The following is a 54,511-nucleotide window of genomic DNA, read 5'->3' as shown; positions in this document are numbered from 1 at the left end:
CGTGATCAGCACGTTGCCGTACAGGTCGATGAGGTAGTCGCTGTACGGGAGGAAGAACGGCTCCTTCTTCGTCACCGCGGCGATGGTCGGCCGGCCCACCACGAACTGGCCGATGCCGTCGACGTTCTTGTTGTTGAGCTGGCCGATCAGCGTGGCGGGCTCACCGTTGTTCCAGGTGACCTTGTTGTAGTCGATCTTCGCCAGCTGGGCGTACACCGGGAAGAGGTTGCGCACGACGGACCCCGGCGCGTCGACGAGGGTCTTGCCCTCCAGGTCCTTCGGCGTCTTGATGCCCTTGTCGGTCGTGGTCGCGATGGCCGCCATGGTGCGCTGCTGGATCGCCGCGACGGCGGTGAAGCCCTTCGTGCCTTTACCGAAGTTGAGCAGGCCGCCGGTCAGGTCGATCGGCGTGTAGTCGGCGGCGCCGGCGACGATCTTCTGGATGTTGCCGCCGGTGCCCTCGCCCTTCTGGATCTCGACGTCAAATCCGGCTTCTCGGAAAAATCCTTTTTCGAGCGCGACCCACCCGTACGCGTCACGCCCGAAGTTGCCGAAGGACGTGAGGTACCTCACCTTCACCAGCTCACCACCGGTGCCGGCGTTGTTTGTCGCTTCCGGTTCGTCGTCGGAGCTGCAACCGGCCACGACGGCCAGAGCCGTGGCCAGAGCGGCTACCGCGAAAGAACGGGTAACCCTTCTCATGAACAGATTCCTTCCAACTGGAGGGGGCGTTGGAGCGACGGCGCCGAGACCGAGGGGAGGCCGCGAGGCCGTTCATGAATGTCGCGCCACAGCGTAGGCGAAAGGCTGGTTTGCGACGCAAGGCGTATCGGGTTACGAACCGATCCCGGCCGGGGTATCGCGCCGTAACGGGATGCCGATAGCCTGACCGCGACCAATCACCCGGATCCGATCGACTCAGGCGGTTACCGTGCGCGTCTGCGTGTTCACAGAGCCACACCGTGGAGCCACGTACGACGACCAGCTTCGCCTCGCCCGGCTCGCCGAAGACGCCGGGTTCGAGGGCTACCTGCGGGCCGACCACTACCAGGCAATGGGCCTCGAGGCCGGGCTGCCCGGGCCGACCGACGCCTGGATCACGCTGGCCGGCCTGGCCCGCGAGACCTCCCGCATCCGGCTCGGCACGCTCGTCACGTCGGTGACGTTCCGGCAGCCCGCGCCGCTGGCGATCGCGGTGGCGCAGGTCGACCAGATGAGCGGCGGCCGGGTCGAGCTCGGCATGGGCACGGGGTGGTACCAGCGCGAGCACGTCTCGTACGGCATACCGTTCCCGTCCACCGGCGAGCGCTTCGACATCCTCGCCGAGCAGCTCGCGGTCATCACCGGCCTGTGGGGCAGCCCGGTCGGCGAGCCGTTCAGCTTCAAGGGCGAGCACTACCAGCTCGTCGACGCGCCCGGCCTGCCCAAGCCGGTGCAGGTGCCCGGTCCGCCGATCATCGTGGGCGGGCGCGGCCCCAAGCGCACGCCCGAGATCGCGGCGCGATACGCGGACGAGTTCAACATGCCGTTCAAGACCGTCGCCGAGTCGAAGGCGGCGTTCGACCGGGTGCTGGCGGTCTCCGACCGGGTGGGGCGGGCCGAGTCCGGCAAGGCGCCGCTGGTGATGTCGGTGGGCATCGTGGTCGCCATCGGCCGCACCGACGCGGAGGCACACCGGCGCGCGGCACCCCTGCACGCACCGAGTGCCCTGCCGCCGGAAGACCCGGTGGTCGGCTCGCCGGCGCAGCTCGTCGACCGGATCGGCGAGTTCGCGGCGATCGGGGTCACCCGGGTGCACCTGCGGTTCATCGAGATCACTGACATCGACCACCTCGAGCTGGTGGCTTCCGACGTACTTCCGCAGGTTGTCGCCCTGTGATCACAGAGCGCGAAAATGACCATGGCACCGTGGGCCGCGGCCGGCCTTCCCGATAGCCTGGCACCTGCGGTGCGCGCGAGCGAAGCGAGCACCAACCAAGGCGGCCCCGGTAGGGAGCACACGATGATTCGACTGGCCGGAGTTTCCCAGACGTTCCAGGCGCGATCGGGCGCCGTGGAGGCCCTGCGAAACATCAACCTGACCGTCAGCGAGGGCGAGTTCATCGCCATCATCGGCCGCTCCGGCTGCGGAAAGTCCACTTTGCTCCGGCTGATCGCCGGGCTCATCGCGCCGAGCGCCGGCGAGGTGTCGGTCGGCGACACGCGGGTCACCAAGCCGCGCAAGGACATCGCGATGATGTTCCAAAAGCCGGCGCTGCTGCCGTGGCGCTCGGTCCTCGACAACGTGCTGCTGCCGATCGAGATGTTCGGCTGGAAGCGCGCCGAGCACCGCAGGCGGGCCGAGGAGCTGCTCGACATGGTCGGCTTGGCCGGCTTCCACCGCAAGCAGCCGCACGAGCTCTCCGGCGGCATGCAGCAGCGCGTGGCGCTGTGCCGGGCGCTGATCCAGCGGCCCAAGGTGATGCTGATGGACGAGCCGTTCTCCGCGTTGGACGCGCTCACCCGCGAAGAGCTCTCGACGGAGCTCCAGCGGGTCCACATGGACCTCGGCGCCACCACCGTCTTCGTCACGCACTCCATCAACGAGGCCGTGCTGCTCGCCGACCGGGTCGTGGTGCTGAGCCCGCGCCCGGGTCGGCTCCGGCGGGTCGTCGAGGTCAAGATCCCCCGGCCCCGCTCGCTCGGTCACAACGCCTACCTGGACGAAGTCGCCCGGTGCAGCGCCGAGCTGCACGAGCTGCTGCTCGCGCCGGATGGCCCGCCCGCCGCGCCGACCGCCCACCCGGTGCAGCCCCAGTCGCAGCGCACTCGCCAGCGGGTCTGATTTCTTAAGGGACCTTCAGCGGGTTCTGGGAAGTGCGTCAAGCCACGACCGGCCGGGTAGCGAGGCGGGTCACGGAGCCGTAACGTGCCTGCCATGGCCATCCGTACGTGGAGCAGGGTGCTCCTCGCCGCGCTCGGCGTCGCCATGCTCGCCGCCGCCAGCCAGCTCGGTGTGGCCTTCGGCCTCGGCGTCGTCCGGCTCAGCCGCACCTTCCCGGTCGACCAGGAAAACCAGTGGACCGCGCAGATGGCGTGGGTGGCCTGGTTCGCCATGGTGGCCGCGGTGGCCGGCGCGATCGCGGCCGACCGGATGGCGCGGCGCCGCGGATACGAGGGCGGCACCGGCTCACGGATCGCCTACGCCCTGTGCGGCGGCATCGGCGCGGCCGTGCTGGTGCCGCTGTGCATGCAGCCCGCCCGCTTCGCCATCGTGCGCGCCACCGACCCGGTACTGGTCATCGGCCTCTCCGCGACGCTCGGGGCGGTGGCCGGGGTGTTCGTCGCGATCGCCGCGCTGAGCTACAAGCCTCTTTTGTGGAACGTCGCGGCCGTCACGGGCGCCACCTGGGCGCTCGCGCTGATCTCGGTGATCCCCTCGCTCGGCCCCGACGACCCGCTGCCCAACCTGCGCCTGGGCGTGCTCGACCTGGCCTCGTTCAGCACGGGCGCCGCGCAGAGCTCGGCGGTGGTGACGATGCCGCTGCTAGCGCTGGCTCTCGGCGCCGCCACCGCGGGGCTGGGCCGCTGGCTCGGCCGCCCGCCGGTGACGATCGCGGCCTCCGGCATCATCGGGCCGGCGATGCTGTGCCTGGCCTACCTGGTGGCCGGCCCCGGCAGCGACACCGACAAGTTCCAGGCCGCGCCTTACTGGGGCGCGCTGGTCGCGGTCGGCGCCGGCACGCTGGGCTCGGTCCTGGCCACGGTCGCCCGGCGCCCCACCTTCGGCACGGCCACGCCCGCCGAGGAGGCACCGGCGGCCACGCCCGAGGAGCAGCGCCCGGCCCGCGACACCACCATCGAGCCGGTCTTCCGCGAGCCACCGACCGGCGAGTGGACCGTCCCGATGCCCCGGCACGGCGAGAAGGCGTCCACATCGGCCTCGGCGGCCGACGAGACCACCGCTTCCCTGCCGACGGTCGACACGTCCGCCGGCCGAGGCGGCGGGTTCTTCGACGAGCCGACCTCCGCCCGCGAGCCGGCGCGCGGCCGCTTCGACGAGCCGACGGCCGACCTCTCGCCGCAGTCGCCCCCGCCACCCGCCGCACGCCCGGCCCCGCCGCCGCCGGTGGTGCCACCACCGCCCCCGCTGGTGCCGCCGCCCCCTCCGCAGGCGGCGCCGCCGAAGACACCCACCGCTCGCCCGCCGCGCCGCTCTCCGGCCGGTCGTGACCCGGGCGCCGCCGGAGCCGCCACCGCCTTCTCGGCCGGCCGCCGGGCGGCCGAGTACTCCACCGGCGAGATCCCGATCTACTCCGGGCCGGAAGACGAGCCCGCGGGCGGCCGGGCCGACGATGCCGGCGACGAGCCGCGCGGCCGCAAGGCCCGCAGGCGCGCCAAGGAGACGCCACCCGCCGCTGAGGAAGCGGTCCCACGCCAGCGCCGGGGCCTCTTCGGCCGCCGTCGCTCCGCGCCCGAGCCCACGGAGCCGACCGCCGCGCTGGACGTACCGGTCCAGCGCGGCGGCCAGGACCGGCCTGAGCCACCCCTGAAGCCACGCGACGAGGAGTATGTCGACTGGGTCAGCGGCCTCTCCGGCCGTGACACCGACCCTCGCGACCCGGCCCGCTGACGACCGTTACGGCTTGCGGGCCACCACCACGCCGTTGGCGCCGGGAGCGTCGAAGTGGACCACGTGCGCGTCCACGAAGCCGGCGCCGCTGAGCCAGTCCGCGTACTCGGTCTCCGAGTAGTTACGGCCGCCGACGGTCTCGACCAGCATGTTCATGCCCATCAGCGCGGCCGAGGCCGGGCCGGTGCGGTCGGCGTTGAGCAGCAGCTCGGAGATCACCACCGCGCCGCCGGCGGGCAGGGCGGCGAAGCATTTGGCGAGCAGCTCGCGGTTTGTCGGCTCGTCCCAGTCATGCAGGATCATGCTGAGCAGCATCACGTCGTACCCGGACGGCAGCCCCTCGTCGTGCAGGAAGTTGCCCGCCACCGTGTCGATCCGGTCGGCGAGCCCGGCCGCCGCTGCCTTCTCCGCCGCGATGGGCACGACGTGCGGCAGGTCGAAGACCGTGGCCCGCAACGACGGGTACCGGCGGCAGAGTTCGATCGGGTACGCGCCGGACCCGCCGCCGACGTCGAGCAGCCGCGAGTGCGCGCCGAAGTCGTACGCCTCGCCGAGCGCGCGGGCGGTGAAGATGGACGTCGAGTACATCGCCTCCCAGAAGAGCGCGAGCAGCTGCGGGTCCTCGGTCTCGAACATCGACTCCTGCGTGTCCGGGTCCCAGGTCAGCGGGCGGTCGGTGCGCAGCGCGTCGCCGACCCGGTGCCAGGCCAGGTAGGTGCGCCGGTCGCAGTAGCGCACCTGCCCGCCGAAGTAGTACTGCTTGCCGGCCACCAGGAACTCCTCGGCCAGCGCGGAGTTGCGGTAGCCGTCGCCGTCGCGCTAAGAGAAGGTCCGCGGGGCGTTCGGCGAGGCCCAGTTCGGCCACGGCCTTCTCGACGGTGATGCTCTTGCCGCCGGCAAGCCGGGTGAAGAGATCCAGCTCGACGGCGGCGGCAAGCGTCTTGAAGCTCCAGAAACCGGACACGAGGCCCATGAGTGGCGTTGGCGTCAGCATTCGGGCATGCTACAAAGCTCAACTAACGCCAGTCACGCCTACGGATGTGAATTCTTGAAAGTCTCAGGTCAGCGGCAGGTACACCCGCCCGCCGGCCTCGACGAACTCCTCGGACTTCTCCTTCATGCCCTTCTCGGCGTACGCCTTGAGCTCCTGGGTGATCTTCATGGAGCAGAACTTGGGGCCGCACATCGAGCAGAAGTGCGCGGTCTTGGCGGGCTGGGCGGGCAGCGTCTGGTCGTGGTACGCCCGCGCGGTCTCCGGGTCGAGCGCCAGGTTGAACTGGTCCTCCCAGCGAAACTCGAAGCGCGCCTTGGAGAGCGCGTCGTCCCAGGCCTGCGCACCCGGGTGGCCCTTGGCGAGGTCGGCCGCGTGCGCCGCGATCTTGTACGCGATCACGCCCGCCTTCACGTCGTCGCGGTCCGGCAGGCCCAGGTGCTCCTTGGGCGTCACGTAGCACAGCATCGCGGTGCCGTACATGCCGATCATCGCGGCGCCGATCGCCGAGGTGATGTGGTCGTACGCGGGCGCGATGTCCGTGGTCAGCGGCCCGAGCGTGTAGAACGGCGCCTCGTGGCACACCTCCTGCTGGAGGTCGACGTTTTCCTTGATCTTGTGCATCGGCACGTGGCCGGGCCCCTCGATCATGACCTGCACGTCATGCTGCCAGGCGACCTTCGTCAGCTCGCCCAGCGTCCGCAGCTCGCTGAACTGGGCCTCGTCGTTGGCGTCCGCGATCGAGCCGGGCCGCAGCCCGTCGCCCAGCGAGAACGTCACGTCGTAGCGCGCCAGGATCTCGCACAGCTCGGCGAAGTTCGTGTACAGGAAGTTCTCCTCGTGGTGCGCGAGGCACCAGGCCGCCATGATCGAGCCGCCGCGGGAGACGATGCCGGTGACCCGCTCGACGGCCAGCGGCACGTACCGCATGAGCACGCCCGCGTGCACGGTCATGTAGTCGACGCCCTGCTCGCACTGCTCGACCACCGTGTCGCGGAAGACCTCCCAGGAGAGCTTCACCGGGTCGCCGCCGACCTTCTCCAGGGCCTGGTAGATCGGGACGGTGCCGATCGGCACGGCCGCGTTGCGAATGATCGCCTCGCGGGTCTCGTGGATCCGCTTGCCGGTGGACAGGTCCATCACCGTGTCCGCGCCCCACCGGGTCGCCCAGGTCAGCTTCTCCACCTCCTCCGCGACCGACGAGGTGACCGCGGACGTGCCGATGTTGGCGTTGACCTTCACCAGGAAGCGCCGCCCGATGATCATCGGCTCGGACTCGGGGTGGTTGACGTTGGCCGGCAGCACCGCCCGGCCGGCCGCGATCTCGTCGCGCACGAGCTCGGCCGGCACGCCCTCGCGGATCGCCACGAACTCCATCTCCGGCGTGACCGTGCCGGCGCGCGCGTAGGCCAGCTGGGTCGGCCGTGCGCCCGCCAGCGGGGTACCGCCGCCCCGCACCGGGGCCACGTCTCCGCGCTCCGCGATCCACGGTCCCCGCAACGGCGGCAGCCCGACGGCGGGATCCGAACCCGGGCCCGAGGTGTCGTACAGCCTGACGGGCGGCTCGCCACCGGTCAGGTCCACCTCCGCGAACGGCACCCGGACATCCGGCCGGGACCCCTCGACGTACACCTTCCGACGTGCTGACATCGAGCCTCCTTAGATCGCTTTCCAATCGAGGTGGTCGAGCGGACCCGTGCCGCCGCCCAGCTTCCAGTCGCGGGCGCCCGACAGCGCCCGCGCGACGTACTGCTTCGCGAACGCCAGCGCGTCGAGCACCGAGTCGCCCAGCGCCAGCCGCGCGGCGACCGCCGCGGAGAACGTGCAGCCGGTGCCGTGCGTATTGCGGGTGACGATGCGCGGGTAGCGCAGGAAGCGAGTGCCCGCGTCCGTCCACACCGCGTCGACCGCCTCGTCGCCAGCCACCATGTCGCCGCCGGTGACCACGACGAACTTGGGCCCGCCGGCGGCGAGCTGCCCGGCCGCGCCCGCCATGTCGGCCGGTGTGGTGACCGGCCAGCCGACCAGCGCGGACGCCTCCTCGCGGTTGGGCGTGGCGACCAGCGCGTACGGCAGCAGCCGCTCGATCGCGCCGACCACGCCCAGCCGGCGACCGCTGGACGAGGCGAGCACCGGGTCGACGACGAGGTTGGGCAGCAGCCCCGCGCGCGCCTTGGCCAGCACGGCCGCGCCGACCTCGGCGGTGGCGAGCATGCCGGTCTTGGCCGCGGCCGCGGGCAGGTCGTCGAGGAGGGAGTTGAGCTGGGTGCTCACGACGTTGCCCGGCATGGGGTAGACGTCCTGCACGCCCCGCGTGTTCTGGGCGGTCACCGCGGTGACGACCGACGTGCCGTACACCCGCAGCGCCGCGAAGACCTTGAGGTCGGCCTGGATGCCAGCACCGCCGCCCGAGTCTGAGCCGGCGATGGTGAGCGCGATCGGAGGTGTCATGACCACACCCCACCCCGGCCGGCTGGGGTTTTGACGGACAGCGTCGCACCGCGAAGGTCATGAACCACCGCCGCGGGGTCGTCCGCTCGCATGACCGCGCCCATCACGGCCACTCCGGCGGCGCCGGCGGCCAGGCAGCCGGCCGCGTTGGCGGGCGTGACGCCGCCGAGCGCGAGCACCGGAACGGGCGAGCGGGCGACCAGCCGGGCCAGGCCGTCGAGCCCGAGCGGCGGACCGTATCCGGGCTTGGACGGCGTCGGGAAGACCGGCGACACCATCGCGTAGTGCTCGCGCGTCAGCCGCGCCAGCTCACCCTCGTCGTGGCACGAGCGCCCGACGAGCGCGAGGTCGGGCGGCGGGTACGGGCCGGCCGCGGCGAGGTGCACCGCGCTGCCGCCGAGCGGGTCCGGCCCGGCCACGATCAGCTGACCGTCGACCTGCGCGAGCACCGCGCGCAGGGCCTCCGCCAGCGCCACGCGCTCGTCGCGGGGGAGATCCTTTTCCCGCAGTACCACCTGGCGCAGCCCGCCGTCGACCGCCGCCTCGACCACCTCGACGAGGGGGCGCCGCGCCTGCCTGCGGTCGGTGAGCAGCACTATCAAAGGTGCGGCCTGCCCTCGTCCGGTGTGGACGCGAGCGCGTGGAAGCGCCGCGGGATCCGCCCCGCCTCGGCGGCGAGCCGTCCGGCCTGGATCGCGTGGCGGATCGCCGCGGCCATGCGCACCGGGTCGGCCGCCCGGGTGATCGCGCTGGCCACCATCACCGCGTCGCAGCCGAGCTCCATGGCGAGGGCGGCGTCCGAGGCGGTGCCGATGCCCGCGTCGAGGATCACCGGCAGGTCCACCGACTGGCGGATCAGCTGGATGTGGTGCGGGTTGGAGACCCCGAGCCCGGAGCCGATCGGCGAGCCCGCCGGCATCACGCCCGCGCACCCCGCGTCGACGAGGCGGCGGGCCAGGATGGGGTCGTCGGTGGTGTACGGCAGGACCTGGAACCCGTCCGTCACCAGCTCTTCGGCTGCCCGCAGCAGCTCCACCCCGTCGGGCAGCAGAGTCCGCTCGTCGCCGATCACCTCGAGCTTCACCCACGGCGTCTCGAACGCCTCGCGGGCCAGGTGGGCGACCTTCACCGCTTCGCGGGCCGTGTAGCAGCCGGCGGTGTTGGGCAGCACGCGAACGCCGCAGCGGTCGAGCATGTCCAGCAGGCCGCCGTTCATGGTGGCGGCGGTGTCGACCCGGCGCAGCGAGACGGTGACGAGCTCGGTGCCGCTCTCCTTGACCGCCCGCTCCAGGATGTCCAAATTGGACGCCCCGCCGGTGCCGAGGATCAGCCTCGACCGCAGCTCCACGCCAGCAATCTGCACGGCTAACCCCCCTGCGCCGCGGTCAGCACCTCGACCTGGTCACCGTCGCGCAGCGCCGTGCCCGGCCAGCCGGCGCGCGGCACCACCTCGCCGTTGACCGCGACCGCCACCCCGCGCGCGACCGACGTCACGACCCGTACGACGTCGGCGACGGTCGCGCCGTCGGGCACGGCCTGCGGGTTGCCGTTGACGACCACCTTCATGCGAACCTCCCAGGTGCGAACGGCCCCAAAATCGGATCCGGCACCCCGGTCTCCACCAGGTCGGCGACCAGGTCGGCGGTGAGCGGGGTGAGCACGATGCCATGGCGGTGGTGGCCGGTCGCCACGATCACGCCGTCGCCGAGCGGGCCGATCAGCGGCGCGTTGTCGGGCGTGCCGGGGCGGTGGCCGGCGATCGCCTCGGCCAGCTCGTACTCGTAGATCTCCGGCACCAGGTCGGCGGCGGCGCGCAGCAGCTCCACCACCCCGCCGGCGGTGACGTGCGCGTCAGCGCGCTCCTCGACGGTGGCCCCGACGACCACCTCGCCGTCCAGTCGCGGTACGAGATAGATGTGCCTACCGTCCGCGTACCCGCGAATGACGTGGGAGAAGCCCGGCGGTTGGTGGCCGGGCGCGCGGAGGCGGAGGATCTGGCCCTTGACCGGACGGACCGGAAGGCCGGTGAGCGCGGCCGAGCCGGTGCCGGCGGCGACGACGGTGACCCGCGCGGGCCCGGGCTCGCGGACGGTGGTCACGCCCGCGGCGGCCGCGGCCCGGCGCAGCGCCGGCACCAGCCGGCGCGGGTCGACCTGGTGATCGCCGGGCGCGTGCGCGCCGCCACGCACCCGCGGCGACAGGAGCGGCTCGCGGTCGCGCAGCTCCGTGGGGCGCAGCGGCGTGATCGGGAGTCCAAGACCCGCCTGGTACTCGCGCAGCCGCTCCGCCTCGGCCATGTCGTCTCCGGTCAGCGCGACGACGAGCGTGCCCTCGGCGCGGTAGCCGATCTCCTCGGTGCCCAGCTCGGCCGCGAACGCGGGCCACCGCTTCGCGGACTCGACGAGGAGGGCGGTGAGTGCGGCCTCGCCGAAGTACGCCTCGGCGACCGGCCCGAGCATGCCGGCCGACGCGTGCCACGCGCCCGGCCGCCCGTCGTCGACCACCTGCACCGCCATGCCACGCGCCGCGCACCGCCAGGCGATCGCCAGCCCGATGGGGCCGGCACCGACGACGGTGACGTCGTTCATTTCAGGGCGTCCCAGAGCGCCCTGGCGGCCTCGGCCGGATCCGGGGCCCGGGACAGCGCGCCGATCACGGCAACTCCGTGCGCGCCCGCCGCCCGCAGCTCGGGTATCCGCTCGGCCGTCACCCCCGCGATCGCGATCACGGGCACGTCCACCGCGCTGGCCACGGCGGCGACCCCGTCGACCCCGATCGGCGGGGGGAGGCCGTCTTTCGTGGTGGTCGCGTAGGCCGGCCCGACGCCCAGGTAGCTGGCCCCGGCGTCGACGGCCGCCTTGGCGGTCGCCGGCTCGCGCGCGGTCGCGCCGAGGATCGCCCGCGGCCCGAGCACCCGCCGCGCCGCCGCGACCGGCAGGTCGAGCGCGCCCACGTGCCCGCCGTCGGCACCCACCGCCAGGGCGATGTGCAGGCGGTCGTTGACCAGGCAGGTCGCCCCGGCTTCGGCACAGAGCGCCCTTACCCGCGCGGCCAGCTCGTAAGCGTCGCGGTCGGTCGCGTCGTCTTCCACCCGCACCTGCACGGCGAGCTGGTCGCCGGCGGTCTCGAGGGCGGCGGCCACCACAGCGAGCGGCTCACGCCCGGGGCGGGTGTCGGTGATGAGGTGAAGCCGGGGAAACGGCCGCATGCAGCACTCCTCCCTGCGCCGGCATTACCCGGATCAGGTTCGACGGTCGAGGGCTGCATGCCCTCCTCTCAGCCCGGTGCACCGGGCTCCCGTGGGTCACTCCTTCGGCGAGAGTACGACGCCGTTAACGCCGCCGTAAAGAGGACGGCGAGTGAGACGCGCGTTACGCCATGATGCCTGGGTGCCCCGCCGCGCCCGCGTACCGAGGTCGATGGGCTTCGTGCCGTTCAGGGCCAGCACCGCGATCGCCGAGGGCCGCCTCACCCGCGCGATGCTGCGCGGACCGGCGTGGCGACGGCTTCTCCCGGACGTGTTCGTCAGTGCCGAAACGCCGCTCGACCATCGCCTGTGGTGTGACGCGGTAGCCCTGCTGCTGCCCGAGGGCGCGGCCATCGCTGGTTTGAGCGCCGCCTATCTGTGGGGCGTCAACCTGCTGCCGCCCGATGCGCCGGTGGAGGTGGCGATGCCACCGGATCAGCGGATACGCACCCATCCGCGGTGTTCCAGTCGTCAGCTGGCGGGCACTTCCACCGTGGTGCGGACGGTCGCTTGGTTGAGGTCGTCCAGGCGGATGGTCAGGGTCAGGTCCCACTTGCCGGGGTAGGGGAAGGTGATCGCGCCGATGCCCTGGTTGCCGCGGAGCGAGACCACGGCGTTGGGGATCGGCGGGATGCCTTTGTCCGGGAGGGCGGTCGTCACCTTCCACTCGGCGACCTCGACCGGCTTGCCCGCGGGCGTGTAGACGAACGCGTGCAGCGTGTTGTTTTCACCGATCTGCACGGGAAAGATCTCGAACTGCACCGAGTAGATCGGGCTGTTGAGCGTCGTGGAAAAGCCGACGGCCTCGGCGGCGGCCTGTGCCTCGATGTCGGCCGAGCGGCCCGGCGTGGTCTGCACGAGCATCGAGCTCGCCGCCAGCACGACCGCCGCCAGCCCCAACTCGGCCGCGACAAGGCGGCCCAGGCGGGCCGGCGAGCGGCGCATCACCAGCCGGCGGGAGAAGAACGCGACCGACAGCACCGCGCCCAGCAGGCCGGCCTTGAGCAGGATGAGCTGGCCGTAGCGGGTGTCGAAGAGCGCGCCCAGCCCGCCGATCTCGATGACCGCCTGCACGACGCCGCCGAGTACGAGCCAGCACACCGCGACGGCCGCCCAGCGTGACCAGACGGGCAGGATCACGCCGAGCACGCGCTGGTCGGCCCAGCCCTTGCGCAGCACGAAGCCGACCAGCGTGACGAGGCCGCCCAGCCACACCGCCATGCTGGCCAGGTGCACGGTGTCCGCGACCGCCGACACGGGTGGCAGCGGGGATGCCGCCGCGTGCCCTGCGAGCGGCCAGGTGAGCAGCCCGAGCGCGCCGAGCAGTGCCAGCGGAAACGGTGACCGCCGCACCCTGGCCGGGGCTTGCGTCGCGCTCTGCACGGGCGGACCGCCGGCGCCGACGAGCGTGCGGGCGCGCACCGTCACCGGGAACGGCGCGCGCACCGGCGAGTGGACACGCAGCAGCGCCACCACCGCGACGAGCACGGCAAGCCGCACCGCGGTCCAGAGGCCGAACGAGCTCAGCGCCACGTCGCGCAGCTCGCCCAGCGACACGTCGAACGGGCCGGCGCCCGAGGTGTACGGCGCCTGGAGCCAGAACGTGCCCACCGTGCTCACGCCCACGAGCCCCAGCCCGGCCAGCACGAGCCGCATGGGGCGGCGGGTGGGGGTGCGGCGCGGCCACAGCACCGCCAGGAAGAGCAGCGGCCCGACGGCGAGCGTGAGCCCGACGTAGCCGGCGTACTTGGTGATCGCCAGCAGCACGCCCACCGACGGGTCGTCCTCCAGCGCGGACGGCGCGGTCTGCGAAGGTGCGCCGACGGAGAACATGAAGCCGCCCGAGAGCGGGTGCCCGTCGGCGGAGATGATGCGGTAGCTGACCAGGTAGGTGCCGAGCGGGCGGTCGGCGACCCGCACGTCCAGCGTGAGTGTGCCGCCCGACGCGACCGGGTCGCCGGTGTTGATCCGCTTGCCGTCCGGTGCGATGACCTGCGTCCGGCCGGGGATCACGCCGACCGGCTCGTTGAACGTGAGCGTGACCTTGGTCGGTGACGAGCCGATCACCGAGCCCTGCTCGGGCGTGGTCGACACGAGGGCGGCGTGCGCGCTGGCCGGGGCGGCCGGCACGAGAAGGGCCAGGCACAGCCCAGCCAGCAGCGCCGCCGCCCAGCGTCTCATGCAGTGTGGTTCGGATTTGGCCGCCGGATGGTTCAATCCCAGACCGGCTCGGGCGTCTCCTTGACCTCACCGTCGTCACCGAAGACCACAAACCGGTCGAACGACCGCGTGAACCACCTGTCGTGCGTCACCGCCACCACCGTGCCCGCGAAGGCGGCGAGCCCTTCTTCGAGGGCCTCCGCCGAAGCCAGGTCGAGGTTGTCCGTGGGCTCGTCGAGCAGCAGCAGCGTCGCTCCCGACAGCTCCAGCAGCAGTACCAGGAAGCGTGCCTGCTGCCCGCCGGAGAGCGTGCCGAACCGCTGGTCGCCCTGCCCGGCCAGGTCGTACCGGTTGAGCGCCTTCATGGCCGCGTGGCGGTCCATCCCGTCGCGGTGGTCGTCGCCGCGCCACAGGATCTCGACGGGCGTCTTCTCCTGAAGCTCCGGACGGTCGTGCGTCTGCGAGAAGTGTCCCGGCCGCACCCGCGCGCCGAGCCGAGCGGTGCCCGAGTGGTCGACGGCGGCGTGCAGCGCACCGTCCACCGAGGACGGCTTGCCGTCGGAGCCGCCACGCGCCAGGAGCCGCAGGAAGTGTGACTTGCCGGTGCCGTTGGCGCCGAGCACGGCGACCCGGTCGCCGTACCAGATCTCCAGGTCGAAGGGGTAGGTGAGGCCGTCGAGCTCCAGCTGCTCGCACATCACGGCGCGCTTGCCGGTGCGCCCGCCGCTGAGCCGGATGCGGATGTCCTGGTCGCGCGGTGGCAGCGGCGGCGGCCCGGCCTCCTCGAACTTGCGCAGCCGGGTCTGCGCGGCCTGGTAGCGCGAGGCCATGCCGTCGTTGTACGCGGCCTTCTGCTTGTACATCAGCATCAGCTCGCGCAGCTTCTGGTGCTCCTCGTCCCAGCGCCGGCGCTGCTCCTCCAGCCGGTCGTGCCGGGCCGCCCGCGCCTCGTGCCAGGAGGCGAAGCTGCCCGGGTGCACCCACGCGCTGCCGCCCTCGACCGCGACGACCCGGTCGGCGGTGTTGGCCAGCAGCTCGCGGTCGTGCGACACGTACAGCACCGACTTGGCCGACTCGCGCAGCCGCTCCTCCAGCCACCGCTTGCCGGGCACGTCGAGGAAGTTGTCGGGCTCGTCGAGCAGCAGCACCTCGTCGGTGCCGCGCAGCAGCAGCTCCAGGGCGAAGCGCTTTTGCTGCCCGCCGGAGAGCGTGCGCACCGGGCGGTCGCGGACCTCGTCCCAGGGCTTGTCGAGCACCAGGGTGGCCACAGTGTCGAAGAGCACCTCGGCGTCGTACCCACCGGCCTCACCCCAGGCGGCCAGGGCGTTCGCGTACGCGATCTGCTTGCGCTCGGTGGGGTCGGCGTGGACCGCGGCCTCGGCGGCGGCCAGCCGCTCGCCCGCGGCACGCAGCGGCGGCGGGGCGAGCGAGAGAGCGAGGTCATGCAGGGCGGTCTGGTCGCCGATCATGCCGATGAACTGCCGCATCACGCCGAGCCCGCCGGCCCGCGCGACCGCGCCACTGGTAACGGGCAGGTCGCCGGCCACCATCCGCAGGAGCGTGGTCTTGCCGGCGCCGTTGGGGCCGACCAGCGCCACCTTCGCGCCCTCACCGACCCGAAACGAGACGTCGTGAAACAGCTCCCGGCCGTCCGGGAGTGTGTGCCCGACTCCGGCGACGTCTACGTAACCCACGCGGGCATCTTCCCTGATCGGTGGCCCGCCGGTCACCCGACTTTCAGGACGCGGTATCCCTTCTGGCTGGCGTGCCGGGCGACCCGGTGGCCGCGCTCTTCCAGCCACTTCTGGAGCGAGTCGCCGCCCAGGTGTCGGGCGACCACGAGCCACGCCACGCCGTCCGGCGCCCGGCGGGGCAGCCACCGGTCGAGCATCGCGTGCAGCTCGGGCTTGCCGATCCGGATGGGTGGGTTGGACCAGATCTCCGCGAACCGGACGTCCTCCGGCACCTCGTCGGGCGCGGCGACCCGCAGGTTGGCGGCGCCGAGCCGGGTCGCGTTTTCGGCGGCGAGCGCGCGGGCCCGTTCGTTGACGTCGACGGCGTACACGGTGGCGCTGGGCGCGGACGTCGCGAGCACGCAGGCGATGGGGCCGTAGCCGCAGCCGAGGTCGAGGAGCGGACCGGTGGCGCCTGCGCCGGGCAGCGCGGCCTTTCGCAGCAGGACGGCCGTGCCCGGGTCGAGGCGGTCGGCGGAGAACACACCGCCGGCGGCGACCAGCGCATACTCCCGGCCGCCGGCGGTGAACTCGACGTCGCGGCGGCGCACGCCCACGCTGGGTTGCGCGCTGAAGTAGTGCTCTTCGGTCACGCCGAGCATTCTCACACGTGGGTTTGCGTGTCCTGAAAGTTCCCTCTTCCGGGGATGTGTCCTGCTATTGCCATATCTGGCGAAACATGTTCTATTAACCTGTCCGGCATGGTTCACGGGCATCGGGGTGGATTCGCCGGTCGACACGCGCACACCGGCCCCCGCCACGCCCGTCCCAGCTCGATCTCGGAGCTGCTCGCCCGCCCGCAAAAGCACACGTGGCAGGCGTTCACCACCGCGCTCACGGTCTTCGCGATGCTCGGGGTGTGCGGGCTGAGCTCGTTCTTCATCGTGGCCGACGAGCGGCAGGGCCGGGACGCCCAGGCGTCCGGGGCGGCGCCGCCGGTCACCGTGTTTCGCGACATCAGCTCCCGGGCGGCCGACCCGGCACCGCTCACGCCCGCCGAGGTCTTCCCCGGCGGTGAGGTGGTGGTCGACCCGGCGCGGCCGTCGTACCGGGTGCTCAAGACCCGCGTGGAACGCCGCTGCGCCGCGGCCGCGAGCGGCGAGATCGGCGAGTTGCTCACCGACCTGGGGTGCGATCAGGTGGTACGCGGGACGCTGCGCGCGCCCGCCGGCGGATACCTGGTGACCGCCGGCATCTTCAACCTGGACGACGTCGAGGGCGCCAACTGGGCGCGCCTGAAAATCAAGTCGATGGTCGACGGCGGCCGCGGCCGCTTCCAGGGCATGGTGGCCGGCCGGGGCACCGAGGCGATCGCGCTCTCGTCGGCCCACGTCGGGTGGCACGTCCGCGGCCACTACCTGGTCTACTGCGTGGCCGCACGGGTCGACGGCCGGCCGATCCCGGCGGGCGACGCCCAGGCCGGGCAGATCCTCGCCGACATGCTGGAGCTGTACCTGCGCGGGACGGTGCTGGAAAGGCGGGCCGTCCAGTCAGCCTCGTAGCCGCCGGGTCAGCTCGGCGCGGCTAGCGTACTCCTCCGGATCTTCCGGATAGCCCACGGCGACGAGGGTCAGCCCGTGCGCCGGCGCGACGGTCACCTCGCTGGAACGCTCGCGGCGGCTGAGCAGGCCGGCCGGCCAGTCGGCGGGGCGGCGGCCGTCTCCGGCGACGAGCATCGCCCCGACCAGGCTGCGCACCATCGCCTGGCAGAACGCGTCCGCCTGCACCGTCGCCACCACCGTGCCGTCCGGGTCGCGGCGCCAGTCGAGGCGGGTGATCGCGCGGATCGTGGTGGCGTGCTCCTTGTGCTTGCAGTACGCCGCGAAGTCGTGCTCGCCCAGGAAGCCCTTCGCGGCGGCGTTGAGCGTGTCCACGTCGAGCGGGCGGGGCCAGGCGAGGGTGTCGTGGCGGCGCAGCGGCTCAGCGCCGTACGGCGCGTCGGTGACCCGGTACTCGTACCGCCGGAAGGTCGCCGAGAAGCGGGCGTCGAAGTCGGCCGGCACCTGGCGGGCCGCCCGCACCCGCGCGTCGGGCGGCATCAGCGCGGCCAGCCGCCGCACCAGCGTCGACGCCAGCCGGGTCCACTCCTCGTCGGGCAGGTCGACGTGGCACACCTGTCCCGTCGCGTGTACGCCCGCGTCGGTGCGCCCCGCGACCGTGAGGCCGGTGGCCGCCTGCGGGCCGAGCAGCCGCTCCAACGCCTCGGTGAGGACCCCGGCCACGGTGCGGCGCTCCGGCTGGGCGGCCCAGCCGGAGAAGCTCGTGCCGTCGTACGACACGTCCAGCCGTACCCGGGTCATCCGTCCTCCTACGCATCAGGGCGTCCCTCACCTGGTGAGGGACGCCCTGATCAACGTGCTTTCGCGGTCAGTCCTTGACCTCGTCCTTGGCGCCCGGCGCGTCCGCGTCGGAGGCCTCGGCCGTGGTGTCGGTCTCCTCGTCCACCTTGGACGACGGGACCTGCTCGTCGTCGTCCGGTGCGAGCGCCTCGACCTTGTCCCGCTGTGCCGTGGCCTTGCGGGCGGTCTTCTTCGCGGCCTTGGCGGCCTTGGCCGGCGGCTCGGCGACCACCAGCTCCTCGACCAGCTCGATGATCGCCATCGGCGCGTTGTCACCCTTGCGCGGACCGGTCTTCACGATCCGGGTGTAACCGCCGGGGCGGTTGGCGTACCGCGGGGCGATGCTGTCGAACAGCTCGAAGACCACGTCCTTGTCCTTGACCACGGTCAGCACGCGGCGCCGCGAGTGCAGGTCACCGCGCTTGGCCTTGGTGATCAGCTGCTCGGCGAGCGGCCGCAGCCGCCGCGCCTTGGTCTCGGTGGTGGTGATCTTCTTGTGCCGGAACAGCGAGGTGGCCAGGTTGGCCAGCATCAGCCGCTCGTGGGCGGGGCTGCCGCCGAGGCGGGCGCCCTTCGTGGGCGTGGGCATCGTCAGGTGCTCCTCGTTGTGGCGGCAGCCGGTTACAGCTGCTCGGTCTCGCGGTAGTCGTCGGAGTCGTAGTCAACCTCGCCGAAGGAGTCCACGACGTGCGCCGGGTCGAAGTTGGGAGCCGAGTCCTTCAGCCCCAGACCCATCCCGGCGAGCTTCATCTTGACCTCGTCGATGGACTTCTGACCGAAGTTCCTTATATCGAGAAGGTCTGCCTCCGTGCGGCCGATCAGCTCGCCGACGGTGTTGATGCCCTCGCGCTTGAGGCAGTTGTACGACCGGACGGTCAGGTCGAGCTCCTCGATCGGCAGCGCCAGGTCGGCAGCGAGCTGCGCGTCCTGCGGCGACGGGCCGATGTCGATGCCCTCGGCGGTCTCGTCCAGCTCGCGGGCCAGGCCGAACAGCTCGACCAGGGTGGAGCCGGCGGAGGCCAGCGCGGTGCGCGGGCCGATCGAGGCCTTGGTCTCGACGTCGATGATCAGCCGGTCGAAGTCGGTGCGCTGCTCGACACGGGTCGCCTCGACGCGGTAGGTCACCTTGAGCACCGGCGAGTAGATCGAGTCGACCGGGATACGGCCGATCTCGGCACCGGCCTGCTTGTTTTGCGCGGCGGTGACGTAGCCGCGACCCCGCTCGACGGTCAGCTCCATGTCGAGCCGGCCCTTGCCGTTGAGGGTGGCGAGCTTGAGGTCGGCGTTGTGCACGGACACGCCGGCCGGGGGCTGGATGTCACCGGCGGTGACGTCGCCCGGGCCCTGCTTGCGCAGGTACATGCTGACCGGCTCGTCATGCTCGGAGCTGACGCACAGCTCCTTGACGTTCATGACCAGCTCGACCACGTCTTCCTTGACACCGGGGATCGTGGTGAACTCGTGCAGCACGCCGTCGACCTTGATCGACGTCACGGCCGCGCCCGGGATGGACGACAGCAGCGTGCGGCGCAGGGAGTTGCCGAGCGTGTAGCCGAAGCCGGGCTCGAGCGGCTCGATGGTGAACCGCGAACGGGTCTCGCTGATCGACTCCTCGGAGAGAGTCGGCCGCTGAGTGATGAGCACTTGCGTTTTCTCCTTGTGTCGGGGCGCCCGCTATTTGACGCCGCCCACTGGGCGGCCGGCGCGCCACGAGGACGCGCCGGCCACGAGCTCTTACTTGGAGTAGAGCTCGACGATCAGCTGCTCCTGGACCTGGGTGTCGATGACCTGCCGGGCCGGGAGGGTGTGCACGAGGATCTTCATCTGGCTGGGGATCGCCTCCAGCCAGGCCGGCACCGTCTTCGAGCCGGCCTCGGCCTGCGCGACGATGAACGGCGTCATCTCCTTGGACTTCGGACGCACGTCGATGATGTCGTGCTCCTTGACCCGGTAGGAGGGGATGTCGACCTTCTTGCCGTTGACCAGGAAGTGGCCGTGCTTGACGAGCTGGCGGGCCATGTCGCGGGACTTGGCGTAGCCGGCCCGGTAGACCACGTTGTCGAGCCGCGACTCCAGGATCTGGAGCAGCACCTCACCGGTCTTGCCCGGCTTGTGCACGGCCTCGTCGTAGTAGCCACGGAACTGCTTCTCCAGCACGCCGTAGACGCGGCGGGCCTTCTGCTTTTCGCGGAGCTGGAGCAGGTACTCCCCCTCCTTGGTGCGGCCGCGGCCGTGCTGCCCGGGCGGGAACGGCCGGGACTCGAACGGGCACTTCGGACCGTCGCACTTGCTGCCCTTGAGGAACAGCTTCATCTTCTCCCGCCGGCAACGGCGGCAGTCAGCACCGGTGTAACGAGCCATCTCTCTTCGATCTCCCTCAGACCCGGCGACGCTTCGGCGGACGGCATCCGTTGTGCGGCTGCGGCGTGACGTCGGCGATCTGGCCGACCTCGAGGCCGACGGCCTGAAGCGAACGGATGGCGGTCTCCCGGCCGGAGCCCGGGCCCTTCACGAACACATCGACCTTGCGCATGCCGTGCTCCATGGCACGGCGGGCGGCCGCCTCGGCGGCCAGCTGCGCGGCGAACGGGGTCGACTTGCGGGAGCCCTTGAAGCCCACCTGACCGGCGGACGCCCAGGAGATCACCGCACCGGTCGGGTCCGTGATCGAGACGATGGTGTTGTTGAAGGTGCTCTTGATGTGCGCCTGCCCGTGGGCGACGTTCTTGCGTTCCTTGCGCCGGACCTTCTTGACGGCGGCCCCGGCGCGAGCCTTCGGTGGCATATGTGTGTGCGCTCCTAGTTACTTCTTGCCGGGCTTCTTCTTGCCGGCGACGGTCCGCTTCGGACCCTTGCGGGTGCGTGCGTTGGTGCGGGTCCGCTGCCCACGGACCGGAAGGCCGCGGCGGTGGCGGATGCCGGCGTAGCAGCCGATCTCGACCTTGCGGCGGATGTCTGCGGCAACCTCGCGGCGCAGGTCACCTTCGACCTTGAAATTGGCCTCGATGTAGTCACGGAGCTGAACGAGCTCTTCGTCCGTGAGGTCCTTGGCGCGCTTGTCGGGGCTGATGCCGGTCGCGGACAGCGCCTCGATGGCGCGGGTCCGACCGACCCCGAAGATGTAGGTGAGCGCGATCTCCATCCGCTTTTCGCGGGGGAGGTCGACGCCGACTAGACGAGCCATGTGCGGGCGTACTCCTCGTGGTGTGTTCGCGGAGGTCTGTGCCCGCCCCACCCCGCCTGCCCGGGCGGGCCCCGGCCTCCGACCGGGGGTCAGCCACGAATCGCGCCGATGATCGGCGATTTCCGCGGCTGGGACGAGCGTCTTCTGTTGGAGTGGCGTCAGCCTTGGCGCTGCTTGTGGCGCGGGTCACTGCAAATGACCATGACCCGGCCGTGCCGGCGGATGACCCGGCACTTGTTGCAGATCCTCTTGACGCTCGGCTTGACCTTCACGGTTGGCCTTTACCTCGATCGGCGACGGTCACTTGTAGCGGTAGACGATGCGCCCGCGGGTGAGGTCGTACGGCGAGAGCTCGACGACGACCCTGTCCTCGGGCAGGATGCGGATGTAGTGCTGCCGCATCTTGCCACTGATGTGGGCCAACACCTTGTGGCCGTTGGCGAGCTCCACCCGAAACATCGCATTCGGGAGTGGCTCGATGACCCGGCCCTCGATCTCGATGGCCCCGTCCTTCTTGGGCATGTCCTCCGCTGTCCTGACGTCGGGTTCTTCGGACAGGCTCGCACCGTCTTACACGAGTGAGGGATCACCCGCGCCAGCCGCGGCTCCGGGCTCCCACAGAAGCGCGTGGTGGGCATGCCGGAGTGGACGCTGCGCGCCAGCTAGTCAGTGTACGCCGGCTCATGTATTGACGGCAAACCGAGCGGTCAGCGCTCCCGGCGGCGCCGTCGCTCCTGCTTGCGGGCCTGTTTGTCGGCCCAGCGCTGCGGCTCGCCCCGGCTCAGCCCGCCGATGGTGGCGACCACGAGCACGGCGCCCCACGGACCGGCCACCCAGATCGGCCAGAAGTACACAAGCTCGGCGTTGGAGATGCTCACCAGGAGCCAGATCACGACGTTGATGCCGACGGCGGCCGCCCAGGTGCCCCAGAGCGCGGCGAGCCAGCGGGGCACGGTGCCGGGCGGTGCGGCGGGGACGGGCGTGGGCATCGCGGGAGCTGACGCTGGTGCGAGCTGCGAGCGGCTCACCGGCGCGACACCCGGCAGGTCGGTGAGGAGGCGGTCGAGATCGGCGTAGGTCTTCGCCCGGTAGGCCTCGACCACCCGCTCGTCGAACTCGTGGAGCTCCAGCCGCCCCTCGTTGAGCGCGGTGCGCAGCCGCTCCACGACAGCCTCCCGGTCGGAGTCGGCGGCGCGCATCCGGTCCCGCTGGTCCATGGATACGAGGATCGCACTCTCCACCACGTCGCGGCTACGCCGTCTCGGCGACCCCGAGACCCGAAACGGTCCCGGGCCGCCGGCCGCTACGCGGGGGCGGGCTCGCGGGCGGTCACGAGCTCGCCGAGGCGCTCGCGGCCGCCGTCTGGTGCCGTGAGCACCCACACGCCGTCGTCCAGCAGCGCCATCGAGTGCTCCACGTGGACGGCGACCGAGCCGTCGCGGGTCACCACGGTCCAGCCGTCGTCGAGCTCCTCCGTCTTGGGCGAGCCGATCGTGATCATCGGCTCGATCGCGAGCGCCAGGCCCGGCACCAGCCGTGGCCCGCGGCCCGGACGGCCGTGGTTGAGCACGTGCGGGTCCTGGTGCATCTCGGTGCCGATGCCGTGGCCGCCGTAGCCGTCGACGATGCCGTACCGCCCGCCGGACCGCCGGACCGCGACCTCGATGGCGAACGAGATGTCGGTGAGCCGTCCGCGCCCGGAGGCGGCGCCCCGCGCGGCGGCGGCGATGCCGGCCCACATCGCGTCTTCGGCGACCTCGGCCATGCGGATCAGCGCCGGGTCGACCTCGCCGACCGGCACGGTGATCGCCGCGTCGCCGTGCCACCCGTCGAGGACCGCGCCGCAGTCGATCGAGATCAGGTCGCCTTCGCGCAGCACCTGCTTGGGCGACGGGATGGCGTGCACGACCTGCTCGTTGACCGAGGAGCAGATCGACGCCGGGTATCCGTGGTAGCCCTTGAACGACGGCACCGCGCCCGCGTCTCGGATCACCGACTCGGCCAGCGCGTCGAGGTCCGCGGTGGAGACCCCGGGCGCGACCGCCTCCCGCATCCGGGCGAGCGCGGCGGCCACGACGAGGCCGGCCGCCCGCATCTTCTCGATCTGCGCGGGGGTCTTGAGTTGGATCAGTTGGTGGCGCGGCATCCTTCGAGGCTAACTGTCCATCCGGCAGCGGTCCGCCGGGGCCGCTCAGCCGCCGTAGGAGCGAAGCGCGTCGATCGCGCGGACGGTCACGTCTTCGACCGGGCCGGTGGCGTCGATGCCGACCAGCTTGTTTTGCGCGCCGTAGTAGTCGACCAGCGGTGCGGTCTTCTCCGCGTACTCCTCGAGACGCTTGGCGATCGTCTCGGCCTTGTCGTCGTCGCGCTGGAACAGCTGCCCGCCGCAGCGGTCGCAGACGCCCTCGCGGGAGGTCGGGTCGAACTCGACGTGCCAGATCTTGCCGCAGCCGCGGCAGGTGCGCCGGCCGGAGAGCCGCCGGATCACCTCGTCGTCGTCGACCACGAGCTCCATGACGAGGTCGAGCGCCGTGCCCAGGTCGGCCAGCAGCTTGTCGAGCGCGTTGGCCTGCGGCACCGTGCGCGGGAAGCCGTCGAGCAGGAAGCCGTCGGCCGCGTCGGGCTCGGCCAGCCGCTCGCGCACCATGTTGATGGTCACCTCGTCGGGCACGAGCTGACCCGCGTCCATGTACCGCCGGGCCTCCACTCCCAGGGGCGTGCCCTGGGAGACGTTGGCCCGGAAGATGTCCCCCGTCGAAATCTTGGGCACGGCCAGGTGGGCGGCGATGAACTCGGCCTGGGTCCCCTTACCCGCCCCTGGAGGACCGACCAGTACGAGGCGCATCTACCGCAGGAACCCTTCGTAGTTCCGCTGCATCAGCTGGCTCTCGATCTGCTTCACGGTCTCCAGGCCGACGCCGACCATGATGAGCACGGCGGTGCCACCGAACGGGAAGTTAACGTAAGCGCTGCTGTCCAGCCAGATGAAGAAGAAGTTCGGCAGGACCGAGATCAGGCCCAGGTACATGGCGCCGGGAAGGGTGATCCGGCTGAGGATGAAGTCCAGGTACTCGGCGGTGGGCTTGCCCGGGCGGATACCGGGGACGAAGCCGCCGTACTTCTTCATGTTCTCCGCGACCTCGGTCGGGTTGAACGTGATCGACACGTAGAAGTACGTGAAGAAGATGATCAGGAAGAAGTAGACGACGATGTACACCCAGTCGGCCGGGTTGGCCAGGTGGTTTTGCACCCACGCCTCGAACGAGTTGAGGTCGTTGGGGTCGCCGAACTGGAGCGCCAGCTGCGGCAGGTAGAGCAGCGACGAGGCGAAGATGACCGGGATGACACCCGCCTGGTTGACCTTGAGCGGGATGTACGTCGACGTCCCGCCGTACATACGGCGGCCGATCATGCGCTTGGCGTACTGCACCGGGATGCGGCGCTGTGCCTGCTCGATGAAGACGACCGCGGTGATGACCACCGCCACCAGCGCGATGACGAGGAAGAACTTGCCCCAGCCCTGGCTCTCCTTGATCTGCCAGCCCTCGGAGGGGAGCCGGGCGGCGATCGAAGTGAAGATCAGGACGGACATGCCGTTGCCGACGCCGCGGTCGGTGATCAGCTCGCCGAGCCACATCACCACGCCGGTGCCGGCGGTCATCGTGACCACGAGCGCGACCAGGGTGATCCACATGGGCAGCCCCGTGCCCTCGGGGATCAGCGGCCACTGGTCGCACTGGTTGTTGAACAGCTGTCCGGATCGGGCCAGCGCCACGAACGCCGACGCCTGGAGCACCGCCAGACCGAGGGTCAGGTAGCGGGTGTACTGCGTGATCTTCGCCTGGCCGGCCTGACCCTCCTTGCGCAGCTGCTCGAGCCGTGGGATGACCACGGTGAGCAGCTGGAGGATGATCGACGCCGTGATGTACGGCATGATGCCGAGGGCGAAGACGGACAGCGAGAGCAGCGCGCCGCCGGAGAAGAGGTTGAGCAGCGTGAAGACGCCGGGCGTGCCCTCTTCCATCGCCTCGATACACCGCTGGGCGTTGCCATACGACACGCCGGGGCTGGGCAGTGTCGCGCCCAGCCGGTAGATCGCCACGATAAATATCGTGAACAGCAGCTTCTTGCGCAGATCAGGCGTGCGGAACGCACTGAGAAACGCGGAGAGCAACGTCTTCCTCCTGCGCGAGGCGGCCGCCGGATCGTGGCGGACGGGTCGGGCGTCGGGCGGTCACCCGACATCCATACTGGCAACGGACTCTAACAGTACGGTGTGAGTTCGGGCAGATGCGCCCGGGGACATACACGCTTCACTATATTTACGGGGCGAACCGATTGTACAACTGGGACGAACCGGCAGATAGTAGACGTGGCGCCCGTCAGTCGCGAGAAGCAACTGGCGGGCGCCACGACACTGTCCTACAGCTCGGTGACCGTGCCACCGGCAGCCGTGATCTTCTCCTTGGCCGACGCGCTGAACGCGTGCGCCGACACCTGGAGCTTCACGCCGCCTAGATCGCCAGTGCCGAGCACCTTCACCAGCTGGCCCTTGCGGACCGCGCCGGCGTTGGCCAGCTCGATGGGACCGACCTCGCCCCCATTAGGGAAGAGCTCGGCCAGCCGCTCCAGGTTGACGACCTGGAAGACAACCTTGAACCGGTTTTTGAAGCCCTTGAGCTTCGGCAGGCGCATGTGGATGGGCATCTGCCCACCCTCGAACGCCGGCGAGATGTTCTTACGGGCCTTCGAGCCCTTGGTGCCACGACCGGCGGTCTTGCCCTTGGAGCCCTCACCGCGACCCACCCGGGTCTTCTCGGTCTTGGCGCCGGGAGCCGGCCGGAGGTGGTGGACCTTGATCGTCATTACTCGACCTCCTCGACCTTCACCAGGTGGTTGACGGCGAAGATCATGCCCCTGATCTCGGGACGGTCCTCCTTGACCACCACGTCGTTGATCCGCTTCAGCCCGAGCGAGCGCAGCGAGTCGCGCTGGTTGCTCTTCGCGCCGATCTCGGACCGGACCTGGGTGACCTTCAGGCGTGCCACTACGCGGTCACCCCCGCACGGGCCGCCAGCATGGCGGCGGGAGCGACGTCCTCGACCGGCAGACCGCGACGCGCCGCGACGGCCTCGGGAGCCTCGAGGCTCTTCAGGGCCGCGACGGTGGCGTGCACGATGTTGATCGGGTTGGAGGAGCCGAGGCTCTTGGAGAGCACGTCGTGGATGCCCGCGCACTCCAGCACCGCGCGCACCGGGCCGCCGGCGATGACGCCGGTACCGGCCGAGGCCGGCTTGAGCAGCACGACGCCCGCGGCGTCCTCACCCGTCACCGGGTGCGGGATGGTGGCGGCGATGCGCGGCACCTTGAAGAAGTGCTTCTTGGCCTCCTCGACGCCCTTGGCGATCGCCGCGGGCACCTCCTTGGCCTTGCCGTAGCCGACGCCGACGGTGCCGTCGCCATCGCCCACCACGACGAGCGCGGTGAAGCTGAAGCGACGGCCGCCCTTGACGACCTTGGCGACACGGTTGATCGTGACTACCCGCTCGAGGTGGGGGGTCTTCTCGACCGGCGCGTTGCCCTCGCCGCGGCCGCGACCGCGGCCTTCGCGACGGCCGCCACCTTCGCTGCCGCCGGACCCGCCGCCTCGGCGCTGCTGACCTGGCATTGGTGTTTCCTTCCTAGAACTCGAGTCCGGCTTCGCGGGCGGCCGTCGCCAGAGCCGCGAGGCGCCCGGCGTACTTGTTGCCACCGCGGTCGAAGACGACCTTGGAGATACCCGCGGCCTTGGCGCGGTCGGCGAGCAGGGCGCCCACCTTGCCGGCGAGCGCGCTCTTGTCGCCCTCGCCTCCCCGGATCGACGCGTCCAGCGTCGACGCCGACACCAGGGTGTGGCCCTTCGCGTCGTCGACGATCTGGGCGGTGATGTGCCGCAGCGAGCGGGTGACCACCAGGCGCGGACGCTCGGCGGTGCCGAAGACGTTCCTGCGGACCCGGAAGTGCCGGCGCGCCCGCCCGATGGCGCGCTTCGCGGCAACGCCGCGGCGACGCTTGAGCAGAGTCGCGCTCACTTCTTACCTGCCTTTCCTGCCTTGCGGCGGATGACCTCGCCCTGGTACTTGATGCCCTTGCCCTTGTACGGCTCCGGCGGGCGGATCTTCCGGATGTTGGCGGCGATCTCGCCGACCTGCTGCTTGTCGATCCCGGCGATGTGGAACAGCGTCGGGCGCTCCACCGTGAAGGTGATGCCCTCCGGGGCCGGCACCAGCACCGGGTGCGAGAACCCGAGCGCGAACTCCAGGTCCTTGCCCTTGGCGGTGACGCGGTAACCGGTGCCGTTGATCTCCAGGCTCTTCCGGTACCCCTCGGTGACGCCGACGATCATGTTGGCGACCAGGGTGCGGGAGAGGCCGTGCAGCTCCTTGGCGCGGCGCTCGTCGTTGGGCCGGTTGACGTGCAGCTCGCCATCGTCGCCCCGCTCGGCCGTGATCGGCTCGGCGAGGGTGTGCGACAGCTCGCCCTTCGGGCCCTTGACCCGCACGGTGCGGCCGCTGATGTTGACGTCGACGCCCGCCGGAACGGGGATCGACTTACGTCCGATTCGCGACATGTCTACCTATCTCCCGTCACCAGACGTAGGCGAGGACTTCCCCGCCCACCCCTCGCTTGCGGGCCTGCCGGTCGGTGAGCAGCCCCTGAGACGTCGAGATGATCGCGACGCCCAGGCCGCCGAGCACGCGCGGCAGCTCCGGCGACTTGGCGTACACCCGGAGGCCGGGCTTCGACACGCGGCGGATGCCGGCGAGGCTGCGCTCGCGGCTGGTGCCGTACTTGAGCTCGACGATCAGTCGCTTGCCGACGGCGCCCTCCTCGGGCTCCTCGACGGCCCAGGACGCGATGTAGCCCTCGCCCTTGAGGACCTCGGCGATGTTCGCCTTGATCTTCGAGTAAGGCATCGACACCCGGTCGTGGTACGCCTGGTTGGCGTTGCGCAGACGCGTCAGCATGTCTGCGATCGGGTCGGTCATCGTCATCGGTTCAGATCAGCCTTTCTCGCCGGGGTTCCCGGGGCACCGCCCACGGGCCTACGGCGAAGAGAGTTGGTTACCAAGAAGCCTTGGACACGCCGGGCAGCTCACCGCGGTGAGCCATCTCCCGGATGCAGACGCGGCAGAGACCGAACTTGCGGTACACCGCCTTCGGCCGCCCGCACCGCTGGCAGCGGGTGTACGCGCGCACCGAGAACTTTGGCTTCTTGGCGGCCTTGAGGATCAGGGCCTTCTTCGCCATGTTGTCAGTTCTCCTTGAACGGGAAGCCCAGGAGCTTCAGCAGCGCCCGGCCCTCGTCATCGGTCGTCGCGGTGGTGACCACCGTGATGTCCATGCCCCGGACCCGGTCGATCCGGTCCTGGTCGATCTCGTGGAACACCGACTGCTCGGTGAGACCGAAGGTGTAGTTGCCGTTGCCGTCGAGCTTGCGCGCGTCGAGGCCGCGGAAGTCACGGATACGCGGCAGCGCGATCGACAGCAGCCGGTCCAGGAACTCCCACATGCGGTCGCCGCGGAGCGTGACCTTGGCGCCGATCGGCATACCCTCGCGGAGCTTGAACTGCGCGATCGACTTGGTCGCGCGGCGCACCTGCGGCTTCTGCCCGGTGATCGTGGCGAGGTCGCGGACCGCGCCGTCGATCAGCTTGGCGTCCCGGGCGGCGTCGCCGACACCCATGTTGACCACGATCTTGACGAGGCCCGGCACCTGCATCGGGTTGGCGTAGTTGAACTGTTCCTTCAGCTTCGCCACGATCTCGCTGCGGTACCGCTCCTTGAGGCGCGGCGCGATCTTGGTTTCGGTCGGGGCAGTCATCACAGGTCCTTACCGGTGCGGCGCGAGATGCGGACCTTCTGGCCGTTGTCGTCGAAGCGGTAGCCGACGCGCGTCGGCTTGCCGTCCCCGTCGACGACCATCACGTTGGAGACGTGGATCGCCGCCTCCTGGGTGACGATGCCGCCGGTCTTGGCACCACGCTGGGTCGTGCGGATGCGGGTGTGCTTCTTGACGCGGTTGACGCCCTCGACGATGACCTTGTTCTCCCGCGGCAGGGCCTGAATGACCTTGCCCCGGGCGCCCTTGTCCTTGCCGGCGATGACCTCGACCGTGTCGCCCTTCTTAACCTTCACGGTTAGAGCACCTCCGGTGCGAGCGAAATGATCTTCATGAACCGCTTGTTCCGCAGCTCGCGGCCCACCGGACCGAAGATGCGGGTGCCACGCGGGTCACCGCCGTCCTTGATGATCACAGCGGCGTTCTCGTCGAAGCGGATGTACGACCCGTCCGGGCGCCGCTTCTCCTTCGCGGTGCGGACGATGACCGCCTTGACGACATCGCCCTTCTTGACACCCGCGCCCGGGATCGCGTCCTTGACCGTGGCCACGATGACGTCGCCGATACCGGCGTAGCGCCGACCCGAGCCGCCGAGCACGCGGATGCACAGGATTTCCCGGGCACCCGTGTTGTCGGCGACGCGCAGTCGCGACTCCTGCTGAATCACGTCTATCTCCTATGTCTGCCAGTTCTCCGCGGGACCAGCCGGCGGAGCTTGGCGGAACGGTCGGCTTACTACTTGGCCTTCTCGAGGATCTCCACGACCCGCCAGCGCTTGGTGGCGGACAGCGGGCGGGTCTCCATCAGCAGCACCCGGTCGCCGACGCCGCACGAGTTCTGCTCGTCGTGCGCCTTCAGCTTGCTGGTGCGCCGCAGCACCTTGCCGTACAGCGGGTGCTTGACCCGGTCTTCGACCTCGACGACGACGGTCTTGTCCATCTTGTCGCTGACGACCAGGCCCTCGCGGACCTTGCGCCGGGCACGAGGCGCGGCGTTCGCACTAGCGGTTTCACTCATGACGCAATCACCTCAGTCGGCGCGGCCGAGAGCCCCAGCTCGCGCTCGCGCATGATCGTGTAAATCCGGGCGATCTCCTTGCGGATGACCTGGAGACGCTTGTTGTTGTCAAGCTGCCCGGTCGCGCTCTGCACGCGGAGGTTGAACAGCTCCGCCTTGGCCTCCCGCAGCTTCGCGATCAGCTCCTCGTCGGAGTTTTCGCGCAGCTCGGCAGCCTTGGTGCCCGCTGCCATCAGACCTCACCCACTTCGCGCGTCACAATGCGGCACTTCATCGGGAGCTTGTGAATCGCGCGGCGCATTGCCTCCCGCGCGATCCCCTCGTTCGGGAACGACATCTCGAACAGGACCCGACCCGGCTTGATGTTGGCCACCCACCACTCGGGCGAACCCTTACCGGAACCCATCCGGGTTTCCGCCGGTTTCTTGGTCAGGGCCTGGTCCGGGAAGACCGTGATCCAGACCTTGCCGCCACGCTTGATGTGGCGGGTCATCGCGATACGCGCGGCCTCGATCTGCCGGTTGGTCACGTAGGCGGGCTCCAGTGCCTGGATACCGAACTCGCCGAAGACGACCCGGTTGCCGCCCTTGCTCGCCCCGGAACGGGACGGGTGGTGCGGCTTGCGGAAGCCCTTCGGGGGCTTACGCGGCATCAGCATGTGTCAGCCCTCCTGCTGCTCACTTGGGGCGGCGGTCGCCACGGGCGCGGCCTCCACGGGCGCGGCGGCCGGCGCCGGCGGAGCCGACTGCTCGGCAGCGGCCGCAGCCGCGGCGCGACCCGCCTCGGTGCCACCAGCGGTCGTACCGGACGAACCGGAACGGCCACGGCGCGGACGCTCGGGGCGGTCGCCCCGCTCACGGCGCGGGCGCGCGGGACCGGCGTCGGCCGGGGTCTCGCGACCCGGCACGGCGTCACCCTTGTAGATCCACACCTTCACGCCGATGCGGCCGAAGGTGGTACGCGCCTCGAAGAAGCCGTACTCGATGTTGGCCCGCAGCGTGTGCAGCGGCACCCGACCCTCGCGGTAGAACTCGGTGCGGCTCATCTCGGCGCCGCCCAGGCGGCCGGAGACCTGCACCCGGATGCCCCGCACGATCGGGTTCTTCATCGCGGACTGCATCGCCTTGCGCATGGCCCGGCGGAAGCTGACCCGGCTGGACAGCTGCTCGGCCACGCCCTGCGCGACGAGCTGAGCGTCCGACTCGGGGCTCTTCACCTCGAGGATGTTGAGCTGCACCTGCTTGCCGGTGAGCTTCTCCAGCTCGCCGCGGATGCGGTCGGCCTCCGCGCCCTTGCGGCCGATGACGATGCCCGGCCGGGCGGTGTGGATGTCGACCCGCACCCGGTCGCGGGTGCGCTCGATGTCCACCTTGGAGATGCCGGCGCGCTCCAGGCCCTTGGACATCATCCGCCGGATCTTCACGTCTTCGGCGATGTAGTCCTTGTAGAGCTTGTCCGCGTACCAGCGGGACTTCCAGTCGGTGGAGATGCCGAGCCGGAACCCGTGCGGGTGAACCTTCTGACCCATTACTCGGTCCCTTCCTCGGCGGTGGTCTCCGCCTTCGTCTCGGCCGGCTTGTCCGCCTCGGCCGGGGCCGCCTTCTTCGCCGGCGCCGCCTTCTTGGCGGCCGCCTTGCGCGGCGCCGCCGCGGCGACGGCCTCCACCACGACCGTGATGTGGCAGGTGCGCTTGCGGATCCGGTACGCCCGGCCCTGCGCCCGCGGCTGGAACCGCTTGAGCGTCGGACCCTCGTCGACGTACGCCTCGGCGACGAGCAGCGCGTCGGGGTCCAGCCGCTCGTTGTTCTCGGCGTTCGCGATCGCGCTGGCCAGCACCTTGTAAACCTGCTCGCTGGCCGACTGCGGCGCGAACTTCAGCACCGTGAGCGCCTCCTGCGCGGGCAGACCGCGGACGAGGTTGACCACCCGGCGCGCCTTGGTCGGCGAGATGCGCACGTGACGCGCAACCGCCCGCGCGCCCGGAAGCGCCGGAGCGTCGCCCTTAACTGGCATCGCTGTAACCCCTTGATCCTTTATCCGTAGTCCTGCGCGTTTACCGGCGCCGGCTCTTGCGGTCGTCCTTCTCGTGACCCTTGAACGTGCGGGTCAGCGCGAACTCGCCGAGCTTGTGCCCGACCATCGCCTCGGTGATGAACACCGGGACGTGCTTGCGACCGTCGTGCACCGCGATCGTGTGCCCGAGCATCTCGGGGATGATCGTCGAACGCCGCGACCAGGTCTTGATGACGTTCTTGGAGCCCTTGTCGTTCTGTGTCTCCACCTTCTTGACCAGGTGGTCGTCGACGAAGGGGCCCTTCTTGAGACTGCGTGGCATGTGGGATTAACCCCGCTTCCGGTTGGCGTAACGACGGCGAACGATCAGCCGGTCGCTCGGCAGACCCTTGCGGCGGGTGCGACCCTCCGGCTTGCCCTGGGGGTTGACCGGGTGGCGACCACCGGAGGTCTTACCCTCACCACCACCGTGCGGGTGGTCGACCGGGTTCATCGCGACACCACGGACGGTCGGGCGCTTGCCCTTCCACCGCATCCGGCCGGCCTTACCCCAGTTGATGTTGGACTGGTCGGCGTTGCCGATCTCGCCGACGGTCGCGCGGCAGCGCACGTCGACGCGGCGGATCTCGCCCGAGGGCATCCGGAGCGTCGCGTAGGCGCCCTCACGGCCGAGCAGCTGGATGCCGACGCCGGCCGAGCGGGCCAGCTTGGCGCCGCCGCCCGGGCGCAGCTCCACGCAGTGGATCTGGGTACCCACCGGGATGTTGCGCAGCGGGAGGTTGTTGCCGGGCTTGATGTCGGCACCCGGGCCGGACTCGACCCGGTCGCCCTGCTTGAGGTCCTTCGGCGCGACGATGTAGCGCTTTTCGCCGTCGGCGTAGTGCAGCAGCGCGATGCGGGCGGTGCGGTTGGGGTCGTACTCGATGTGCGCGACCTTCGCCGGCACGCCGTCCTTGTCGACCCGCTTGAAGTCGATCAGCCGGTACTGGCGCTTGTGCCCACCGCCCTGGTGACGCGCGGTCACCTTGCCGTGCGCGTTGCGACCGCCCTTCTTGGGCAGCGGCACCAGCAGCGACTTCTCCGGCGTCGACCGGGTGATCTCGGCGAAGTCGGCGACGCTGGAGCCACGGCGGCCCGGCGACGTCGGCTTGTACTTACGAATCGGCATGATTTAACAACCCCTCAGCTGACCGGGCCGCCGAAGGCCTCGATGCGGTCACCGTCAGCCAGCTTCACCAGCGCCCGCTTGGTGGCCTTGCGCTGCCCCCAGCCGGTGCGGGTGCGCTTGCGCTTGCCCTCGCGGTTGGCGGTGTTGACCGTCAGCACGCGGACGTTGAAGATCTGCTGGATAGCGATCTTGATCTGGGTCTTGTTGGCGTCCGGCCGGACCAGGAACGTGTACCAGTTCTGGTCCAGAACGCTGTAGCTCTTCTCGGACACGACCGGCGCGATGATGATGTCGCGCGGATCCGGGATGGTGGTCACTTGTCGGCCTCCGTCTCGTCCGCCGGCTTCTCGCCCAGGAACTCGGCGAGCGCGTCCTTGGTGAACACGACGTCGTCGGCGACCAGCACGTCGTACGTGTTGAGCTGGCCGGCCTCGATCAGGTGCACGCCCTCGCCGGCGAGGTTGCGCAGCGAGAGCCAGTTGATCTGGTCCTCGGCCGCGAGCACCACCAGCACGCGCTTGCGCTCGGTCGCGGCACGCAGCGTCTTGAGCGCGGCCTTGGTCGACGGCGTTTCGCCGGTGACAAACGCCTCGACGACGTGCAGGCGACCCTCGCGGGCCCGGTCGGAGAGGGCACCGCGCAGCGCGGCGACCTTCATCTTCTTCGGGGTGCGCTGGCTGTAGTCGCGCGGGACCGGGCCGTGCACCACGCCACCGCCGGTGAACTGCGGAGCGCGGATCGAGCCCTGGCGGGCGCGGCCGGTGCCCTTCTGCTTGTACGGCTTCTTGCCGCCGCCAGCGACCTCGCCGCGGGTCTTGGCCTTGTGCGTGCCCTGGCGGGCGGCCGCGAGCTGGGCCACCACGACCTGGTGCATCAGCGGGATGTTCGCCTGTACGTCGAACACCTCGGTGGGCAGGTCGACGGTGCCGGCCGTCGTGCCCTCGGGGGTCAGAACGCCAACCGTGGTCACTTCGCTGCACCACCCTTCGACTTCGCCTTGGCCGCGCTGCGGACCAGCACGAGCGCGCCAGCCGGGCCCGGGATCGCACCCCTGACCAGCAGCAGGTTGTTGTCGGTGTCGATCGCCTGCACCGTCAGGTTTTGCACCGTGTACCGCACGCTGCCCATGCGACCGGCCATCTTCACGCCCTTGAAGACGCGACCTGGGGTCGCGCAGGCGCCGATGGAGCCGGGCGAGCGGTGCTTGCGCTCGACACCGTGGCTGGCGCGCAGGCCGTGGAAGCCGTGCCGCTTCATGACGCCGGCGAAGCCCTTGCCCTTGGTCTTGCCGGTGACGTCGATGGCGGTGCCCGCCTCGAACGCCTCGACGGTGACCTCCTGGCCGAGCTCGTACTCACTCGCGTCGGTCGTGCGCAGCTCGACGATGTGGCGGCGGGGCGCGGTGCCAGCCTTCTCGAAGTGGCCGGCGCGCGGCTTCTTGACCTTGCGCGGGTCGACGGCGCCGTACGCGAGCTGCACCGCGGTGTAACCGTCCTTGTCGGCGGTCCGCACCTGGGTCACGACGCACGGGCCGGCCTGCACCACGGTCACCGGGACAACCTTGTTGTTGTCCCAGACCTGGGTCATGCCGAGCTTGGCGCCCAGGATGCCCTTCACTTGCCTGTCCATGAGTTCGCAGTCCCTACAGCTTGATCTCGATGTCGACGCCAGCCGGCAGGTCGAGGCGCATGAGCGAGTCGACCGTCTTGGGGGTCGGGTCGATGATGTCGATCAGACGCTTGTGCGTGCGCATCTCGAAGTGCTCGCGCGAGTCCTTGTACTTGTGCGGCGACCGGATCACGCAGTAACGGTTGATCTCGGTCGGCAGCGGCACCGGGCCCGCGACCTGAGCACCGGTACGGGTCACCGTCTCCACGATCTTCCGAGCCGAGGAGTCGACGACCTCGTGGTCATAGGCCTTGAGCCGGATGCGGATCTTCTGTCCCGCCATGGTGGCTTCGTTTCCTTCTCTCGCGATGCCGCTGTGTTGCGGATGGCTGTCCATCCCCTTGGCCGACCCCCGCGGTCGGGCGTGTCGCGCCCCTGGGCCAGACTCCGCCCCGAAACCTGGGGCCGATCCTGGTTGGTTGCGGGGATCAAGGCACCGGGCGTGTCAACACACCCCCGGCCACCGCACGGAAGTGGCTGGCTACCTGGGCAGCCAGCCACCCCGCAAAGCGCAACCTGACTAGTATGCCGTATTACCACACGGCAGGTCTAATCGGGGTTACTCAGTTCACTTGATGATCTTGGTGACCTGGCCCGCACCGACGGTGCGGCCACCCTCGCGGATGGCGAAGCGCAGGCCCTGCTCCATGGCGATCGGCTGGATCAGCTTGACCGACATGGCGGTGTTGTCGCCGGGCATGACCATCTCGGTGCCCTCGGGCAGCGTGACGACGCCGGTGACGTCCGTGGTGCGGAAGTAGAACTGCGGCCGGTAGTTCTGGAAGAACGGGGTGTGCCGGCCACCCTCCTCCTTGGAGAGGATGTAGACCTGGCCCTCGAACTCCGTGTGCGGAGTCGTGGTGCCCGGCTTCACGACGACCATGCCGCGCTCGACGTCCTCGCGCTTGATGCCGCGCAGCAGCAGGCCGACGTTCTCGCCCGCGCGAGCCTCGTCGAGCAGCTTGCGGAACATCTCGATGCCGGTGCAGACCGTCTTGGTCGACTTCTCCCGGATGCCGACGATCTCGACTTCCTCGTTCGGCTTGAGCACGCCACGCTCGGCGCGACCGGTCACCACGGTGCCGCGGCCGGTGATCGTGAAGACGTCCTCGATGGGCATGAGGAACGGCTTCTCGATCTCACGCTCGGGCTGCGGGATCGCGGTGTCGACCGCGTTCATCAGCTCCATGAGCTTGTCGGTCCACTCCGGGTCGCCCTCCAGCGCGCGGAGCGCCGAGACGCGCACGACCGGCAGGTCGTCGCCCGGGTACTCCTGCGCCGAGAGCAGCTCGCGAACCTCGAGCTCGACGAGCTCGAGCAGCTCCTCGTCATCGACCATGTCGCTCTTGTTGAGCGCCACGACGATGTAGGGCACGCCGACCTGGCGGGCCAGGAGCACGTGCTCACGGGTCTGCGGCATCGGACCGTCGGTCGCCGCGACCACCAGGATCGCGCCATCCATCTGGGCGGCACCGGTGATCATGTTCTTGATGTAGTCGGCGTGACCAGGACAGTCGACGTGGGCGTAGTGCCGCGCCTCGGTCTGGTACTCGACGTGCGCGATCGAGATGGTGATACCGCGGGCCTTCTCCTCCGGCGCCTTGTCGATCTCGTCGAACGGCGTGTAGGGGTTCAGGTCGGGCATCTTGTCGTGCAGGACCTTGGTGATGGCCGCGGTCAGCGTCGTCTTACCGTGGTCGATGTGACCAATGGTGCCGATGTTGACGTGCGGCTTAGTCCGCTCGAACTTCGCCTTCGCCACTGGTGTCCTCCTGTGGACTTCTTGGTTCGTACGCTTGGTCTTGCAACTGTGCGGCCATCAGGCCCGGTCTTGTGCGGTCCGACTACTCGCCCGTCGCCTTGGCGATGATCTCCTTGGCGACGTTGGCGGGTACCTCGGCGTAAGAGTCGAACTGCATGCTGTAGCTCGCCCGGCCCTGGGTCTTCGACCGCAGGTCGCCGACATAGCCGAACATCTCCGACAAGGGGACCAGGGCGCGGACGACGCGGGCACCCCCGCGCTCCTCCATCGCCTGGATGATGCCCCGGCGGGAGTTGAGGTCGCCGATGACGTCACCCATGTTCTCCTCGGGAGTGGTGACCTCAACGGCCATCATCGGCTCGAGCAGCGCCGGGTCGGCCTTGCGGGCGGCCTCCTTGAGCACCATCGAACCGGCGATCTTGAACGCCATCTCGGACGAGTCGACCTCGTGGTACTTCCCGTCCAGCAGCGTCAGCTTGACGCCGACCAGCGGGTAGCCGGCGAGGATGCCGTACTGCATGGCGTCCTGGGCACCGGCGTCGACCGAGGGGATGAACTCCTTCGGGATGCGACCGCCGGTGACCGAGTTCTGGAACTCGTACGTCGGGGAGTCGTTGTCGAGCGGCAGCGGTTCGAGGCTGACGATGACGCTCGCGTACTGCCCAGAGCCACCGGTCTGCTTCTTGTGCGTGTACTCGACCTTGTCCACCTTGCGGCGGATGGTCTCGCGGTAGGCCACCTGCGGCTTGCCGATGTTGGCCTCGACGTTGAACTCCCGGCGCATGCGGTCGACCAGGATGTCGAGGTGCAGCTCGCCCATGCCCGAGATGACCGTCTGACCGGTCTCCTGGTCGTTGGCGACCCGGAAGGTCGGGTCTTCCTCGGCGAGGCGCTGGATCGCGGTGCCCAGCTTCTCCTGGTCGGCCTTGGTCTTCGGCTCGATGGCGACCTGGATGACCGGCTCCGGGAACGTCATCGACTCCAGGATCACCGGGTTGGCCGGGTCGCACAGCGTGTCGCCGGTGGTGGTCTGCTTGAGACCCTGCACCGCGATGATGTCGCCGGCCTGCGCGGTCGCACGCTCTTCGCGCTTGTTGGCGTGCATCTGGTAGATCTTGCCGATGCGCTCCTTGCGGTCCTTGGTGGAGTTGATCACCTGAGAACCGGACTCGAGCTTGCCGGAGTAGATCCGCACGTAGGTCAGCTTGCCCAGGTGCTTGTCCGTCTGGATCTTGAAGGCCAGCGCGGAGAAGGGCTCGGACATCGACGGCTTACGCAGCAGCGGGGTCTCGCCGTCGGTCGCCGTGCCCTCGATCGCCGGGATGTCCAGCGGCGAGGGCAGGAAGTCGATGACGGCGTCCAGCATCGGCTGGATGCCCTTGTTCTTGAACGCCGAGCCGCACAGCACCGGGTTGGCCTTGGAGGCGACGGTGGCGCGACGGATGCCGGCCTTGATCTCGTCTGCCGAGATCTCCTCGCCCTCCAGGTACTTCTCCATCACGGTGTCGTCGACGTCGGCGAGCGTCTCGATGAGCTTCTCGCGCCACTCGGCGGCCTGGTCGGCGAGGTCGGCCGGGATCTCCTCGACCGTGTAGTCCTCGCCCTTCTGGGTCTCGCCGCGCCAGGTCAACGCGCGCATGCCGATCAGGTCGACGACGCCGATGTGGTTGCCCTCGAGCCCGATCGGGATCTGGAGCACCAGCGGGGTGGCGTTGAGCCGGTCGATCATCATCTGCACACAGCGGAAGAAGTCGGCACCCGTGCGGTCGAGCTTGTTGACGAAGCACATCCGCGGAACGTTGTACTTGTCGGCCTGACGCCACACGTTTTCGGTCTGCGGCTCGACACCGGCCACACCGTCGTACACCGCGATCGCGCCGTCGAGCACCCGCAGGTTGCGCTCCACCTCGACGGTGAAGTCGACGTGCCCGGGGGTGTCGATGATGTTGATGGGGTGGCCCTTCCACTCGACCTTGGTGGCGGCCGAGGTGATGGTGATGCCCCGCTCCTGCTCCTGCTCCATCCAGTCCATGACGGCGGCGCCCTCGTGGACCTCACCGATCTTGTACGTGATGCCGGTGTAGAACAGGATTCGTTCGGTCGTGGTCGTCTTACCGGCATCGATGTGCGCCATGATGCCGATGTTGCGTAGCTTGGCGAGCGCGTTGTCGGCGGCAGCCACGGTAATCCCTACTTCGTCGTCTCGTCGGGTGCTGGTAGGTGTCGCTACCAGCGGTAGTGGGCGAAGGCCTTGTTGGACTCCGCCATCTTGTGCGTGTCCTCGCGCCGCTTCACCGAGGCGCCGAGGCCGTTGCTGGCGTCGAGCAGCTCGTTCTGGAGCCGCTCGATCATGGTCTTCTCACGCCGGGCCTTCGAGTACTGCACCAGCCACCGCAGACCGAGGGTCGTCGCCCGGGACGGGCGCACCTCGACCGGCACCTGGTAGGTCGCGCCACCGACACGGCGGCTGCGGACCTCGAGGGTCGGCTTGACGTTGTCCATCGCGCGCTTGAGGGTGACGACCGGGTCGGTGCCGGTCTTCTCCCGGCAGCCCTCGAGGGCGCCGTACACCACGCGCTCGGCGAGCTGGCGCTTGCCGCGCATCAGGATCTTGTTGACCAGCTGAGTGACCAGCGGGGAGTTGTACACCGGGTCGGCGATCAGCGGCCGGCGCGGCGCGGGGCCCTTACGCGGCATGTCAGCTCTTCTCCTTCTTCGCGCCGTAGCGGCTGCGCGCCTGCTTGCGGTTGCGGACGCCCTGGGTGTCCAGCGAACCGCGGACGATCTTGTACCGGACGCCGGGGAGGTCCTTCACACGGCCGCCACGCACGAGCACGATCGAGTGCTCCTGGAGGTTGTGGCCGACGCCGGGGATGTACGCGGTCACCTCGATCTGGCTGCTCAGCTTCACACGAGCGACCTTGCGCAGCGCCGAGTTCGGCTTCTTGGGGGTGGTGGTGTACACACGCGTGCACACTCCGCGCCGCTGGGGGCTCCCCTTCAGCGCCGGGGTCTTGGTCTTGCTCGTCTTGGCCTGCCGGCCCTTGCGGACCAGCTGCTGGATCGTGGGCACCGGGTTTCTCCGCTCCCTTGCTTCCTCTGTGCGTGCCTGTGTCTGTGTGCCGTACCTTTCGCCGGGCGACCCTGGGGCCGGCCTGGCGTTGTCGCCGGGCGGCCCTAGTCCTCCCGGCACCCGCGGTCGGGCGTGTCGTCCGGCACACGGTTGCGGTGCGCGCTCGCACGTGCACCACGGCTGTCTCGTTGGCCCGTGTCGCGGCCCACCATGATGGCGCACGCACGGATTGCCCGGGCACGCCCGGGCACGAGGGGAAAGAGTACCCACCGTGAGCGCACAGGTCAAAACGGGGGACCCGTCTTTGCCTTCTCGCCCGCGGCGAACAACTCCAGTAGTCCAGTGTACCCGCTTCCTCGCGGGCCTACCCGCCTACTGGAGACTCACCTGTAGCAGCAGCGACAGACCGAAGCCGAGCAGCGTGAGCCCCAGCCCGACCGCGCCGCAGACCAGGCCGGCGATGGCCACCCCACGGCCGGCGACCCGGACGCCGGCGGCCGCCCGCCGGATCTGCCGCAGGCCGAGCACTCCCAGCACGACGGCGGCGGCGCCGGCCAGGCCGGCGATCATGGCGAACGCGCCCGCGACCCACGCGCCCCAGCCGCTCGAGGCGCCGGCCAGGCCGAAGCACCACACCACGAACGAAACGACGATCGAACCTATCCCCGCCACCAGCGAACCGACGGCCAGGCCGGATGTCGCCGGCGGCACATCGAGGTGTACGACCGCGAAGTTGGTGCCCGGGATCGCCTGCACCCGCCGCGGCGCCAACCACGCCTCGCGCGGCGGCGGGGCGACGGCGGGCGCGGGGCGACCCCACTGCGGTGGCGCCGCCCCCACGGGCTGCGGCACCGGCGCGGACCAGCCCGCCGCCGGTGGGACCGCGAACGGCGGCCCCGGGTGCGGCGGCGGCGCCACAGGCGGCTGGGATGGCACGGGCTGTTGGGCCGTCACGGGCTGTGGGGCCCGCACGGGCGACGTGGGTGCCAGCGGCGGCTGGGGTGCCGGTTGGGGGGCCTCCGCGGCCGGCCGCCAGTCAGGCGTGTCCTTCGGCTCCTCGGGCCGCTCGGGACCGCCGACCTCAGGCCACCCGGCGGTCCGGTCGCTCGACGGGCTCCCGGCATGGTCGGCCGGCCGGCTCGCCGGCGTCTCGTCCCCCGGGCCGCTCGCGGGCGTCTCGTCCTCCGGGCCGCTTGGGGGCGTCTCGGGCGCTGGGCCGCTCGCGGGCGTCTGGGGTGCCGGGCTGCTCGCGGGCGCCTCGGGCGCCGGGTCGCTCGCTGGCGTCTCGTCCCCGGGCCGGCTCGCCGGGGGCTCGGGCCGCCAGAGATCGGCCGCGCCGATGGACCGGCCCGCCTCCCCCATCGGCCGCCCGGCCTCGCCGAAGCGCGATCCCGCGGGCTTGCCCGCTGTCGAGGGCGGATCCGCGGGCCGCGGCGCCTCGTCCGTCACTCCGCCCCCTCGCCATCAACGCCGCCCGCCTCGACAGGCAGCGTCACGCGGGCCTGCCGCATGGCCACGGCCGCCGAAAACACCGCCACGCTAGTCGACCCCGGGCGCGAAGTCTTGCCCCGCCGGGTCGCCGGCGAAGTCGACCACGCCGATCACGATCGCGACCACCAGCGAGGTGGCGGCCAGCGCGACGCCCAGCCAGGCCAGCTTTTCACCGCGGCGCAGCCACGCCGAGCCGGTCAGATAACCCCCCGAGTGGTACGCCTCGCGGCGCGCCTGCCCGGCCAGCGCGATCGCGATGCTGGCGGGCACCAGCCCACCCACGAACGGGCCGGTGAACAGGGCGACAAGACCGAGGGCGAACACCGTGCCGGCCTTGGTGGAGCGCACCGGCTCGGGATCGAGCGGATGGCGCAGGGCCGCCGGCGATGTGGTCACCCGACAAGCCTACTAAGGCCGTCCCGCGGTGCGGGCCAGCGCTGCGATCATCCCTGAACCCTATGGCTCGCTCGCAAGCTCGCTCACATCCAGAAGCGCCCCGCACGTGACGTGCGGGGCGCTTCCAGAACGAACCAGTACTACCTGACTACCGGTACGACCCGAAGTCGAAGTCGTCCAGCGGCACAGCCTGGCCGCTGGCCGGCCCGAAGCCGTAGTCGGTCTCGGGGTAGCCGGTCATCGAGTACACCTTGGCCTTCGCCTCCTCGGTGGGCTCGACCCGGATGTTCCGGTACTTGCTGATACCGGTACCGGCCGGGATGAGCTTTCCGATGATGACGTTCTCCTTGAGACCGATCAGCGAGTCGCTGCGGGCGTTGATCGCCGCGTCGGTCAGCACCCGGGTGGTCTCCTGGAAGGAGGCCGCCGAGAGCCAGGAGTCGGTCGCCAGCGAGGCCTTGGTGATGCCCATGAGCACCGGACGACCGGCGGCGGGCTCGCCGCCCTCGGCCACGAGCCGGCGGTTTTCCGACTCGAAGACCGCGCGGTCGACCAGCACGCCGGGCAGGAACTCGGTGGCGCCCGAGTCGATCACCGTGACCCGCTTCAGCATCTGCCGAATGATGATCTCGATGTGCTTGTCGTGGATGAGCACACCCTGCGAGCGGTAGACCTCCTGGACCTCCTGGGTCAGGTGGACCTGGACCGCGCGCGGGCCGAGGATCCGCAGCAGCTCGTGCGGGTCGATCGTGCCCTCGGTGAGCTTCTCGCCGACCTCGACGTGGTCTCCGTCGTGTGCCCGCAGGCGCACCCGCTTGGAGATCTTGTCGTGGACGATCTCGTCGCTCCCGTCGTCGGGAACGATGATGATCTTCCGCGAACGCTCGCCGTCTTCGATCCGGACGCGGCCCGGGGTGTCGGCGATCGGCGCCTTGCCCTTGGGCACGCGCGCCTCGAAGATCTCCTGCACACGCGGCAGACCCTGCGTGATGTCCTCACCGGCGACACCACCGGTGTGGAACGTACGCATCGTCAGCTGGGTGCCGGGCTCACCGATCGACTGGGCGGCGATGATGCCGACCGCCTCGCCGACGTCCACGGTCTTGCCGGTCGGCAGCGAACGGCCGTAGCAGGCCGCGCAGACGCCCAGCTTGGACTCGCAGGTGAGCACGCTGCGGACGCGCACCGTCTCGACGCCGGCCGCGACCAGCTTGTCGACGATGATCGAGTTGAGGTCGACCCCACGGTGCGCGACCACGGTGCCGTCGGCGCCCTTGACGTCGTCGGCCAGGGTGCGTGCGTGCACCCCGGTCTCCGCGTGCTCGTGCACCATGAGCTGGCCGTTGATGGTCTCGCCAACCTGCATCGGGATGGCCCGATCGGTGCCGCAGTCTTCCTCACGGATGATCACGTCCTGCGACACGTCGACGAGACGCCGGGTCAGGTAACCCGAGTCCGCCGTACGCAGCGCGGTGTCGGCCAGACCCTTGCGGGCACCGTGGGTGGAGATGAAGTACTCCACCACGGACAGGCCCTCGCGGTAGCTGGACTTGATCGGCCGCGGGATGATCTCGCCCTTGGGGTTGGCCACCAGGCCACGGATCGCCGCGATCTGGCGGAGCTGGAGCAGGTTACCGCGGGCACCCGAGTTGATCATGACCCACAACGGGTTTTCCTGCGGCAGCGAAGTCTCCATCTCCTTGGAAACCTCGTTGGTCGCCTTGGTCCAGATCTCGATCAGCTCGCCGCGACGCTCCTCGGCCGTCATCAGACCACGCTGGTACTGCTTGTCGATCCGGTCGGCTTCCTTCTCGTACCGCTCCATGATCTCGGGCTTGCGTGCCGGCGGGATGACGTCTTCCATACCGATCGTCACGCCAGACCAGGTGGCCCAGTGGAAGCCGGCCTCCTTGAGCGCGTCGAGCGTCGCCGCCAGGGCGACCTTCGGGAAGCGCTCGGCGAGGTCGTTGACGATCGCCGACAGCTGGCTCTTCCGGATCTCGTAGTTCACGTACCGGTAGCCCTGCGGGAGGGTCTCGTTGAAGAGCACCCGGCCCAGCGTGGTGTCGACAATCAGCGGCTCGCCGGGCGTCCACCCCTCGGGGGCGGTCCACTTCGGCTGGCCGGCTCCGTTGTCGACCTCGGACACACCCCGCAGCCGGATCCTGATCGGCACGCCCAGCGCGAGCTCGCCGTTGTCGAAGGCCATCCGTGCCTCGGCGTCCGAGCTGAACTCCCGGCCCACACCCTTGGCGTCCGCCGTGAGGTGGGTCAGGTGGTACAGCCCGATCACCATGTCCTGCGTGGGCATGGTGACCGGCTTGCCGTCGGCCGGCTTGAGGATGTTGTTGGACGACAGCATCAGGATCCGCGCCTCGGCCTGAGCCTCGGCGGACAGCGGCACGTGCACCGCCATCTGGTCACCGTCGAAGTCCGCGTTGAACGCGGTGCAGACGAGCGGGTGGATCTGGATCGCCTTGCCCTCGACCAGCTGCGGCTCGAAGGCCTGGATGCCCAGGCGGTGCAGGGTGGGCGCGCGGTTGAGCAGCACCGGGTGCTCCCCGATGACCTCTTCCAGGACGTCCCACACGACCGGCCGCTGCCGCTCGACCATCCGCTTGGCGGACTTGATGTTTTGCGCGTGGTTGAGATCGACCAGGCGCTTCATCACGAACGGCTTGAAGAGCTCCAGCGCCATCTGCTTGGGCAGGCCGCACTGGTGCAGCTTCAGCTGCGGGCCGACGACGATCACGGAACGGCCGGAGTAGTCGACGCGCTTTCCGAGCAGGTTTTGCCGGAAGCGGCCCTGCTTGCCCTTGAGCATGTCGGACAGCGACTTCAGCGGCCGGTTGCCCGGGCCGGTGACCGGACGGCCGCGGCGGCCGTTGTCGAACAGCGCGTCGACGGCCTCCTGGAGCATCCGCTTTTCGTTGTTGACGATGATCTCGGGCGCGCCCAGGTCGATCAGGCGCTTGAGCCGGTTGTTCCGGTTGATCACGCGGCGGTACAGGTCGTTGAGGTCGGAGGTCGCGAAGCGGCCACCGTCGAGCTGCACCATCGGACGCAGGTCCGGCGGGATAACCGGCACGCAGTCGAGCACCATGCCGAGCGGCGAGTTGCGGGTGTTGAGGAACGCCGCCACGACCTTGAGCCGCTTGAGCGCCCGGATCTTCCGCTGGCCCTTGCCGGACCGGATGATCTCGCGGAGGTTTTCCGCCTCGGCGTCCAGGTCCATGTTTTCCAGCAGGGCCTTGATCGCCTCGGCACCCATGCCGCCCTGGAAGTACTCGCCGAACCGGTCGCGCAGCTCCCGGTAGAGCAGCTCGTCGGTGACCAGCTGCTTTGGCTCCAGCTTGCGGAACGTGTCGAGCACCTCGTCGAGCCGGTCGATCTCGCGCTGCGCCCGGTCGCGGATCTGGCGCATCTCGCGCTCGCCAGACTCCTTGACCTTGCGCCGCACGTCGGCCTTGGCACCCTCCGCCTCAAGCTCGGCCAGGTCGGCCTCGAGCTTGGCGGCGCGCTTTTCGATCTCCGAGTCGCGGCTGTTTTCCGACTGCCGCTTCTCGGCGAGGATCTCGTTTTCGATCGTCGACATGTCGCGGTGGCGGGCCTCGGTGTCCACCCCGGTCACCACGTACGACGCGAAGTAGATGATCTTCTCGAGGTCCTTGGGTGCCAGGTCGAGCAGGTAGCCGAGGCGGCTCGGCACACCCTTGAAGTACCAGATGTGGGTGACCGACGCGGCCAGCTCGATGTGGCCCATCCGCTCACGGCGGACCTTCGAGCGGGTCACCTCGACGCCACAGCGCTCACAGATGATGCCCTTGAAGCGCACCCGCTTGTACTTGCCGCAGTAGCACTCCCAGTCCCGCTGCGGACCGAAGATCTTCTCGCAGAAGAGCCCGTCCTTTTCCGGCTTGAGCGTGCGGTAGTTGATCGTCTCTGGCTTCTTCACCTCGCCGTGCGACCACTGGCGGATATCGTCAGCTGTCGCCAGGCCGATGCGCAACTCGTCGAAGAAGTTGACGTCGAGCAATTTATGTCCCTCGAGTCGTGTCTCGTATCTCTTGCCGGCTCATGGATGGGTCAGGAGCGGGTAGCCCCTGACCCACCACCTCAGACTTCCTCGACGCTGCTTGGCTCACGCCGAGACAGGTCGATGCCCAACTCCTCCGCGGCCCGGAAGACCTCGTCGTCGGTCTCCCGCATCTCCAGCGCCACGCCGTCGCTGCTCAGCACCTCGACGTTGAGGCACAGCGACTGGAGCTCCTTGAGGAGCACCTTGAAGGACTCCGGGATGCCGGGCTCGGGGATGTTTTCGCCCTTGACGATGGCCTCGTAGACCTTCACGCGGCCGAGCACGTCGTCGGACTTGATCGTGAGCAGCTCCTGGAGGGCGTAGGCAGCGCCGTACGCCTGCATCGCCCAGCACTCCATCTCACCGAAGCGCTGACCACCGAACTGCGCCTTACCACCCAGCGGCTGCTGCGTGATCATCGAGTACGGACCGGTCGAACGCGCGTGGATCTTGTCGTCGACCAGGTGGTTGAGCTTCAGGATGTAGATGTAGCCGACCGCGATCGGGTCCGGCAGCGGCTCACCCGAGCGGCCGTCGAACAGCTGGGCCTTGCCCGAGCCGCCGACGAGCTGGGTGCCGTCGCGGTTGGGCAGCGAGCTGGCCAGCAGGCCGCTGATCTCCGCCTCCTTGGCGCCGTCGAAGACCGGCGTCGCCACGTTGGTGTCCGGCTCCGACGTGTCGGCACCGATCGACTTGAGCGCCCGCTTCCAATCGGCGTCTTCGCCGTCGATCTTCCAGCCGGTCTTGGCCACCCACCCGAGGTGGGTCTCCAGGACCTGGCCGATGTTCATCCGGCTCGGCACACCCAGCGGGTTGAGCACGATGTCGACCGGCGTGCCGTCCTCCAGGAACGGCATGTCCTCGACCGGCAGGATCTTGGAGATGACGCCCTTGTTGCCGTGGCGGCCCGCGAGCTTGTCACCGTCCTGGATCTTGCGCTTCTGGGCCACGTAGACGCGGACCAGCTCGTTGACGCCCGGGGGCAGCTCGTCGCCGTCCTCGCGGGAGAAGGTGCGAACGCCGATGACCGTGCCGGTCTCGCCGTGCGGCACCTTCAGCGAGGTGTCCCGGACCTCGCGCGCCTTCTCGCCGAAGATCGCGCGGAGCAGCCGCTCCTCGGGGGTCAGCTCGGTCTCGCCCTTGGGCGTGACCTTGCCGACCAGGATGTCGCCGGGCACGACCTCCGCGCCGATCCGGATGATGCCGCGCTCGTCGAGGTCGGCGAGCATTTCCTCGCTGACGTTCGGGATGTCGCGGGTGATCTCTTCCGGACCCAGCTTGGTGTCGCGGGCGTCGACCTCGTGCTCCTCGATGTGGATCGAGGTGAGCACGTCCTGCTGCACGAGGCGCTGCGACAGGATGATCGCGTCCTCGTAGTTGTGACCCTCCCAGGGCATGAACGCGACGAGCAGGTTGCGCCCGAGCGCCATCTCGCCCTCGTCGGTGCACGGACCGTCGGCGATGACCTGGCCGGCCTCGACGCGGTCGCCCTCGAAGACGACCGGCTTCTGGTTGACGCAGGAGCCGGCGTTGGAGCGGCGGAACTTGTGCAGCAGGTAGGTGCGGCGGTGGCCGTCGTCCTGGTGGACCGTCACGTAGTCGGCACACAGGTCCTCGACCACGCCACCGACCTCGGCGACGACGACGTCACCGGCGTCGACGGCGGCCCGGTACTCCATGCCCGTGCCGACCAGCGGCGACTCGGCCTTGACCAGCGGCACGGCCTGGCGCTGCATGTTGGCGCCCATCAGTGCCCGGTTGGCGTCGTCGTGCTCGAGGAACGGGATCATGGCGGTCGCGACCGACACCATCTGGCGCGGCGAGACGTCCATGTAGTCCACCGCGGCCGGCGTGACGTAGTCGACCTCGCCGCCCTTCCGGCGGACCAGCACCCGGTCTTCGGCGAAGGTGCCGTCGGACTTGAGCGGGGCGTTGGCCTGGGCCTTGACGAACCGGTCCTCTTCGTCCGCCGTCAGGTAGTCGATCTGGTCGGTGACCCGGCCGTTGTCGACCTTCCGGTAGGGCGTCTCGATGAACCCGAACGGGTTGACCCGCCCGAACGTGGAGAGCGCGCCGATCAGGCCGATGTTGGGCCCTTCCGGCGTCTCGATCGGGCACATCCGGCCGTAGTGGGACGGGTGCACGTCACGGACCTCGAAGCCGGCCCGCTCACGGGACAGACCACCGGGGCCCAGCGCCGAGAGGCGCCGGCGGTGGGTCAGACCCGCCAGGGGGTTGGTCTGGTCCATGAACTGGGACAGCTGCGACGTGCCGAAGAACTCCTTGATCGCCGCCACGACCGGACGGATGTTGATCAGGGTCTGCGGCGTGATCGCCTCGACGTCCTGCGTGGTCATCCGCTCGCGGACGACCCGCTCCATCCGGGACAGGCCGACCCGGACCTGGTTTTGGATCAGCTCGCCCACCGTGCGCAGGCGCCGGTTGCCGAAGTGGTCGATGTCGTCGGCCTCGTACCCCTCCTCGCCGGCGTGCAGGCGGCAGAGGTACTCGACCGTGGCGACGATGTCTTCGACGGTCAGCGTGCCCGTGGTGATCGGGATGCCGATCTCGAGCTTCTTGTTGAACTTGTATCGCCCGACCTTGGCCACGTCATACCGCTTCGAGTTGAAGAAGAGGTTGTCGAGCAAGGTCTGGGCGTTTTCCCGCGTCGGCGGCTCACCAGGCCGCAGCTTGCGGTAGATGTCCAACAACGCCTCGTCCTGGCCGGCGATGTGGTCCTTTTCCAAGGTCGTCATCATCAGCTCGGACCAGCCGAACCGCTCGCGGATCTGCTCATTGGTCCAACCGATGGCCTTGAGCAGGACCGTGACGGCCTGGCGGCGCTTGCGGTCGATGCGGACACCCACGGTGTCGCGCTTGTCGATGTCGAACTCCAGCCAGGCACCCCGGCTCGGGATCACCTTGACGCTGGATAGATCGCGGTCGGACGTCTTGTCCGGCTGCTTGTCGAAGTAGACGCCCGGGGAACGGACGAGCTGACTGACGACCACGCGCTCGGTGCCGTTGATGATGAAGGTGCCCTTGGGGGTCATCATCGGGAAGTCGCCCATGAACACCGTCTGGCTCTTGATCTCGCCAGTGGTGTTGTTGGTGAACTCCGCGGTCACGAAGAGCGGTGCGCAGTACGTCAGGTCCTTCTCCTTGCACTCTTCGATCGAGGCCTTGACCTCGTCGAAGCGGGGGGCGGAGAAGGAAAGGGACATGGTGCCCGAGAAGTCCTCAATTGGACTAATCTCGTCGAGAATTTCCGCGAGACCTGAGCGGGCGTGCGGGTCATCAGCCGACCGGCCCTGCCAGGCCTCGTTGCCAACCAGCCAGTCGAACGACTCGGTCTGGATAGCGAGGAGGTTGGGGACCTCAAGATGTTCGGTGATCCTGCCGAATGAAATCCGGCGGGGAGCGAAAGCGCTCGACGTACGACTGGTCTTCGCAGGGCGGGAAGCTGCCAAGATGCGTCCTTCCGAGGACCGGTGCTGCAAAACGGCCGTTGCGCGCGCACCCCGACTGGACCCGATCCGGACGGCCAGTTTCGGACAATCCGGGCAGGGCTGAAGTCGGAAGGCAGCGCAAACTAGCAGTGTAGCCGAACGGCTAACCGCTGTCCAGCCCACCATGGCAGCGCGACGCGGAACGCACCTCGTGGCACCTCAAGGCGCCTCCAGGCCGCTCAGAACGCGGCACGCGTGCCCGGTGCCGACTGGTCAACTGCGCTGGTGATCACGCCATTGGCGGACCATCGTCGCCTTACCCAGCCGGTGGCCGTTGCAAGCGCGGAAAGACTTGCTGATGTCAGCGTGCCTGCCAGCAAACGCTGCGTCAAGGGTTCTGGCGCGGGTCGGACTGGCGTGATCGGCGCCACGCCCGAATTTCTACTCCGGATGCATGAAGAAGGCTCCCCGTCACCACCTTTTCGGGTAACGGGGAGCCCACTGGAGAGCTTGCGCGAGATTACTTGAGGGTTACCTTCGCGCCCTCGGCCTCGAGCTTGGCCTTGGCCTTGTCGGCGGTCTCCTTGTTGGCCTTCTCCAGGATCGCCTTCGGCGCGGCCTCGACCACGTCCTTGGCCTCCTTCAGGCCCAGGCCGGTCAGCTCGCGCACGACCTTGATGACCTGGATCTTCTTGCCACCGTCGGCCTCGAGGATGACGTCGAACTCGTCCTTCTCCTCCTCGACCGGGGCGGCAGCGGCGGCCGGGCCGGCCGCGGCGACGGCCACGGGTGCGGCGGCCTTGACGTCGAACACGTCCTCGAACTGCTTAACGAAGTCCGACAGCTCGATCAGCGTCATCTCCTTGAACGCGTCGAGCAGCTCGTCGGTGCTGAGCTTCGCCATGGTGTCTGGCGTCCTTCCTTGGGTTTGTTTGCGTCGGGCCGCGGTTAGGCGGCCTGTTCCTTCTCGCGCTTGTCCTGTAGAGCGGCCGCCAGACGGGCGGTCTTGGTCAGCGGGGCCTGGAGCACGGCCGCGGCCTTGCTCAGGTTCGCCTTCATGGCGCCGGCCAGCTTGGCCAGCAGCACCTCACGGGACTCGAGGTCGGCGAGCTTCTTGACCTCGTCGGCCGAGATCGCCCTGCCCTCGAACACGCCGCCCTTGATGATCAGAGCCGGGTTGGCCTTCGCGAACTCGCGCAGGCCCTTCGCCGCCTCCACCACATCGCCGGAGACGAAAGTGAGCGCGGTAGGACCGGAGAACAGCTCGTCGAGGCCGCTGATGCCCGCGTCCGTCGCAGCACGCTTGGCCAGGGTGTTCTTCGCGACCGAGTACGTCGCGGTCTGGCCCAGCGAGCGCCGCAGCTGGGTGAGCTGCGCGACCGTGAGGCCGCGGTACTCGGTCAGCACGGTCGCCTCCGCCTTGCGGAAGTGCTCGGTGAGCTCGGCGACGGCCGTGGCCTTGTCGGCCCGAACCGGCTTGTCCGCCATGTCCCTCCTCTCGTTGCGCCTGGCTGGTACGCCCGGGTCCGGACAACAAAAACGCCCCGGCGCAGGGCGCACGGGGCGGGACATGAGTCACGCTTGCTCGCACATCGCCCTGCGCGGGTCGCCCGTCGAACGGGACCTTCGACCGCGCCGGAGCGCGGTGACCAGCGGTCTTCGGGTGGTACTTCGCCGGCAAGAATACGCGGTGGTGCCACTCCCGCCAAATCGGGAACGGCGCGCTCCCCGACCGGGAAGCGCGCCGCCTTGGTGCTTGGAGGTCAGGCGTCGGCCGTGGCCTCGGTGAGGCCGCGGGTCACGTTGGGGTCGATCGGCACGCCGGGACCCATCGTGGTGGTGACGGTGACCTTCTTCAGGTACTTGCCCTTGGCCGCCGACGGCTTGGCCCGGAGGATCTCGTCGAGCACGGCGGCGTAGTTTTCCACCAGCTTCTGCTCGGTGAACGAGGCCTTCCCGATGATCAGGTGCAGGTTGGAGTGCTTGTCCACCCGGAAGGTGATCTTCCCGCCCTTGATGTCGGTGACGGCCTTGGTGACATCCATGGTCACGGTGCCCGTCTTGGGGTTGGGCATCAGACCGCGCGGGCCCAGGATCCGCGCGATCCGACCGATCTTGGCCATCTGGTCCGGCGTGGCGATCGCCGCGTCGAAGTCCAGCCAACCTTCCTGAATGCGGGCGACCAGCTCGTCGGTGCCCACCTCGTCGGCGCCGGCGGCCGCGGCCTCCTCCGCCTTGGCACCCGCGGCGAAGACGATCACGCGAACCGTCTTGCCGGTGCCGTGCGGCAGGTTGACCGTGCCACGCACCATCTGGTCGGCCTTGCGGGGGTCGACGCCGAGGCGCATCGCGACCTCGACCGTGGCGTCGAACTTGACCGTGCTGCCCTCCTTGGCGAGCTTGATCGCCTCGGCGGGTGTGTACAGCTTCGACCGGTCGATGAGGTCGAGAGCCTTGCGGTAGCTCTTGCTGTGCGGCATGTCTGCTGATTTCTCCTGTGGTCTCGGCGGGCCCACGCGGACCCTCCCACGAATGCTGTGCTTGCCCCTTACGGGTGCATTACTCCTTGACGGTGATGCCCATGGAGCGGGCGGTGCCGGCGATGATCCGCTCGGCGTGGTCGAGGTCGTTGGCGTTGAGGTCGGCCATCTTCTTCTCGGCGATCTCGCGCAGCTGGGCGCGGGTGACCGAGCCGACCTTCTCGGTGTGTGGCGTGCCGGAACCCTTCGGCACACCGGCCGCCTTGATCAGCAGGCGCGCGGCGGGCGGGGTCTTCAGCACGAACGTGAAGCTGCGGTCCTCGTACACGCTGATCTCAGCCGGGACGATGTCGCCCCGCTGCGACTCGGTCTGCGCGTTGTACGACTTGCAGAACTCCATGATGTTGACGCCGTGCTGGCCCAGCGCCGGACCGACCGGCGGCGCCGGCGTGGCCTGGCCCGCCGGCAACTGGAGCGTGAACGTCTTGACGAGCTTTTTCTTCGGAGGCATGGCTCTTTCCTGGGCGTGGTGATGACGTGGATGACGGCCGGTGGGCGCGCACGGTCAAGCGCAGCCGACAGGCCGACGTTCAAGAATAGCGCGCGGGCCAGGGCGGGGCGCGCGGGGCATGGCGGCCCCGCGCAGCGACCGAGTTAGATCTTCGCGACCTGGTTGAAGTTGAGCTCCACCGGAGTCTCCCGGCCGAAGATCGACACCAGCACCTTGAGCTTTTGCTGGTCGGCGTTGATCTCGCTGATCGTCGCCGGCAGCGAAGCGAAGGCGCCGTCGGTGACGGTCACGGAGTCGCCAACCTCGAAGTCAAGCACCTTGACCTCCGGCTTGGCCTTCTTCTGCTCGGTCTCGACCGCCGGCGCCAGCCACTTGAGCACCTCGTCGAGCGACAGCGGCGCGGGCCGGTCGGCCCGGTCGGTGGCGCCGACGAAGCCGGTCACGCCCGGCGTGTTGCGCACACAGGAGTAGGACTCCGGGGTCAGCTCCATCCGCACCAGGATGTAGCCGGGGAAGACCTTGTTTTGCACCTGGAGGCGCTTGCCGTTTTTGACCTCGACCTCTTCGCGGGTCGGCACCTCGACCTGGAAGATGTAGTCCTCCATGTCGAGGCTCGTGATCCGGGTCTCGAGGTTGGTCTTGACCTTGTTTTCGTAGCCGGCGTAGGAGTGCACCACGTACCAGTCGCCGGGTGCGTAGCGCAGCTTCTGCCGCAGCTCGGCCACCGGGTCGTAGTCGCCGTCCGGTTCGGCGACCGGTGTGTACTCCGGCTCGCTGTCGGCCTCGACCGCCTCCGGCTCGGCGGCGGTCGCCACCGCGGACTGCTCGTCGGCCGCCGCAGCGGTCTCGTCGTACTCAGGCACGCTCGCTCACTTCCGTCTTTGTCTATTCCTGGTTGCCGAAGACGAACAACACGCCCTTGGCGAACCCGTAGTCGAGCCCGGCCACGATCGCCAGCATGAACGCGACGAACACAACCACGACCGCGGTGTACGTCAACAGCTCCTTGCGGGTCGGCCAGATGACCTTGCGCAGCTCGGCGACGACCTCGCGGAAGAACCCGATGAGCCGGCCGAAGATCCCCGCCCGGGCGACCTTCTTCGCCTTCGGCTTGTCGGCGGCGGACTCGGTCTTGCGGCGCTCGCGAGTGGCCGTGCCGCCGCGCGAGACCGGCTGGTCTTCGTCGTCCTCAGCGTCAGCGTCATCGTCGACAGCGTCGTCGAACGACTCGTCGAGGTCATCGAGGTCGTCGTCTTCCGGCTCTTCGCCGCGGCGCTTGCTCTCGGCCACTTCGCCCTCCGTGGGGGGTGGGTTTGACACTTTGCCCCACCGATCCCGGCGACGGGCCGTGGCCAGCAGAGCCGGCGGGACCCGTCCCGGGGCCGGTCAGGCCTTAGGCGCAGGGGCGACAGGACTCGAACCTGCAACCTGCGGTTTTGGAGACCGCTGCGCTGCCAATTGCGCCACACCCCTGTGTAGGCAGCGATCCCACCCTAGGCACGCCCAAGGTAGGGGTAGCTACCCCACGGCGCACCAGTGTACGGGTACGCCCCTGAGATTCCCAACCTGGGACCCGTCTACGCGCGCTGACGCCTGACGATCGCCCGAGCCTGGGAAAGCACCTTCTCGCCGTGGCAGGTCGCGGTGACGTCGATCTGGGTGAGCCCGTCTTCGGTCTCGCCCTTGACCACGCCCCGAAACTCGATCTCCGTGCCCTCGTCGTCGTCGGGCACCGGCACCGGCCGGCTGAAGCGCACGCTGAAGTCGACCACGGCGTCGGCCGCGCCGGCCCAGGTGGTGACCGCCCGGCCGGCCAGCGCCATCGTGAGCATGCCGTGGGCGATCACGCCGGGCAGGCCCACCTTGGTGGCGAGGCGGTCGCTCCAGTGGATCACGTTGAAGTCGCCCGAGGCGCCCGCGTACCGCACGAGGTCGGCGCGGGTCACCCGGTAGGTCTGGACAGGCAGCTCTTCCATGTCAGCCCTCCCCACGCACGACGAGCTTGGACCAGACGCTCACCACCGGCTCGCCGGCCGAGGTGCTCACGTCGGTGCGTGTCGTCATGAAGTCGTGGCCACCGCGGGACATGATCTCCTCGACGGTGTTGACACAGACCAGCTCGTCGCCGGCGACGACCGGCCGCTTGTACGCGAAACGCTGGTCACCGTGCACGACCCGGCTGTAGTCGACGCCAAGCTCCGGGTCGTCGACGATCTGGCGGCTGGCCGCCATGGTGAGGACGATCGGAAACGTGGCAGGCGCGACGACATCCGCGTATCCGGAGGCACGTGCGGCCTCCGGATCGAGGTGCAGCGGGTCGGTCGCGCCGATAGCCTTCGCGAACTCGCGGATCTTTTCCCGGCCAACCTGGTAGGGAGCGGTCGGCGGATATGTCCGGCCGACGAAGGACTGGTCCAGAGGCATGCAGCGAACCTACCGCCCGTGCGACCTCTGGCGGCAGTGCGTCAGCGGGTCTCGCGGTGCGCGGTGTGCTTGCCGCAACGGGGGCAGAACTTCTTCAGCTCGATGCGGTCCGGGTCGTTGCGGCGGTTCTTACGCGTGATGTAGTTGCGCTCCTTGCACTCCACACACGCCATAGTGATCTTGGGACGGACGTCGGTCGCCTTGGCCACGGCGGAGTGCCTTCCTCGTCAACTGGTTCTTCGCGGATTACCGGCGCACAGACTACCCGGACACGCGAAGCGGACGCCAGTGGCGTCCGTTACGTGCGTAGCGGTGGCCGGACTTGAACCGGCGACACAGCGATTATGAGCCGCTTGCTCTGCCATCTGAGCTACACCGCCGA

At 69.6% G+C, this 54,511-nt stretch carries 65 protein-coding genes, 2 tRNA genes, 1 pseudogene and 1 riboswitch (1 of these 69 running past the window's edge); of the genes and pseudogenes, 4 read left to right on the top strand and 64 right to left on the bottom strand.

From position 1 onward, the window contains the following. On the bottom strand, positions 1-702 hold the 5' portion of the coding sequence (locus AC5L36_RS04975) for an ABC transporter substrate-binding protein (RefSeq protein ID WP_441214147.1). The gene continues 327 nt to the left of window position 1, outside the view; 702 of the gene's 1,029 nt are visible here — the first part of the coding sequence; the start codon lies at positions 700-702; the stop codon falls past the left edge of the window. Between the two features lie 229 nt (positions 703-931). On the opposite strand from AC5L36_RS04975, the gene AC5L36_RS04970 reads away from it, so the two are divergent. From AC5L36_RS04970 to AC5L36_RS04960, 3 genes are all read left to right on the top strand, one after another. Next, entirely contained in the window at positions 932-1,879 is a 948-nt protein-coding gene (locus AC5L36_RS04970) for an LLM class F420-dependent oxidoreductase (RefSeq protein WP_441214146.1), read from the top strand. 123 nt (positions 1,880-2,002) lie between these two features. Next, positions 2,003-2,824 carry an ABC transporter ATP-binding protein gene (locus AC5L36_RS04965; RefSeq protein ID WP_441214145.1) on the top strand — a complete coding sequence of 274 codons (822 nt, stop codon included), beginning with the start codon at positions 2,003-2,005 and terminating at the stop codon, positions 2,822-2,824. Between the two features lie 93 nt (positions 2,825-2,917). Further along, on the top strand, positions 2,918-4,612 hold the full coding sequence (locus AC5L36_RS04960; RefSeq protein WP_441214144.1) for a hypothetical protein: 1,695 nt from the start codon (positions 2,918-2,920) through the stop codon (positions 4,610-4,612). Between the two features lie 6 nt (positions 4,613-4,618). Here AC5L36_RS04960 and AC5L36_RS04955 read toward each other — a convergent pair. The 11 genes and pseudogenes from AC5L36_RS04955 to AC5L36_RS04905 all read right to left on the bottom strand — a co-directional run bounded on the left by AC5L36_RS04955 (position 4,619) and on the right by AC5L36_RS04905 (position 15,787). Continuing rightward, positions 4,619-5,606: pseudogene (locus tag AC5L36_RS04955) on the bottom strand (methyltransferase). Between the two features lie 63 nt (positions 5,607-5,669). Beyond that, positions 5,670-7,253: a phosphomethylpyrimidine synthase ThiC gene (gene thiC / locus AC5L36_RS04950; RefSeq protein WP_441214142.1), complete on the bottom strand. Its 1,584-nt coding sequence runs from the start codon at positions 7,251-7,253 to the stop codon at positions 5,670-5,672. 9 nt (positions 7,254-7,262) lie between these two features. Continuing rightward, positions 7,263-8,054, bottom strand: coding sequence for a bifunctional hydroxymethylpyrimidine kinase/phosphomethylpyrimidine kinase (thiD, locus tag AC5L36_RS04945; RefSeq protein ID WP_441214141.1), 792 nt, complete (start codon positions 8,052-8,054; stop codon positions 7,263-7,265). Beyond that, positions 8,051-8,653 carry a thiamine phosphate synthase gene (locus AC5L36_RS04940; protein WP_441214480.1) on the bottom strand — a complete coding sequence of 201 codons (603 nt, stop codon included), beginning with the start codon at positions 8,651-8,653 and terminating at the stop codon, positions 8,051-8,053. The genes thiD and AC5L36_RS04940 overlap by 4 nt, the downstream gene beginning before the upstream one ends. After that, on the bottom strand, positions 8,653-9,417 hold the full coding sequence (locus AC5L36_RS04935) for a thiazole synthase (RefSeq protein WP_441214140.1): 765 nt from the start codon (positions 9,415-9,417) through the stop codon (positions 8,653-8,655). The genes AC5L36_RS04940 and AC5L36_RS04935 overlap by 1 nt, the downstream gene beginning before the upstream one ends. A gap of 2 nt (positions 9,418-9,419) precedes the next feature. Further along, positions 9,420-9,620: a sulfur carrier protein ThiS gene (gene thiS / locus AC5L36_RS04930; protein WP_441214139.1), complete on the bottom strand. Its 201-nt coding sequence runs from the start codon at positions 9,618-9,620 to the stop codon at positions 9,420-9,422. Then, positions 9,617-10,642 (bottom strand): glycine oxidase ThiO, encoded by a 1,026-nt coding sequence (gene thiO / locus AC5L36_RS04925; RefSeq protein ID WP_441214138.1) that lies wholly within the window; start codon positions 10,640-10,642, stop codon positions 9,617-9,619. Before thiO ends, thiS begins: the two co-directional genes overlap by 4 nt. Then, positions 10,639-11,262 carry a thiamine phosphate synthase gene (gene thiE / locus AC5L36_RS04920; protein WP_441214137.1) on the bottom strand — a complete coding sequence of 208 codons (624 nt, stop codon included), beginning with the start codon at positions 11,260-11,262 and terminating at the stop codon, positions 10,639-10,641. The genes thiO and thiE overlap by 4 nt, the downstream gene beginning before the upstream one ends. After that, positions 11,256-11,364, bottom strand: a riboswitch (TPP riboswitch). It overlaps the preceding gene by 7 nt. A gap of 408 nt (positions 11,365-11,772) precedes the next feature. Continuing rightward, a complete protein-coding gene (locus AC5L36_RS04915; protein ID WP_441214136.1) occupies positions 11,773-13,482 on the bottom strand; it encodes a copper resistance CopC/CopD family protein in 1,710 nt (569 codons plus the stop codon). Between the two features lie 32 nt (positions 13,483-13,514). Then, positions 13,515-15,155, bottom strand: coding sequence for an ABC-F family ATP-binding cassette domain-containing protein (locus tag AC5L36_RS04910; RefSeq protein ID WP_441214135.1), 1,641 nt, complete (start codon positions 15,153-15,155; stop codon positions 13,515-13,517). A 32-nt stretch (positions 15,156-15,187) separates the two neighbouring features. Continuing rightward, positions 15,188-15,787 carry a class I SAM-dependent methyltransferase gene (locus tag AC5L36_RS04905; protein WP_441214134.1) on the bottom strand — a complete coding sequence of 200 codons (600 nt, stop codon included), beginning with the start codon at positions 15,785-15,787 and terminating at the stop codon, positions 15,188-15,190. A gap of 108 nt (positions 15,788-15,895) precedes the next feature. On the opposite strand from AC5L36_RS04905, the gene AC5L36_RS04900 reads away from it, so the two are divergent. Further along, positions 15,896-16,696, top strand: a complete 801-nt coding sequence (locus tag AC5L36_RS04900) for a hypothetical protein (RefSeq protein WP_441214133.1) — start codon at positions 15,896-15,898, stop codon at positions 16,694-16,696. On the opposite strand, the gene truA is transcribed toward AC5L36_RS04900, so the two are convergent. The 52 genes from truA to AC5L36_RS04640 all read right to left on the bottom strand — a co-directional run bounded on the left by truA (position 16,685) and on the right by AC5L36_RS04640 (position 54,509). Beyond that, positions 16,685-17,494, bottom strand: coding sequence for a tRNA pseudouridine(38-40) synthase TruA (truA, locus tag AC5L36_RS04895; RefSeq protein ID WP_441214132.1), 810 nt, complete (start codon positions 17,492-17,494; stop codon positions 16,685-16,687). The genes AC5L36_RS04900 and truA overlap by 12 nt on opposite strands. 67 nt (positions 17,495-17,561) lie before the next feature. Further along, positions 17,562-18,122 carry a 50S ribosomal protein L17 gene (gene rplQ, locus AC5L36_RS04890; protein ID WP_441214131.1) on the bottom strand — a complete coding sequence of 187 codons (561 nt, stop codon included), beginning with the start codon at positions 18,120-18,122 and terminating at the stop codon, positions 17,562-17,564. A 32-nt stretch (positions 18,123-18,154) separates the two neighbouring features. Beyond that, complete coding sequence (locus tag AC5L36_RS04885) at positions 18,155-19,177, bottom strand: DNA-directed RNA polymerase subunit alpha (RefSeq protein ID WP_173056640.1); 1,023 nt, start codon at positions 19,175-19,177, stop codon at positions 18,155-18,157. Between the two features lie 90 nt (positions 19,178-19,267). Further along, on the bottom strand, positions 19,268-19,894 hold the full coding sequence (gene rpsD / locus AC5L36_RS04880) for a 30S ribosomal protein S4 (protein WP_441214130.1): 627 nt from the start codon (positions 19,892-19,894) through the stop codon (positions 19,268-19,270). A gap of 16 nt (positions 19,895-19,910) precedes the next feature. Beyond that, positions 19,911-20,318 (bottom strand): 30S ribosomal protein S11, encoded by a 408-nt coding sequence (gene rpsK / locus AC5L36_RS04875; protein ID WP_030329919.1) that lies wholly within the window; start codon positions 20,316-20,318, stop codon positions 19,911-19,913. 18 nt (positions 20,319-20,336) lie between these two features. Next, a complete protein-coding gene (rpsM, locus tag AC5L36_RS04870; protein ID WP_173056641.1) occupies positions 20,337-20,717 on the bottom strand; it encodes a 30S ribosomal protein S13 in 381 nt (126 codons plus the stop codon). A gap of 158 nt (positions 20,718-20,875) precedes the next feature. Continuing rightward, the gene (gene rpmJ, locus AC5L36_RS04865) at positions 20,876-20,989 is read right to left on the bottom strand and encodes a 50S ribosomal protein L36 (RefSeq protein ID WP_043965539.1); all 114 of its coding nucleotides are present in this window, start codon (positions 20,987-20,989) and stop codon (positions 20,876-20,878) included. Positions 20,990-21,017: 28 nt separating this feature from the next. Beyond that, positions 21,018-21,239, bottom strand: a complete 222-nt coding sequence (gene infA, locus AC5L36_RS04860; RefSeq protein ID WP_007073013.1) for a translation initiation factor IF-1 — start codon at positions 21,237-21,239, stop codon at positions 21,018-21,020. 185 nt (positions 21,240-21,424) lie between these two features. After that, complete coding sequence (locus tag AC5L36_RS04855) at positions 21,425-21,934, bottom strand: DUF1707 SHOCT-like domain-containing protein (RefSeq protein WP_441214129.1); 510 nt, start codon at positions 21,932-21,934, stop codon at positions 21,425-21,427. An 86-nt stretch (positions 21,935-22,020) separates the two neighbouring features. Next, a complete protein-coding gene (map, locus tag AC5L36_RS04850; RefSeq protein ID WP_441214128.1) occupies positions 22,021-22,863 on the bottom strand; it encodes a type I methionyl aminopeptidase in 843 nt (280 codons plus the stop codon). Positions 22,864-22,908: 45 nt separating this feature from the next. Continuing rightward, positions 22,909-23,562 (bottom strand): adenylate kinase, encoded by a 654-nt coding sequence (locus tag AC5L36_RS04845; RefSeq protein WP_308710657.1) that lies wholly within the window; start codon positions 23,560-23,562, stop codon positions 22,909-22,911. Continuing rightward, positions 23,563-24,891, bottom strand: a complete 1,329-nt coding sequence (gene secY, locus AC5L36_RS04840) for a preprotein translocase subunit SecY (protein WP_441214127.1) — start codon at positions 24,889-24,891, stop codon at positions 23,563-23,565. It abuts the gene before it with no gap. 248 nt (positions 24,892-25,139) lie between these two features. After that, entirely contained in the window at positions 25,140-25,583 is a 444-nt protein-coding gene (rplO, locus tag AC5L36_RS04835; protein WP_441214126.1) for a 50S ribosomal protein L15, read from the bottom strand. Next, the gene (rpmD, locus tag AC5L36_RS04830; protein ID WP_173158455.1) at positions 25,583-25,765 is read right to left on the bottom strand and encodes a 50S ribosomal protein L30; all 183 of its coding nucleotides are present in this window, start codon (positions 25,763-25,765) and stop codon (positions 25,583-25,585) included. The genes rplO and rpmD overlap by 1 nt, the downstream gene beginning before the upstream one ends. Then, entirely contained in the window at positions 25,765-26,385 is a 621-nt protein-coding gene (gene rpsE / locus AC5L36_RS04825; RefSeq protein ID WP_441214125.1) for a 30S ribosomal protein S5, read from the bottom strand. The genes rpmD and rpsE overlap by 1 nt, the downstream gene beginning before the upstream one ends. Positions 26,386-26,398: 13 nt before the next feature. Then, on the bottom strand, positions 26,399-26,788 hold the full coding sequence (rplR, locus tag AC5L36_RS04820; RefSeq protein ID WP_441214124.1) for a 50S ribosomal protein L18: 390 nt from the start codon (positions 26,786-26,788) through the stop codon (positions 26,399-26,401). Continuing rightward, positions 26,785-27,327 carry a 50S ribosomal protein L6 gene (gene rplF / locus AC5L36_RS04815; protein ID WP_441214123.1) on the bottom strand — a complete coding sequence of 181 codons (543 nt, stop codon included), beginning with the start codon at positions 27,325-27,327 and terminating at the stop codon, positions 26,785-26,787. The genes rplR and rplF overlap by 4 nt, the downstream gene beginning before the upstream one ends. A gap of 16 nt (positions 27,328-27,343) precedes the next feature. Continuing rightward, positions 27,344-27,751, bottom strand: a complete 408-nt coding sequence (rpsH, locus tag AC5L36_RS04810; protein ID WP_441214122.1) for a 30S ribosomal protein S8 — start codon at positions 27,749-27,751, stop codon at positions 27,344-27,346. Between the two features lie 70 nt (positions 27,752-27,821). Then, on the bottom strand, positions 27,822-28,007 hold the full coding sequence (locus tag AC5L36_RS04805; RefSeq protein ID WP_173041252.1) for a type Z 30S ribosomal protein S14: 186 nt from the start codon (positions 28,005-28,007) through the stop codon (positions 27,822-27,824). A 4-nt stretch (positions 28,008-28,011) separates the two neighbouring features. Then, positions 28,012-28,581, bottom strand: a complete 570-nt coding sequence (gene rplE / locus AC5L36_RS04800; RefSeq protein WP_441214121.1) for a 50S ribosomal protein L5 — start codon at positions 28,579-28,581, stop codon at positions 28,012-28,014. Next, positions 28,581-28,895 carry a 50S ribosomal protein L24 gene (gene rplX, locus AC5L36_RS04795; protein ID WP_441214120.1) on the bottom strand — a complete coding sequence of 105 codons (315 nt, stop codon included), beginning with the start codon at positions 28,893-28,895 and terminating at the stop codon, positions 28,581-28,583. The genes rplE and rplX overlap by 1 nt, the downstream gene beginning before the upstream one ends. A 2-nt stretch (positions 28,896-28,897) precedes the next feature. Further along, positions 28,898-29,266: a 50S ribosomal protein L14 gene (gene rplN / locus AC5L36_RS04790; protein WP_441214119.1), complete on the bottom strand. Its 369-nt coding sequence runs from the start codon at positions 29,264-29,266 to the stop codon at positions 28,898-28,900. A 68-nt stretch (positions 29,267-29,334) separates the two neighbouring features. Beyond that, the gene (rpsQ, locus tag AC5L36_RS04785; protein ID WP_441214118.1) at positions 29,335-29,616 is read right to left on the bottom strand and encodes a 30S ribosomal protein S17; all 282 of its coding nucleotides are present in this window, start codon (positions 29,614-29,616) and stop codon (positions 29,335-29,337) included. Beyond that, positions 29,613-29,849: a 50S ribosomal protein L29 gene (gene rpmC, locus AC5L36_RS04780; protein ID WP_441214117.1), complete on the bottom strand. Its 237-nt coding sequence runs from the start codon at positions 29,847-29,849 to the stop codon at positions 29,613-29,615. Before rpmC ends, rpsQ begins: the two co-directional genes overlap by 4 nt. Further along, positions 29,849-30,274: a 50S ribosomal protein L16 gene (gene rplP, locus AC5L36_RS04775; RefSeq protein WP_441214116.1), complete on the bottom strand. Its 426-nt coding sequence runs from the start codon at positions 30,272-30,274 to the stop codon at positions 29,849-29,851. The genes rpmC and rplP overlap by 1 nt, the downstream gene beginning before the upstream one ends. A gap of 3 nt (positions 30,275-30,277) precedes the next feature. After that, positions 30,278-31,144, bottom strand: a complete 867-nt coding sequence (gene rpsC / locus AC5L36_RS04770; protein WP_441214115.1) for a 30S ribosomal protein S3 — start codon at positions 31,142-31,144, stop codon at positions 30,278-30,280. Further along, positions 31,144-31,629 (bottom strand): 50S ribosomal protein L22, encoded by a 486-nt coding sequence (rplV, locus tag AC5L36_RS04765; protein WP_441214114.1) that lies wholly within the window; start codon positions 31,627-31,629, stop codon positions 31,144-31,146. The genes rpsC and rplV overlap by 1 nt, the downstream gene beginning before the upstream one ends. Positions 31,630-31,669: 40 nt before the next feature. Further along, a complete protein-coding gene (gene rpsS, locus AC5L36_RS04760) occupies positions 31,670-31,951 on the bottom strand; it encodes a 30S ribosomal protein S19 (RefSeq protein ID WP_173041244.1) in 282 nt (93 codons plus the stop codon). 6 nt (positions 31,952-31,957) lie between these two features. Next, entirely contained in the window at positions 31,958-32,797 is an 840-nt protein-coding gene (gene rplB, locus AC5L36_RS04755) for a 50S ribosomal protein L2 (protein WP_377244461.1), read from the bottom strand. A gap of 14 nt (positions 32,798-32,811) precedes the next feature. Further along, positions 32,812-33,114 carry a 50S ribosomal protein L23 gene (gene rplW, locus AC5L36_RS04750; RefSeq protein ID WP_173056658.1) on the bottom strand — a complete coding sequence of 101 codons (303 nt, stop codon included), beginning with the start codon at positions 33,112-33,114 and terminating at the stop codon, positions 32,812-32,814. Beyond that, positions 33,111-33,767, bottom strand: a complete 657-nt coding sequence (gene rplD / locus AC5L36_RS04745; RefSeq protein ID WP_441214113.1) for a 50S ribosomal protein L4 — start codon at positions 33,765-33,767, stop codon at positions 33,111-33,113. Before rplD ends, rplW begins: the two co-directional genes overlap by 4 nt. Continuing rightward, complete coding sequence (rplC, locus tag AC5L36_RS04740; RefSeq protein WP_441214112.1) at positions 33,764-34,426, bottom strand: 50S ribosomal protein L3; 663 nt, start codon at positions 34,424-34,426, stop codon at positions 33,764-33,766. The genes rplD and rplC overlap by 4 nt, the downstream gene beginning before the upstream one ends. 13 nt (positions 34,427-34,439) lie before the next feature. After that, on the bottom strand, positions 34,440-34,748 hold the full coding sequence (rpsJ, locus tag AC5L36_RS04735; protein ID WP_018347762.1) for a 30S ribosomal protein S10: 309 nt from the start codon (positions 34,746-34,748) through the stop codon (positions 34,440-34,442). Between the two features lie 285 nt (positions 34,749-35,033). Continuing rightward, a complete protein-coding gene (tuf, locus tag AC5L36_RS04730; RefSeq protein WP_173056661.1) occupies positions 35,034-36,227 on the bottom strand; it encodes an elongation factor Tu in 1,194 nt (397 codons plus the stop codon). A gap of 82 nt (positions 36,228-36,309) precedes the next feature. After that, positions 36,310-38,415: an elongation factor G gene (gene fusA / locus AC5L36_RS04725; RefSeq protein WP_441214479.1), complete on the bottom strand. Its 2,106-nt coding sequence runs from the start codon at positions 38,413-38,415 to the stop codon at positions 36,310-36,312. 38 nt (positions 38,416-38,453) lie between these two features. Next, positions 38,454-38,924 (bottom strand): 30S ribosomal protein S7, encoded by a 471-nt coding sequence (gene rpsG, locus AC5L36_RS04720; protein ID WP_173158438.1) that lies wholly within the window; start codon positions 38,922-38,924, stop codon positions 38,454-38,456. Between the two features lies 1 nt (position 38,925). Further along, positions 38,926-39,300 carry a 30S ribosomal protein S12 gene (gene rpsL, locus AC5L36_RS04715; RefSeq protein WP_014440718.1) on the bottom strand — a complete coding sequence of 125 codons (375 nt, stop codon included), beginning with the start codon at positions 39,298-39,300 and terminating at the stop codon, positions 38,926-38,928. Between the two features lie 372 nt (positions 39,301-39,672). Next, on the bottom strand, positions 39,673-40,152 hold the full coding sequence (locus tag AC5L36_RS04710; RefSeq protein WP_494907490.1) for a hypothetical protein: 480 nt from the start codon (positions 40,150-40,152) through the stop codon (positions 39,673-39,675). Positions 40,153-40,839: 687 nt separating this feature from the next. Continuing rightward, a complete protein-coding gene (locus tag AC5L36_RS04705) occupies positions 40,840-41,187 on the bottom strand; it encodes a hypothetical protein (RefSeq protein ID WP_441214110.1) in 348 nt (115 codons plus the stop codon). A 148-nt stretch (positions 41,188-41,335) separates the two neighbouring features. After that, positions 41,336-45,223 carry a DNA-directed RNA polymerase subunit beta' gene (locus AC5L36_RS04700; RefSeq protein ID WP_441214109.1) on the bottom strand — a complete coding sequence of 1,296 codons (3,888 nt, stop codon included), beginning with the start codon at positions 45,221-45,223 and terminating at the stop codon, positions 41,336-41,338. Positions 45,224-45,303: 80 nt separating this feature from the next. Continuing rightward, positions 45,304-48,735, bottom strand: coding sequence for a DNA-directed RNA polymerase subunit beta (gene rpoB, locus AC5L36_RS04695; RefSeq protein WP_441214108.1), 3,432 nt, complete (start codon positions 48,733-48,735; stop codon positions 45,304-45,306). A 499-nt stretch (positions 48,736-49,234) separates the two neighbouring features. Continuing rightward, positions 49,235-49,618 (bottom strand): 50S ribosomal protein L7/L12, encoded by a 384-nt coding sequence (rplL, locus tag AC5L36_RS04690; protein WP_441214107.1) that lies wholly within the window; start codon positions 49,616-49,618, stop codon positions 49,235-49,237. 44 nt (positions 49,619-49,662) lie between these two features. Beyond that, positions 49,663-50,202, bottom strand: coding sequence for a 50S ribosomal protein L10 (gene rplJ, locus AC5L36_RS04685; RefSeq protein ID WP_441214106.1), 540 nt, complete (start codon positions 50,200-50,202; stop codon positions 49,663-49,665). Positions 50,203-50,477: 275 nt separating this feature from the next. Further along, entirely contained in the window at positions 50,478-51,194 is a 717-nt protein-coding gene (gene rplA / locus AC5L36_RS04680) for a 50S ribosomal protein L1 (RefSeq protein ID WP_441214105.1), read from the bottom strand. A 79-nt stretch (positions 51,195-51,273) separates the two neighbouring features. After that, positions 51,274-51,705, bottom strand: a complete 432-nt coding sequence (rplK, locus tag AC5L36_RS04675; protein ID WP_441214104.1) for a 50S ribosomal protein L11 — start codon at positions 51,703-51,705, stop codon at positions 51,274-51,276. 143 nt (positions 51,706-51,848) lie between these two features. After that, on the bottom strand, positions 51,849-52,568 hold the full coding sequence (gene nusG, locus AC5L36_RS04670) for a transcription termination/antitermination protein NusG (protein ID WP_441214103.1): 720 nt from the start codon (positions 52,566-52,568) through the stop codon (positions 51,849-51,851). A 22-nt stretch (positions 52,569-52,590) separates the two neighbouring features. After that, positions 52,591-52,995 (bottom strand): preprotein translocase subunit SecE, encoded by a 405-nt coding sequence (gene secE, locus AC5L36_RS04665; RefSeq protein ID WP_441214102.1) that lies wholly within the window; start codon positions 52,993-52,995, stop codon positions 52,591-52,593. 110 nt (positions 52,996-53,105) lie between these two features. Then, a tRNA-Trp gene (locus AC5L36_RS04660) sits at positions 53,106-53,178 on the bottom strand. A gap of 104 nt (positions 53,179-53,282) precedes the next feature. After that, positions 53,283-53,681 (bottom strand): MaoC family dehydratase, encoded by a 399-nt coding sequence (locus AC5L36_RS04655; RefSeq protein ID WP_441214101.1) that lies wholly within the window; start codon positions 53,679-53,681, stop codon positions 53,283-53,285. Between the two features lies 1 nt (position 53,682). After that, on the bottom strand, positions 53,683-54,129 hold the full coding sequence (locus AC5L36_RS04650) for a MaoC family dehydratase N-terminal domain-containing protein (protein WP_441214100.1): 447 nt from the start codon (positions 54,127-54,129) through the stop codon (positions 53,683-53,685). A 41-nt stretch (positions 54,130-54,170) separates the two neighbouring features. Next, positions 54,171-54,338: a 50S ribosomal protein L33 gene (rpmG, locus tag AC5L36_RS04645; RefSeq protein ID WP_167925014.1), complete on the bottom strand. Its 168-nt coding sequence runs from the start codon at positions 54,336-54,338 to the stop codon at positions 54,171-54,173. A gap of 98 nt (positions 54,339-54,436) precedes the next feature. After that, positions 54,437-54,509 (bottom strand) — tRNA-Met (locus tag AC5L36_RS04640). Positions 54,510-54,511 lie beyond the last annotated feature (2 nt).

The organism is Phytohabitans sp. LZ39 (assembly GCF_059359075.1).
Note: the sequence above shows the minus strand (reverse complement) of the source record. Positions and strands in the feature narration are given on the sequence as shown.

Excerpts from the sequence above, each read along its gene's own strand:
- rplJ (WP_441214106.1), bottom strand. The coding sequence starts at position 50,202 with ATGGCGGACAAGCCGGTTCGGGCCGACAAGGCCACGGCCGTCGCCGAG.
- thiS (WP_441214139.1), bottom strand. The coding sequence starts at position 9,620 with ATGAAGGTGGTCGTCAACGGCAACCCGCAGGCCGTGCCCGACGGCGCG.
- map (WP_441214128.1), bottom strand. The coding sequence starts at position 22,863 with ATGCCGCGCCACCAACTGATCCAACTCAAGACCCCCGCGCAGATCGAG.
- thiE (WP_441214137.1), bottom strand. The coding sequence starts at position 11,262 with ATGCGGCCGTTTCCCCGGCTTCACCTCATCACCGACACCCGCCCCGGG.
- thiD (WP_441214141.1), bottom strand. The coding sequence starts at position 8,054 with ATGACACCTCCGATCGCGCTCACCATCGCCGGCTCAGACTCGGGCGGC.
- truA (WP_441214132.1), bottom strand. The coding sequence starts at position 17,494 with ATGACCCGGGTACGGCTGGACGTGTCGTACGACGGCACGAGCTTCTCC.
- AC5L36_RS04965 (WP_441214145.1), top strand. The coding sequence starts at position 2,003 with ATGATTCGACTGGCCGGAGTTTCCCAGACGTTCCAGGCGCGATCGGGC.
- rplQ (WP_441214131.1), bottom strand. The coding sequence starts at position 18,122 with ATGCCCACGCCCACGAAGGGCGCCCGCCTCGGCGGCAGCCCCGCCCAC.
- rplC (WP_441214112.1), bottom strand. The coding sequence starts at position 34,426 with ATGGACAGGCAAGTGAAGGGCATCCTGGGCGCCAAGCTCGGCATGACC.
- AC5L36_RS04915 (WP_441214136.1), bottom strand. The coding sequence starts at position 13,482 with ATGAGACGCTGGGCGGCGGCGCTGCTGGCTGGGCTGTGCCTGGCCCTT.
- AC5L36_RS04960 (WP_441214144.1), top strand. The coding sequence starts at position 2,918 with ATGGCCATCCGTACGTGGAGCAGGGTGCTCCTCGCCGCGCTCGGCGTC.
- rplE (WP_441214121.1), bottom strand. The coding sequence starts at position 28,581 with ATGACTGCCCCGACCGAAACCAAGATCGCGCCGCGCCTCAAGGAGCGG.
- rpsD (WP_441214130.1), bottom strand. The coding sequence starts at position 19,894 with ATGGCTCGTTACACCGGTGCTGACTGCCGCCGTTGCCGGCGGGAGAAG.
- rpsQ (WP_441214118.1), bottom strand. The coding sequence starts at position 29,616 with ATGAGTGAAACCGCTAGTGCGAACGCCGCGCCTCGTGCCCGGCGCAAG.
- AC5L36_RS04900 (WP_441214133.1), top strand. The coding sequence starts at position 15,896 with ATGGTTCACGGGCATCGGGGTGGATTCGCCGGTCGACACGCGCACACC.
- AC5L36_RS04650 (WP_441214100.1), bottom strand. The coding sequence starts at position 54,129 with ATGCCTCTGGACCAGTCCTTCGTCGGCCGGACATATCCGCCGACCGCT.
- rplB (WP_377244461.1), bottom strand. The coding sequence starts at position 32,797 with ATGCCGATTCGTAAGTACAAGCCGACGTCGCCGGGCCGCCGTGGCTCC.
- rplF (WP_441214123.1), bottom strand. The coding sequence starts at position 27,327 with ATGTCGCGAATCGGACGTAAGTCGATCCCCGTTCCGGCGGGCGTCGAC.
- rpsK (WP_030329919.1), bottom strand. The coding sequence starts at position 20,318 with ATGCCACCGAAGGCTCGCGCCGGGGCCGCCGTCAAGAAGGTCCGGCGC.
- rplL (WP_441214107.1), bottom strand. The coding sequence starts at position 49,618 with ATGGCGAAGCTCAGCACCGACGAGCTGCTCGACGCGTTCAAGGAGATG.
- AC5L36_RS04845 (WP_308710657.1), bottom strand. The coding sequence starts at position 23,562 with ATGCGCCTCGTACTGGTCGGTCCTCCAGGGGCGGGTAAGGGGACCCAG.
- rplP (WP_441214116.1), bottom strand. The coding sequence starts at position 30,274 with ATGCTGATGCCGCGTAAGCCCCCGAAGGGCTTCCGCAAGCCGCACCAC.
- thiC (WP_441214142.1), bottom strand. The coding sequence starts at position 7,253 with ATGTCAGCACGTCGGAAGGTGTACGTCGAGGGGTCCCGGCCGGATGTC.
- rpsM (WP_173056641.1), bottom strand. The coding sequence starts at position 20,717 with ATGGCTCGTCTAGTCGGCGTCGACCTCCCCCGCGAAAAGCGGATGGAG.
- rplV (WP_441214114.1), bottom strand. The coding sequence starts at position 31,629 with ATGCCAGTTAAGGGCGACGCTCCGGCGCTTCCGGGCGCGCGGGCGGTT.
- AC5L36_RS04855 (WP_441214129.1), bottom strand. The coding sequence starts at position 21,934 with ATGGACCAGCGGGACCGGATGCGCGCCGCCGACTCCGACCGGGAGGCT.
- thiO (WP_441214138.1), bottom strand. The coding sequence starts at position 10,642 with ATGAACGACGTCACCGTCGTCGGTGCCGGCCCCATCGGGCTGGCGATC.
- AC5L36_RS04805 (WP_173041252.1), bottom strand. The coding sequence starts at position 28,007 with ATGGCGAAGAAGGCCCTGATCCTCAAGGCCGCCAAGAAGCCAAAGTTC.
- rpsG (WP_173158438.1), bottom strand. The coding sequence starts at position 38,924 with ATGCCGCGTAAGGGCCCCGCGCCGCGCCGGCCGCTGATCGCCGACCCG.
- AC5L36_RS04655 (WP_441214101.1), bottom strand. The coding sequence starts at position 53,681 with ATGGAAGAGCTGCCTGTCCAGACCTACCGGGTGACCCGCGCCGACCTC.
- rpmC (WP_441214117.1), bottom strand. The coding sequence starts at position 29,849 with ATGGCAGCGGGCACCAAGGCTGCCGAGCTGCGCGAAAACTCCGACGAG.
- rpsC (WP_441214115.1), bottom strand. The coding sequence starts at position 31,144 with ATGGGTCAGAAGGTTCACCCGCACGGGTTCCGGCTCGGCATCTCCACC.
- rplO (WP_441214126.1), bottom strand. The coding sequence starts at position 25,583 with ATGACGATCAAGGTCCACCACCTCCGGCCGGCTCCCGGCGCCAAGACC.
- rpsJ (WP_018347762.1), bottom strand. The coding sequence starts at position 34,748 with ATGGCGGGACAGAAGATCCGCATCCGGCTCAAGGCCTATGACCACGAG.
- rpsE (WP_441214125.1), bottom strand. The coding sequence starts at position 26,385 with ATGCCAGGTCAGCAGCGCCGAGGCGGCGGGTCCGGCGGCAGCGAAGGT.
- rpsH (WP_441214122.1), bottom strand. The coding sequence starts at position 27,751 with ATGACGATGACCGACCCGATCGCAGACATGCTGACGCGTCTGCGCAAC.
- rpsS (WP_173041244.1), bottom strand. The coding sequence starts at position 31,951 with ATGCCACGCAGTCTCAAGAAGGGCCCCTTCGTCGACGACCACCTGGTC.
- rplK (WP_441214104.1), bottom strand. The coding sequence starts at position 51,705 with ATGCCTCCGAAGAAAAAGCTCGTCAAGACGTTCACGCTCCAGTTGCCG.
- infA (WP_007073013.1), bottom strand. The coding sequence starts at position 21,239 with ATGCCCAAGAAGGACGGGGCCATCGAGATCGAGGGCCGGGTCATCGAG.
- rplA (WP_441214105.1), bottom strand. The coding sequence starts at position 51,194 with ATGCCGCACAGCAAGAGCTACCGCAAGGCTCTCGACCTCATCGACCGG.